This is a genomic window from Streptomyces sp. NPDC041713 (assembly GCF_055591085.1).
Genome location: NZ_JBVIZY010000007.1, coordinates 115,344 through 170,264, shown reverse-complemented (window position 1 = coordinate 170,264; position 54,921 = coordinate 115,344). Strand labels below are relative to the sequence as shown.

Here is a 54,921-nt window from a genome sequence, read left to right as displayed (position 1 = left end):
CCCACGGTTCTGACCCTCGCCCGACCTCTGTCGCAGCGGCCCGTCCCTCACGCGTGGGGCGGGCCGCTGCGACATCCGGACATCGCGCGGCATCCCCCGGCCGACCCCGGCCGTCCGCCCGGTACGATGGCTGGCGGCTGGCGGCGGTGGCGCAGTGGCGACGCAGCAGACTTAGGATCTGTGGCCCTTGACCGGGCTTGAGGGTTCGAATCCCTTCCGCCGCACCAAAATGGCCTGCGAACCCAGGATCTGAGCGCAGGCCATTTCCATGCGCCTCTCAGCCCAGCAACTCCCGCACCACCGGCACCAACCCCCGGAACGCCTTTCCGCGATGGCTGATCGCGTTCTTTTCCGCTGACGTCAGTTCCGCGCACGTGCGGGTCTCGCCGTCCGGCTGGAGGATCGGGTCGTAGCCGAAGCCGCCCGTGCCCGCGGGGGTGTGGCGCAGGGTGCCGCGGAGGTGGCCCTCCACCACCCGTTCCGTGCCGTCGGGCAGGGCAAGGGCCGCCGCGCAAGCGAAGTGGGCGCGGCGGTGTTCCGGTGCGTCGATGTCGCCGAGCTGGGCCAGGAGCAGGTCCAGGTTGGCCTGGTCGTCGCCGTGGCGGCCGGCCCAGCGGGCGGAGAAGATGCCGGGTGCGCCGCCGAGGACGTCGACGCAGAGGCCGGAGTCGTCGGCGACGGCGGGCAGGCCGGTGGCCCGGGCGAGGGCGTGGGCCTTGAGGAGGGCGTTCTCGGCGAAGGTGACGCCCGTTTCCCTGACGTCGGGAATCTCGGGATAGGCGTCCGCGCCGACGAGTTCGTGGTCGAGGCCTGCGTCGGCGAGGATCGCCCGGAGTTCCGTGATCTTGCCGGCGTTGCGGGTGGCGAGGATGAGGCGGGTCATTCCCCCAGTATCGCCGCCCCCCAAAGGTCTCCTTACGGCGTGCAGACCTTCGTCAGTTCGCCCGCCGCGTCCGTGACGGGGCCGACGTCCGGGGTCGCGTCGCCGTTCCTGATGGCGGTGCGGACGTTGCCGACGGCCTGGTCGAGGTGGTCGACCGCCTTGTTCACGTCCGTGTCGTCGGTCTTCTCGTCGATCTTGTCGAGGTTCTTGCCGATGTCGTCGAGCGCCCGGTCCGCCGCGGCGGGGTCGTCGCCGGCGTTCTCCACGGCCTGCTGGAGGTCGGTGACGCTGTCGGCGATGGTGTCCGCGGTCTGGACGCAGTCCAGGGCCTTGGAGACGGCGTCGCAGCCGGCGAGGCCCACGCCGGCCGGAATGACGATCAGTGCCGTGGCGACGGCGGTGGCGATACGACGGTGTCGCGCGGCCATGGTTCGGTCCCTCCCCGGGTACGTACGGACGCGCGGTTCTGCCCGTGCGCCCGTACTCGTAATAACGTCCCCCGGGGGGTGGGTGGTTGCTTCCGGGGCGGCGTGACCTACGTCGCCCGCGGGGCGGCCGCCGCGGGCGCTACCGCGTCGCTTCGAGCGCCGCCCGCTGGAACGCGGCGAGCTCCTCGCAGCCGCCGACCGCGAGGTCGAGGAGCGCGTTGAGCTCCTTGCGGGCGAAGGGCTCGGCCTCGGCGGTGCCCTGGACCTCGACGAAGCGGCCGTCGCCGGTGCAGACGACGTTCATGTCGGTGTCGGCGCGCACGTCCTCCTCGTAGCAGAGGTCGAGGAGCGGGACGCCGTCGACGATGCCGACGGAGACGGCGCTGACGGTGCCGGTGAGCGGCTTGCGGCCGTGCTTGACGAGCTTCTTGCCCTGGGCCCAGGCGACGGCGTCGGCGAGCGCGACGTAGGCGCCGGTGATGGCGGCGGTGCGGGTGCCGCCGTCGGCCTGGAGGACGTCGCAGTCGAGGACGATGGTGTTCTCGCCGAGCGCCTTGTAGTCGATGACGGCGCGCAGGGAGCGGCCGATGAGGCGGGAGATCTCGTGGGTGCGGCCGCCGATCTTGCCGCGCACGGATTCGCGGTCGCCGCGGGTGTTGGTGGAGCGGGGCAGCATCGAGTACTCGGCGGTGACCCAGCCTTCGCCGCTGCCCTTGCGCCAGCGCGGCACGCCTTCGGTGACGGAGGCGGTGCAGAAGACCTTGGTGTCGCCGAAGGAGATGAGGACGGAGCCCTCCGCGTGCTTGCTCCAGCCGCGTTCGATGGCGATGGGGCGGAGCTGTTCGGGGGTGCGGCCGTCGATGCGGGGGGTGTCGATGCCGGGAGTGGAAGACATGCGTCGAGCCTAGCGGGAGGCGGGGGCGGGCTCGTCCGGTGCGGGCGGGGCCGTCCCTCGTACTCGTACGGCCTCGCTCGTACGACCGAGGGGCACGGCCGAGGGGCCCGTCCCGGCGTGCGGGAGGGCCCCTCAGGGGTGAGTCCTGGGACTCCGGGAACTCAGGGAGTTCCGGGCACTCACATCATGTCTTCGATGTCCGCCGCGATCGGGTCGGCGTCCGTGCCGATGACGACCTGGACGGCCGTGCCCATCTTGACGACGCCGTGCGCGCCGGCGGCCTTCAGCGCGGCGTCGTCGACCAGGGCGGGGTCCTTGACCTCGGTACGGAGGCGGGTGATGCAGCCCTCGACCTCTTCGATGTTGTCGATGCCGCCGAGCCCGGCAACGATCTTCTCAGCCTTGCTGGCCATGTGTTTCTCCCTGTGTTTCTCGCGGCCGGGGGACCGCTTTGCCACGGTAACGCACGGTTGGACCATCTTCGCGGGCGGTTACGGCAGTCGTGCCCAATGATGACGGTCAAGGTGCCGGCCCCGGCCGGGCGCCGCTCCCACACGTACCGCAACTGGTCTACACCAGTTTTCAACGACCGCCAAACCTGGCTTGTTCCGGGAGGGACGCCGATGAGTTCCCCAGCCGCCGCGGTGCCGCAGAAGAAGTGGTGGAACGGGCTTTTCCAGGGCCTGCAGAAGATGGGCCGGAGCCTGCAGCTGCCCATCGCCGTGCTGCCCGCGGCGGGCATCCTGAACCGTCTCGGGCAGCCCGACGTGTTCGGCGACGACGGTCTCGGGTGGACGAACGTGGCCAAGGTCTTCGCGGCAGCGGGCGGTTCGCTGCTCGACTCCACGCTCGGCCTGCCGCTGCTGTTCTGCATCGGCGTCGCCATCGGCATGGCGAAGAAGTCGGACGGTTCCACGGCGCTGGCGGCGGTCGCGGGGTTCCTCGTCTACTACGCGGTGCTGCGCGCCTTTCCCGACGACTGTCCGGTCGACACCACGTTCGGCGGCGCGGGGATGTGGGGCGGGGTCTGCGTGGCGGAGGACGGGACGGTCGCGCAGGCGCCGTACCAGAATCCGGGGGTGTTCGGCGGCATCGTGATGGGGCTGCTCGCGGCCTGGTTCTGGCAGCGCTACCACCGCGTGAAGCTGGTCGACTGGCTCGGCTTCTTCAACGGGCGCCGGCTCGTGCCGATCATCATGGCCTTCGTGGGGCTGGTCTTCGCGGGGCTCTGCGTGTGGATCTGGCCGCCCATCGGCGACGCGCTGACCAGCTTCTCCAAGTGGCTCGTCGACCTCGGCTGGCTGGGCTCGGGCATCTTCGGCGTCGCCAACCGCGCGCTGCTCACGGTCGGCCTGCACCAGTTCCTGAACACCTTCGTGTGGTTCCAGTTCGGCGACTACACCAAGCCGGACGGCACGATGGTGCACGGTGACATCAACCGGTTCCTGGCGGGTGACCCGACGGCGGGCCAGTTCACCTCCGGCTTCTTCCCGATCATGATGTTCGCGCTGCCCGCGGCGGCGCTCGCGATCACGCACTGCGCGCGTCCGGAGCGCCGCAAGGTGGTCGGCGGCCTGATGCTCTCGGTCGGTCTGACGTCGTTCGTCACGGGCATCACCGAGCCGATCGAGTACTCGTTCCTCTTCATCGCGCCGGCGCTGTACGCGATTCACGCGGTGCTGACCGGTGTGTCGATGGCGGTGACGTGGGCGCTGGGCGTGAAGGACGGGTTCAGCTTCTCCGCGGGGCTGATCGACTACGTCATCAACTGGAGCCTGGCGACCAAGCCATGGCTGATCATTCCGATCGGGCTGTGCTTCGGCGTCGTGTACTACGCGCTGTTCCGCTTCGTCATCATCAAGTTCGATCTGCATACGCCGGGACGTGAACCGGAGGAGGAATCGGAGGCGTTGGACAAGGAACAGACGAAGGCGTAACTTCCGCTCGCGGCGGGTTCCGCGTCTCCGCTCACCGGCCGCAGACAGGCCCTCGGACCATGAGTCCGGGGGCCTTTGGTCTGCCATGTCGGGATATGGCGGACCCCACAGGAATCGCGGGTTCCTTACGTCACCTTCACCGTGCTACAACAGGTCTACACCACTTATTGGTGTAGACCACGCGGCCTTCTCGCCGCGTCCCCCAAAGACGCCGCCGTCTTCCACTTCCCTGTCCCCAGGCGGCGCCTTGCCCACTGGAGGAAGTTGTGCCCACGGCCAATGCCGCCCCCGCGGCCGAGAAGAAAAAGGGCGCCGGCGTGATGGCTGTCATGCAGCGCATCGGCCGCAGCCTCATGCTGCCGGTCGCCGTGCTGCCCGCCGGAGCGCTCCTGGTCCGTCTGGGCCACGACGACATGCTCGGCAAGGCGTCCATGCCGGAGTTCATCAGGAAGATCGCCGAGTTCATGGCCGCCGGTGGTGGCGCGATCATGGACAACATGGCGCTGCTGTTCGCCGTGGGCATCGCCATCGGCTTCGCGAAGAAGTCGGACGGCTCGACCGCCCTGGCGGCCGTCACCGGCTACCTGGTCTTCAAGAACGTCCTCGGCACCTTCACCGACGGCAGCCTGCCGAAGGAAGCCAAGGTCGTCGACGGCAAGATGGTCATGGCCGAGAAGGCCGTCGACGCGGGCGTCCTCGGCGGTGTCGTCATGGGCATCGTCGTCGCCCTGATCTACCAGCGCTTCTACCGCACGAAGCTGCCCGACTGGGCCGGCTTCTTCGGCGGCCGCCGCCTGGTCCCGATCCTGTCGGCCTTCGCGGGCCTGTTCATCGGCATCCTCTTCGGCTACATCTGGCCCGTCCTCGGCACCGGCCTGCACAACTTCGGTGAGTGGCTGGTCGGTTCGGGCGCCGTGGGCGCCGGCATCTTCGGTGTCGCCAACCGCGCGCTGATCCCGGTCGGCATGCACCACCTGCTGAACTCCTTCCCCTGGTTCCAGGCCGGTGACTACGAGGGCAAGCACGGCGACATCGCCCGCTTCCTGGAGGGCGACCCGTCCGCGGGCCAGTTCATGACCGGCTTCTTCCCGATCATGATGTTCGCCCTGCCGGCCGCCTGCCTCGCGATCACGCACTGCGCCCGTCCCGAGCGCCGCAAGGTCGTCGGCGGCATGATGTTCTCGCTCGCCGCCACCGCGTTCGTCACCGGTGTGACCGAGCCGATCGAGTTCACCTTCATGTTCATCGCGCCGGTCCTGTACGCGATCCACGCGGTGCTCACCGGTGTCTCCATGGCGCTGACCTGGGCGCTCGGCATGAAGGACGGCTTCGGCTTCTCCGCGGGCTTCGTCGACTACGCCATCAACTTCGGCATCGCGAAGAACCCGCTGGGCCTGGCCCTGGTCGGCCTCTGCTTCGCGGCGCTGTACTACGTGGTCTTCCGCTTCGCGATCACCAAGTTCAACCTGCCGACGCCGGGCCGCGAGTCCGACGAGGAGCTCGCCGAGCTCCAGAAGGCCGAGGGCAAGTAGCCTCCGCCGCATTCCGGTGACGTAAGCCCCTCGCCATGGGTACCAATGGCGGGGGGCTTCGTCGTGCCCGGCGGCATACGGTCGAGACATGAGCGACGAGCACGGCCACCGGCCCACCCCCCGCATCCTCGACCTCGACCGCGAGCACCTCGCCGCCCTGCGCGGCCGCGCCCTGACCGCCTCGGTCGCCGCCGCCGAGGGCCGCACCATGGTCGCCGAGGTCTTCGCCGACCGCGCCGCCCTGATCCCGATGCCGGGCATGCCGGGCGTGCACAACGCCGAGCTCGTCGCGGCCTTCGGCGCCGACATCGTCGTACTGAACCTGATCGAGCGCGCCTGGGACGGCGAGCGGCTCGACCTGCCGGGCCTCGGCACGTTCACCTCGATCGCCGACCTCGCCGCGTACATCGGCCGCCCGGTCGGCATCAACCTGGAGCCCGGCGACGTCCCCGAGATCCGCCGCGCCAGGCCGGAGTACGCCAAGCGCCTGATCGACATGGGCGCGGCGCTGCTCTGCCTCACCGCCAACCCGGGCACGGGCGGGTCGTACGAGGGGCTGGCCCGGGTCACCGAGGAGCTGCGCGCCGGCCTCGGTGACGACGTGGCGCTGTGGAGCGGCAAGATGCACCACGCCGGGCATCCGGAGCGGCTCACGGTGGGCCGACTGACGTCCCTGGTGGAGGCGGGCGCCGACGGGGTGGTCCTCCCCCTGCCGGGCACGCTGCCGGGCGTCACCCGGGAGCTGGCGGCCGAGGCGGTGGCGGCGGTGCAGGAGGCGGGCGCGGTGGCGATGGGCGCGATCGGCACCAGCCAGGAGGGCAGCCACGCGAATGTCGTGCCCCAACTCGCCCTGACGGCCAAGGAGGTGGGCATCGACGCCCACCACTTCGGGGACTCGTTCCTGCCGGGGATGTGCGACCCGGAGGTGATGTACGACTACTCGGTGGCGATCCGCGGCCGCCGCCACACGTGGAACCGGATGGCGCTGGGCGGCCGCGGCTTCCGGCGGGACTGACCGCTCCGGCCCCGCGCCTCGTACACGGTCAGATCTCGTACGAGGCCCCGGGCGCCGCCAGCTCGGTCGGGCCGTCGTACACGGCGCGGGCGTCGGCGAGGTTGACCTGGGGGTCCGTCCACGGCGGGATGTGGGTGAGCAGCATCCTTCCCGCACCGGCGCGCCGGGCGGACTCGCCCGCCTCGCGGCCGTTCAGGTGCAGGTCGGGGATGTTCTCCTTGCCGTGCGTGAAGGCCGCCTCGCAGAGGAAGAGGTCGGTGCCCCCGGCGAGTTCGTCCAGGGCCGCGGTGGGGCCGGTGTCCCCGGAGTACGTGAGGGACTTGCCGCCGTGCTCGACGCGGATGGCGTACGCCTCGACGGGGTGGCACATCTTCTCGGTGCGCACGGCGAACGGGCCGATGTCGAACGAGGCGGGCTTGACCGTGTGGAAGTCGAATACCTCGCTCATCGAGGAGGCGGAGGGCGTGTCGGCGTACGCGGTGGTCAGCCGCTGCTCGGTGCCTTCGGGGCCGTAGACCGGGATGGGGGCGCAGCGGCCGCCCTCGTGCCGGTAGTAGCGGGCGACGAAGTACGCGCACATGTCGATGCAGTGATCGGCGTGCAGATGGCTGAGGAAGACCGCGTCCAGGTCGTACAGGCCGATGTGGCGCTGCAGCTCGCCGAGGGCGCCGTTGCCCATGTCGAGCAGCAACCGGAAGCCGTCGGCCTCGACGAGGTAGCTCGAGCAGGCCGATTCCGCGGACGGAAACGACCCCGAGCAGCCGACGACGGTGAGCTTCATGTAGCTGGAACCTCCGCGCTGACAGGAGAGCTGAGGGGTGGTGTGCGGTCCGTCGAGCGTAAGGCGCAAAAGGCCTGGTCGCTCCTCCGTCGCGGGCCGTTGTGGGGGAACTCACCTGCGCTGTCACCGGTTCGGGGGTCTCTCGGGGCGCCCGGGGCGCGGTGGGCGGCACGGGGCGTGCGCCGGTACGGTCGTCCTCATGGACACGTCCTGGTGGCTCGCGCTGGCGGCCGTGGTGGTGCTCGCGCTCGTCGTCACGCTGGTGGACGGCTGGGGGCGCGGCCCCCGTGTGTCCAGCTCACGGCCGCCGGGCAGGACCCGGCCGCCGCGGGGCCCCCGGCGGCGGGGGCGGCTGCCGGCGCCGCGGCCCGCGGAGATCTGGTGGGCGCGGGTGCCGTACGAGGACGGCCCCGGCGGCAAGGACCGTCCCTGTCTGGTGCTTTCGGTACGGGGGCGGAGCGCGCGGGTCGCGAAGATCACGAGCAAGTACCACGACGAACGGGCGGGCGTGATCACGCTGCCGCCCGGGGCGGTGGGGGATGCGCGGGGCCGCGCGAGCTTCCTGGAGACGGACGAGCTGCGGGAGGTCCCGCTGGACGACTTCAGGCGTCGGGCGGGGGTGGTGGATCCGGTGGTGTGGGATCAAGTGCGGTACCTGGCGGGCTGAGACGGCCCAATCGCCGGCTCCGCCGAGCTCGTCCTCAAACGCCGGACAGGCTGGAACCCCGTTTGCCCGGGCCGGCACCTTGGCTCGGCTAGATCACCGGCTCCGCCAGGCTCGTCCTCAAACGCCGGACAGGCTGAAATCCGTTCGCTTCGGCCGACACTTTGGCTCGGCTAGATCACCGGCTCCGCCAGGCTCGTCCTCAAACGCCGGACAGGCTGAAATCCGTTCGCTTCGGCCGACACTTTGGCTCGGCTAGATCACCGGCTCCGCCGAGCTCGTCCTCAAGCGCCGGACGGGCTGAAATCCGTTTGCCTGGGCCGGCGCCTCAGCTCGGTCAATCGCTGGCTCCGCCTAGCTCGTCCTCAAACGCCGGACGGGCTGAAAATGTCTCCGCTCGGCTGACTTCTCAGTCGGCGGAGCAGCGGTATCTCGGACGCGGCAGAGTTGCAGCGCGTCCGAGGCGGGGATGCGACCCGGCCGGCGCGGCCGTCTCAGCCCGTCCGGCGCTTGAGGACGAGCTCGGCGCAGCCGGCGATCCGCCCCAGCGCCCCGTCACGCCCCCCAAGCCCGTCCGGCGTTTGAGGACGAGCCTGGCGGAGCCGGCGATTTGACCGAGCTGATGTCCCGGCCAGGGCAGCGGGATTTCAGCCCGTCCGGCGCTTGAGGACGAGCTCGGCGGAGCCGGCGATTTGCCCCAGCCCCGTCGCCCCTCCCCCAAGCCCGTCCGGCGTTTGAGGACGAGCTCGGCGCAGCCGGCGATGGACCGTTCCCCGGGGCGGCGAGCCCTACGCCCAGAGTTGGCCCTGCAACGTTTCGATCGCCGCCTCCGTCGTCTCCGCCGTGTAGACGCCCGTCGACAGGTACTTCCAGCCGCCGTCGGCCACGACGAAGACGATGTCGGCCTGCTCGCCGGCCTTCACCGCCTTCCTGCCCACCCCGATCGCCGCGTGCAGCGCCGCCCCCGTGGAGATGCCCGCGAAGATCCCCTCCTGCTGGAGGAGTTCGCGGGTGCGGGTCACCGCGTCGGCCGAGCCGACCGAGAAGCGGGTGGTCAGCACCGACGCGTCGTACAGCTCGGGGACGAACCCCTCGTCGAGGTTGCGCAGGCCGTACACGAGGTCGTCGTAGCGCGGCTCCGCCGCGACGATCTTGATGTCCGGTTTCTGCTCGCGCAGGTAGCGGCCGACACCCATGAGCGTGCCCGTCGTGCCGAGGCCCGCCACGAAGTGGGTGATGGAGGGGAGGTCGGTGAGGATCTCCGGGCCCGTCGTGGCGTAGTGGGCGCCCGCGTTGTCCGGGTTGCCGTACTGGTAGAGCATCACCCAGTCGGGGTGCTCGGCGGACAGCTCCTTGGCGACGCGGACAGCCGTGTTGGAGCCGCCCGCCGCCGGCGAGGAGATGATCTCGGCGCCCCACATGGCGAGCAGGTCGCGCCGCTCCTGGGAGGTGTTCTCCGGCATCACGCACACGATGCGGTAGCCCTTGAGTTTGGCCGCCATGGCGAGCGAGATGCCGGTGTTGCCGGAGGTCGGCTCCAGGATCGTGCAGCCGGGCGTCAACCGGCCGTCCTTCTCGGCCTGTTCGACCATGTGGAGGGCGGGCCGGTCCTTGATGGAGCCGGTCGGGTTGCGGTCCTCCAGCTTGGCCCAGACGCGGACCTCGTCCGAGGGCGAGAGCCGCGGCAGGCGGACGAGCGGCGTGTTGCCGACCGCGGCGAGCGGGGAGTCGTAGCGAGGCATCCGGGATCGGGCCTAGACCATGCCGCCGGCGACGGCCGGCAGGATCGTGACGCTGTCGCCGTCGGCGAGCTTCGTGGAGATGCCGTCGAGGAAGCGGACGTCCTCGTCGTTCAGGTACACGTTCACGAAGCGGCGCAGCTTGCCGCCGTCCACGATGCGCTCGGCGATGCCGTTGTGGCGCGAGTCGAGGTCGGTGAAGAGTTCGGCGAGGGTGTCCCCGCTGCCCTGGACGGCCTTCTCGCCGTCGGTGTAGGTGCGGAGGATGGTCGGGATGCGGACCTCGATGGCCATGCTGGGGCTCCTGTCGTGGGTCGAGAAGTGCGGGAAGTGCGAGAAGTGCGAGAAGTACGGGTGGCGGGCTCGCTCGGCGCTGTGCCGGCGGTGGTGCGGTGCCCGGTGGTACGTGGACGTACGGAGTGCGGCGGCGCCGCGCCCACGGCCGTGCGGCGGCGCGGTTCAGCGGGAACAGATCGCGCTGGCGAGGCGGCACAGGTCGACGTGCAGCCGCGCAACGAGCAGTGCGCCCGGCGTCTTTTCGCTCACGTCGTGGGGAACCATGCGGTCATCGTATCGATTCCCGGTCCGGATCCCGGAGTGTGATCTCAGCTGGTGGACGGAATCCGTTCAGGATGCGGGCGGCGGCAGATGGACGACCGTCGGGGCGCCGGTCACCGGGTGGGTGCTGACCTCGGCGGTCACCCCGTACACGGTGGCGAGCAGCTCGGCGGTGAGGACCTCTTTGGGCGCCCCGGAGGCGACGAGCCGGCCGCCGTCGAGGACGTACAGGCGGTCGCAGTAGTACGCGGCGAGGTTCAGGTCGTGCAGGGCCAGGAGGTTCGTCGTGCCCAGGCCCCGTACGAAGGAGAGGATCTCCAGCTGGTAGCGGATGTCCAGGTGGTTGGTGGGCTCGTCGAGGACGACCAGGGTCGGCTCCTGGACCAGGGCGCGGGCCACCAGCGCGCGCTGCCGCTCGCCGCCGGAGAGCGAGGGGAAGGCTCGGTCGGCGAGCTCCTCGACGCCGACCCGGGCGAGCGCCGCCGCGACGAGCGCGTCGTCGGCCGCCGTGTCCGCCTCCCAGAACCGTTTGTGCGGGGAGCGGCCCATCGCGACGACCTGCCGGACGGTCAGCTCGAAGGCGGCCTGCCCGTCCTGCGGGACGGTGGCGAGGCGGCGGGCGCGTGCCTTCGCGGACAGCGCGTGCAGGTCGTCGCCGTCGAGGAGGGCGCGGCCCGCGGTGGGGCGCAGCGTGCCGTACACGCAGCGCAGCAGGGTGGTCTTGCCGCTGCCGTTGGGTCCGACGACGCCGACGGTCTCGCCGGGGTCGGCGGTGAGGTCGACGGCGTCCACGAGGAGACGTCCTTCCACCTCGTACGAGAGCGCTTCGGTGCGCAGGGCGCCGGCCGGCCGGGGCGGGTGGGTCATACCGCCACTCCTTCGGTGCGCCGCCGCAGCAGCCACAGGAAGAACGGGCCGCCGGTCAGCGCGGTGAGCACCCCGACGGGGATGTCCTGCGGGGCGGCGACGGTGCGCGCGGCGAGGTCGGCGGCGACGAGGAAGACCGCGCCCATCAGCGCCACGACCGGGAGCAGGGCGCGGTGGGATGCGCCGACCAGCATGCGGGCGGCGTGCGGCACCATCAGGCCGATGAAGCCGATGGCCCCGCTGTAGGCGACCAGGACGCCGGTGAGCAGCGAGACGAGGACGAAGACGCCGGCGCGGAAGCGGGCCGCGTCCAGGCCGAGGACGGTGGCGCCCTCCTCGCCGGCGAGGAGCAGGTCCAGGGGACGGGCCAGGGCCATCAGGAGGGCCGTGCCGATGAGCAGGGACGCGCAGGGCAGGGCGAGCATGTCCCAGCGGGCGCTGCCGAGTCCGCCGAGCGTCCAGTACAGGACTTCCTTGAGGTGGTCGGCGCTGTCCGCGGTGACCAGGATGAGGCTGGTCAGCGCGGTGAGGATGTACGAGACGGCGACGCCCGCGAGGATCAGCCGGCCGGTGGCGAAACCGCCGCCGCTCCTGGCCAGTGAGTAGACGAGGACCAGGGAGATCAGGGCGCCCGCGAAGGACGCGGCCGGGATGGTGACGGGGGTCGACAGGGCGGCGCCGAGGCCGAAGACGCCGCCGAGCACGATCGCGGAGACCGCGCCGACGGAGGCGCCGGAGGAGACGCCGAGCAGGAACGGGTCGGCGAGGGGGTTGCGGACGAGGGCCTGCAGGACGGTGCCGATGACGGCGAGTCCCGCGCCGACGGCTGCGCCGAGCAGGACCCTGGGGAGGCGGACGTCCAGCACGATGGTGCGGAAGGGGGAGGGCTCCGCCCGGCCCGTGAGGATCTCCAGCACCTGATCCGGGGGGATCCGGACCGAGCCCAGGGCCAACCCGGCGAGTATCGCTGCCGCGAGGGCCGCGGTGAGCCCCGTCAGGGTGAGGAGGCGGCGCCCCCGTGCGTCCCGTCGATCGCCCTTCGGGCTCGTCCTCAAACGCCGGACGGGCTGAAAGATCCGCCCCACGGGCTGGATGACCCTCACAGCTGCGCCGCCAGCTTCCTCACCGCCTGCGGTGCTCGTACGCCGGTGACCACGTCCGACAGCCGCAGCACCGCGAAGCTCTTGTTCTTGACGGCCGGGACGTCCCGTAGGACCGGGTCCTCCAGGAGGCGCTTCTTCTTCTGGGCGACCGTCGTGGCGCCGTAGTCGAGGATCAGGATGGTCTCGGGCCTACGCTCGACCACCTTCTCCCAGGAGGCGTCGGTGAAGGACTTGTCGACGTCGGCGAAGACGTTGCGGCCGCCGGCCCGTTCGATGATGTCGTTGCCGATGCCGCGGCCGCCCGCGGTGAACGCGGTCTTGTCGCCGCTGTCGTAGACGAAGACGGAGTGCCGCTTCTTGCCCCGGGACTTCGCCGCGGTGGCGGCCAGTTCGCGGCGGGCGCCCGCGACCCACCGCTCGGCGCGGTCACGCACCCCGAAGGTGGCGCCGACCTCGCGGACCTCGCGGTAGACGTCGTCCATGGCGACGGGCTTCTTCGCGCAGCCCTCGACGTTCAGACGCGTCTTGATGCCCGACTTCGCGAGCGCGGGGCGGCCGCGCCCGTCGCCCGCGAGGAAGGCGCTCGGGTAACCGCCGTACACGAAGTCGGGGTTGGCGGCGAGCAGCTTCTCGTACGAGGGGTACTCCTCGGCGAGCACGGGGCGTGACGCGTACGCCTTCTCGTACTTCGGCAGGACCTTGTCGTCGAGGTAGGCGGTGCCCGCGATGTGGTCGGCGAGGCCGAGTTCCAGCATCACCTCGGTGGTGTGCTGGTTCATGGTGACCGCGCGCTTCGGAGGTGCGTCGTACGTCGTCGTCACACCGCAGTTGGTGACGGTGTACGGGAATCCGGCGGCCTTCGCGGCGGGCTTCGCGTCACTCCCGGAACCGGAGGACGAGCACGCGGCGAGCGGGACGAGCAGGGTGGCCGCGGCGAGTGCGCGTATGCCGGGGTGGCGGTGGCGTCGGGACATGGCTGAGCTGCCTCCTCCAGGGGATTTCCGCGTCCCCTGTGTTGCGTGGAGAAGGGCGGCAGGTCAGTTCCTGACTCCCCCGGCCCCGGCGGTGCTTGCCGGGTGGGACGGGGTCACAGTGGCGGGACCGTGCCGGGTTCGCACCGGCTTCCTGGGTCCTGCCGCCCTCATGAGTAAAGCTCAGTATGCCTCGACGACCTTTACCTCTTCCTCGGTGACCTCGCCGTCCACGATCCGGTACGAGCGGAACTGGAAGGGGCCCGCGTCGTCGGTGTCGGCGGTGGAGACCAGGACGTAGTGCGCGCCGGGCTCGTTGGCGTACGTGATGTCGGTGCGCGAGGGGTAGGCCTCGGTCGCCGTGTGCGAGTGGTAGACGATCACCGGCTCCTCGTCGCGGTCGTCGAGGTCGCGGTAGAGCTTGAGCAGGTCACCCGAGTCGAACTCGTAGAACGTGGGCGAGCGCGCGGCGTTGAGCATCGGGATGAACCGCTCGGGCCGGTCGGTGCCCTCCGGCCCCGCGACCACGCCGCAGGCCTCGTCGGGGTGGTCCTTGCGCGCGTGCGCGACGATCTGGTCGTGGAGGGCCTGGGTGATGGTCAGCATGGGAGCCAGGATAAGCAGAGGGCCCGCACCGTACCGAAGTGTGGTACGGGCGGGCCCGAATGCTGGACAGGTGGACCGCGACCTCGGGGCCCCAGTCCTTCCGCGTGAGGTCAGTCCTTCTCGACGGAGGCGGAGGCGGAGACGCCGACCTTCTGCCGGTTGAAGGCCGCGGCCTCCGGGTTGCGGCTCTTGAGCACCAGGTACGAGACCGTGAGGATCGCGATCCAGACCGGAGCGGCGTAGAGCGAGACGCGGTTGTCCTTGTCGATGCCCATCAGCACGATGACCAGGCCGATGAACAGGAGCGCGAACCAGCTGGTGTACGGGGCTCCGGGCGCCCGGAAGGTGGACTGCGGGAGCTCGCCGCGGTCGGCCTTGCGGCGGTAGCGGATCTGGCAGGCGAGGATCATGATCCAGGCCCACATGCCGGAGATGGTCGCGAAGGAGACGACGTAGGTGAACGCCTTGCCGGGCCACTGGTAGTTGATCCAGACGCCGATCAGCATGCACGCGGCGGAGGCGGTGGTGCCGACCAGCGGCAGGCCGTTCTTCGTGAGCTTGGTGAAGAACTTCGGGCCCTGGCCGTTGAGCGCGAGGTCGCGCAGCATGCGGCCGGTGGAGTACATGCCGGAGTTGCAGGAGGAGAGGGCGGCGGTGAGGACCACGAAGTTCACGATCGCGGCGCCGATACCGAGGCCCATCTTCTCGAAGGCCGCGACGAAGGGCGACACGTCGGGCTGGAACGTGGTCCACGGGACCACCGACAGGATCATGATCAGCGCGCCGACGTAGAAGACGGCGATGCGCCACGGCACGGTGTTGATGGCCTTGGGCAGGACGGTCTTGGGATCCTTGGACTCGCCCGCGGTGACGCCGACCAGCTCGACGGCGAGGAAGGCGAACATCACGATCTGCAGGGTCATCAGCGTGGAGCCGATGCCGTTGGGGAAGAAGCCGCCCTCGTCCCAGAGGTGGGTCACCGACGCGGTGTCACCGGCGTCGGAGAAGCCGATGGTGAGGATGCCGACGCAGATCAGGATCATGCCGATGATGGCGGTGACCTTGACCATCGAGAACCAGAACTCCAGCTCACCGAAGAGCTTCACGGAGATGAGGTTCGCGCCGTACAGGATGACGGTGAAGACGAGCGCGTAGGCCCATTGTGGGAACGAGTCGTGGGTCCAGTACTGCATGTACTGGGCGGCCGCGGTGACTTCCGTGATGCCGGTGACGACCCAGAAGAGCCAGTACGTCCAGCCGGTCACGAATCCGAAGAACGGGCCCATGAACTCGCGTGCGTACTCCGAGAAGGAGCCGGACACGGGCCGGTACATGAGGAGCTCGCCGAGCGCCCGCATGATGAAGAAGATGACGAGGCCCGCGATGGCGTACGCCAGGATGAGGCTGGGGCCGGCCTTGTGGATGGCCTTGCCCGCGCCGAGGAACAGGCCGGTGCCGATGGCACCGCCGATCGCGATCATCTGGATCTGCCGGGCTCCGAGCCCGCGCTGGTAACCCTCGCCCTCGCCGGACGGGCCGCCCTGCACGACACCATTGCCGCCAGGCTCGCCGTGGTGCTCTTCGACCTGCACTGAGGTCATGGTGACGCCTTTCTCCATGCTGATCCGCGCCCGCACATCTGCGTTGTGGCTGCGGATCAGGTCCTGATCCCCCCGGATATGGATGGAGTGCTACCGGCGGTCTGCCGGCTGAAGCGCCCTCGGCGACATGGGTGGCGTCGCCGAGCGGTCGTGAAGATGTATCACGGTGAACGAAGTGAGGAAATGAGCCACCTGTGGCGCAGAACACAGGGAGAAGCGGACAAAGCGCCCTTGGCATGGCAAAGCAGGGCAATGCCGTGACGCGATCGTTATCCGGATTTGAGGATCCGCTGAGCGAACGGCCCGCCCGATGAACGGAACCTGTCCACTACAACAAATTTTGCTGCCCTCTGCACCTAAGTGTGGCGAGGGCCGCACCGATCAGTCCAGCAACGTTCCGACCAGCGTTTCCTGCAGTCCGCCCAGCCAGAGGTAGGCCATCACCATGGGCTTGCGGGGGTCGCTGTCGGGGAGCCGGTAGAGCAGATCGGCGTCCTCCTCGTCGGTGACCTCCAGGCGGGTGCCGATGGCGAGCCGGAGGTCGTTGAGGGCGCCGAGCCAGTGCCGGGACTCCTCGACCGACAGTTTCAGGACAGCTCCGCCGTCGCCGGCGGCGGTCGTCGCGTCCAGGCAGCGGATCACCACGAGGGCGTCGTCGCGCTTCTTGGCCCGCAGATCGTTCTCCGTGAACCGGCGGAACTCCGCGGAGTACGCCCGTGTTTCATCGGGGTCGCCCGCCGAACCGTTCTCGCCACCGGGGCCGCCGTACGCGTCGGGCAGCAGGCGCTTCATCACCGGGTCGGCGGGCGGCTCGCTCGGCCCCTCGGCGAAGAGCTCCGCGAGGGGGTCGTCGGAGACCTCGCCGCCCGGCCCAGGACCGATCAGCTCGAGGAGCTGCACGGCGAGGGAACGGATGATCGAGATCTCGACCTCGTCGAGCGCGACGGCTGCGCCGCCCCCCGGCATCGGTTCGAATTGTCCTGGCATCAGATGCGTCGCTGCTTCCGGTCCGTACGCGGCGGGCGGTCCGCTCCTCGCGGCCCGCTTCTTGCGGTCCCTACTTGCGGTCCCTGCCGGGGCCCGCTCGCGGTCCCTACTTGCGGTCCTGCTGAAGGGTGGCCCAGAGGCCGTAGCCGTGCATGGCCTGCACGTCGCGCTCCATCTCCTCGCGGGTGCCGCTGGAGACGACCGCGCGGCCCTTCTGGTGCACGTCCATCATCAGCTTCGTGGCCTTCTCCTTCGAGTAACCGAAGTACGTCTGGAACACGTACGTCACGTAACTCATCAGGTTGACCGGGTCGTTGTGCACGAGCGTGATCCAGGGGACGTCCGGTTCGGGGACGACCATGGCCTCTTCGGCCGATTCCGGTCGGGTGATCTCTGCGGGAGCCGTACTCACCCGGCCCATGCTGCCACCCCGGGGAGCCCCTCGCACAAATGGCCTCCCGCGCGTCCTTCGAAATCGTCAGAGTGACGAGATTGGGGGTAGCATCCTTCGTATGAACACAGCGGACCTTGGCCTGCCGGTGGATGTTCCGTCGACAGCGCTCTTCACCGACCAGTACGAGCTGACGATGCTGCAGGCCGCGCTGAAAGCGGGGACCGGGGACCGGCGTTCGGTCTTCGAGGTCTTCACCCGCAGACTCCCCGAGGGCCGGCGCTACGGCGTGGTGGCCGGAACGGGGCGGGTCCTGGACGCCGTGGAGAACTTCCGCTTCGACGCCGACGTGCTCGGCTTCCTGCGGGAGCGCGGCATCGTCGACGAGGCGACCCTGGAGTGGCTGGCCGGCTACCGCTTCGGCGGCGACATCTGGGGCTACCCCGAGGGCGAGGTCTACTTCCCCGGCTCGCCGATCCTGCGGGTCGAGGGCTCCTTCGCGGAGTGCGTGCTCCTGGAGACGGTGATCCTCTCCATCCTCAACCACGACTCGGCGATCGCGGCCGCCGCCTCCCGGATGTCCTCGGCCGCCGGCGGCCGGCCGCTGATCGAGATGGGCGCCCGCCGCACCCACGAGCTGGCCGCCGTGGCCGCGTCCCGCGCGGCGTACGTCGGAGGCTTCGCGACCACGTCGGACCTGGCGGCCGGGTTCCGCTACGACATCCCGACCGTCGGCACCAGCGCCCACGCGTTCACCCTGCTGCACGACAACGAGCGCGACGCGTTCCAGGCCCAGGTGGACTCCCTCGGCCCCGGCACGACCCTGCTGGTGGACACGTACGACGTGACGGAGGCGGTCCGCACCGCCGTCGAGGTCGCCGGGCCCGAGCTGGGCGCGGTCCGCATCGACTCGGGCGACCTGCTGCTCGTCGCGCACCGGGTGCGGCAGCAGCTGGACGAGCTCGGCGCGACCAAGACGAAGATCGTCGTCACCTCCGACCTCGACGAGTACGCCATCGCGTCGCTCGCGGCGGCGCCCGTGGACGCGTACGGGGTGGGCACGCAGCTCGTCACCGGGTCCGGGCACCCCACCTGCTCGATGGTCTACAAGCTGGTGGCCCGCGCGCACTCGGCGGACCCGAAGGCGCCGCTGGAGCCGGTGGCGAAGAAGTCGCTCGGCGCGAAGTCGTCCCTCGGCGGCCGCAAGTGGGCGGCGCGCCGCAGTGACGCGTACGGGGTCGCCGAGGCGGAGGTGGTCGGCACGGGCCCGGTTCCCGCGGACCTCGCCGACCGCCTGCTCCTGGTCGAGCTGGTCAAGGGCGGCGAGATCGTCGCCCGCGAGCCCCTGGACACGGTCCGAGCCCGCCATGCGGCGGCCCGAGCCCACCTGCCCCTCTCGGCGACCCAGCTCTCGCGCGGCGAGGCGGTCATTCCCACGGAGTACGTCTGAGGGGGCCCACGCGGCCCCTCGCCGGATGGTGGGCCGGCCCCCTCCCGGAACGTGGGTGAAGTCTCTACGCTCGGTTCATCCGGCCGAGTCCCCCACCTGGTCCCACCGATCACCGCCCTGCCGAACCGAAGGACACCCGCCATGCGCCGCGCACTGATCGTCGTAGACGTGCAGAACGACTTCTGCGAAGGCGGCAGCCTCGCGGTCGCCGGCGGGGCGGACGTGGCCGCCGCCATCACCGAGCTGATCGGCCAGGGCCAGCCGGGGTACCGGCACGTCGTCGCCACCCGGGACCACCACATCGACCCGGGCGACCACTTCTCCGACCACCCCGACTACGTCGACTCCTGGCCGCCGCACTGCGTGGCCGGCACCGAGGGCATCGGGTTCCACCCGAACTTCGCCCCCGCGGTCGCCTCCGGCGCGATCGACGCGGTCTTCTCCAAGGGCGCGTACTCGGCGGCGTACAGCGGCTTCGAGGGCGTCGACGAGAACGGGCTCTCCCTGGCGCGGTGGCTGCGGGAGCGGGAGATCACCGAGGTCGACGTGGTGGGCATCGCCACGGACCACTGCGTTCGCGCTACCGCTGTGGATGCGGCGCGGGAGGGGTTCCGGACGACGGTGCTTCTGGACCTCACGGCCGGGGTCTCGGCGGCGACCACCGAGACGGCGATGGCAGAGCTCCGCTCGGCCGGCGTGGAGCTCACGGGCAAGCCCGTCGTCTGAGCTGCGGGCCGGTGGGGGCTTGTCGCGCAGTTCCCCGCGCCCCTGAACGGCACCTCCGGTCGGGCGGCACGCAGGACCACTCAGGGGCGCGGGGAACTGCGCGATCAGCCCCCACCGGGCCCGCAGACGCACGACAACCAGCACAGCCTCAGAGCGGGAGTCTTCGCAGGGCTCGGATCGGATGCCAGAGCTCAGACGCATCGTCCCGCGCCGTGCGCCATATGAGGCCGTCCGGATGGTGCAGCACGGCCGTCACCTCGTCCGGCGTCGGCGGCTCCGCGTTGCCCCGCAGGTACACCGCCCGCATGCCCAGGTTCCGCAGCCTGGTCAGGGCCCGCGCCCGGTTCACGGCGTGCACGATCATCCTGACCGTGCCGCCGGCCGGCTGCGGGCTCGGCAGGGTCAGCGCCACCACCACGCTGCCGTTCGGCAGCTTGCAGAAACCTCCTGCGGACATGCTTCGTCACACCCCCGTGAGACATCGCACGGGGCCGTGGACCGGTCTGTCCGGGCCCCGCGTCAATAAGAAATCCTCAGGACGCACCTAAACACGATCGGCCGCCGCCCGCTAGGGGGCGACGGCCGATCATGGTTTGACCTGCGAAAACGCTAGCTACTTCTTGGAGGGGCCCACCTGGACCGTGATCGAGGAGCCGTCCTTCGGCTGCTTGATGATCTTGATCTGAGTGTTCGTGTCAGTGACCTTCACACTTCCGGTGGGGTTCTCCTTGTACCAGTAGGTGCCCTTGTGGTCGTCGAAGACCGGGACGCCCTTCTGGGACTTGATCTTCAGCGCGACGTCCGCGTTGTGGAGCGTGAACTTGTCCGTCGCGAACTTGCTGAACGGCGCGTCGAACGGCTGGATCTTGTTCCGCAGAACCGTGCCGTCCTTCCACTTCAGCGGCTTCGCGTGCGCGTCCACCGGCAGGATCAGGCCCTCGCCCGGGTGGGCGCTGGTGTTGTTGTCCTTCTGCGAGGTGTCCCACTGCCAGACCATGAGGCCGGTCTGGTACGCGTAGTGCTCGACCCAGTCGGGACGGGTCCGCGAGAAGCCGAAGTTGTACGGGCCGACCTTCAGGGTCTTGTCGTACGAGACGTACTGGCGGTTCTCGGCGAGGTAGTACTGGTCGTACTTCTTGGTGAAGGACTCGCCGATGCGCGAGAAGCCCTTCGCCGTCCAGCCGTTGTCGTCGCCCTCGGCGCCGTCCTCGAACAGCTTGGTGCCGTCCGCGGTGACCGCGATCGCGTCCGCGGCGAAGCCCTTGCCGCCCGCGCCGCCGTCGGTGGAGTAGCGGAAGCGGACGTCGATCTTCTTGCCCGCGTAGGCGTCGAGCGGGAAGACCAGCTTCTTGTACGCGCCCGAGGCACCGGTCAACGCGGGCTTGTCGCCGGCGTCACGGGTGATCGGCGTACCGTCCGCGGTGCCGTCCACCGGCGTCCAGTTGGCGCCGTTGTCCGTCGAGACCTCGGTGTAGAGGTAGTCGTAGTTGGCCTCGATGTCCCACCAACCCTGCAGCGAGAGATCGGCCTTGGACTTGCCGGTCAGGTCGACCGAGCGGGTCAGGGTGTTCTTGAGGTCGTCGCCCTGGTCGCTCCACCACTGCTTGGTGCCCTCGGCGGGCTTCACGACCTTGGTGGTGACGGACTTCTTCGGCAGGTCGACGACGAGCGCCTGACGGTGCCGGGTGTTGTACTCCGAGACGCCCAGCTTGTGCTCGGACGTCGTCGCGGCCTTCGCCTTGGCGTAGTCGAGCCAGCCCAGCTGGAACTTGTCCCAGGCGGTCATGTCGCCCGGCATGTCGCCGATGGCGTCCTTGCCGGTGCCGAGCCAGGAGCCCGCCGACATCAGCGACCAGAAGCCGACCGAGTTGTCGCCCTTGCCCGTGGTGTCGTACAGGTCGGGCAGGCCCAGGTCGTGGCCGTACTCGTGGGCGAAGACGCCGAGGCCGCCGTTCTCCGGCTGCATCGTGTAGTCGCCGACCCAGATGCCCGTGTCGCCGATCTGGGTGCCGCCGGCCTTGTTGTTCGAGGGGCCGGTGCTGCCCGCGTCGTTGCCGTAGGCGTACCAGCGGTGCGCCCACAGGGCGTTCTCGCCCTCGGCGCCGCCGCCGGCCGACTCGTCCTCGCCCGCGTGCACGAGCTGGAAGTGGTCGATGTAGCCGTCCGGCTCGTTGAAGTTGCCGTCGCCGTCGAAGTCGTAGCGGTCCCAGAGGTCGTACTTGGCCAGGTCCGCCTTGATCTGCGCGTCCGTGCGGCCCTTGGCCTTCTGGTCCTTGGCCCAGGCGGTCACGCCGTCCTTGACCGCGTCCCAGACGTTCGGGCAGTTGGTGTCGCCGCAGTAGTTCGAGCCGTAACGCGCCTCGTTGTAGTCGACCTTGACCCAGTCGGAGACCTCACCGTCGACCGAGTAGCGGCCCGATGAGGTCTTCTCGTAGTAGGTCTTCAGCGAGTGCTTGGCCTTGCCCTTGGCGTCCTTGCCCTTGCCGAAGTACAGGTCCTGGAAGTGCTTCTGGTTGTAGTCCTTCTGCCAGGCCGTGCTGTTGTCCTTGGCACGGTCCGGCTTGGCTATCTTGTTGTGCGCGGGGCCTGCCTTGCCGCCGTACTTCTTGACCGGCGGCTGCGGGCCCTCGGGGCCGTCCGGGTCGTACATGGTCGTGTCGTCGACCTTGTTCCCGAACTCCACGAGGATCGTGAAGATCTTGTCGGTCTTCTCCCGGCCCAGCTCGACGTACTTCTTGTCGTCGAGCTTGACGACCTGGGAGCCGCCCTTCCTCTGGACCTTGGCGTCGCCCGCGACGACCTGCTGCAGAGCCGCCTTGCGCTGCTGCGCCTGCTGCTTGCTGAAGGGTCCGTCGAGGTCGTGGTCGACCTGCGCCTTGGTCCGCGACGGGTCCTGGCGGTCGATGGCCGGAGCCCCTCCCGAGGTCCCGCCGTCGGCCGAGGCCGTCGCCGCAGAGAACGTCGCGGCGGCAGCGGCCATCGCCACGGCCACCGCGGTGGCTCTGAACGTCCGTGTTCTGGCTGTCACTTGGTGTTTTCCTCCCCCGCGCCCGCGCGAAAATGGCGGACCGAGATCCCGGTCGGAGGAGGTCCGCGCGCGATGTACGCGTCACAAGTGACGACATTCGACCGGAAGTGCGGGAGAAAAGACAGACCTTGACTTGCACAGGCCAAGTGCACTATGCAGAAGCGGAACACCGCTATGCGGACACGGCACACGCCCCGCCGGAGAAGGTCAACGGGCGCGCCGCACCGTCCACTTGATGGACGCCATGAACCCGTGCGCCCCCCGTGCTGCGGCACCGTGGGTTAGGTCACGCTTACCAACCGTTCCCGTCGGGCATGGTGCGGAATAGAGTCAATCGACGGTGTGCCACCACGCTGGGCGACACATCCCAAGTCGCCCCCGGCGGGCACCCTTTGATTCGCAACAGCCGTTCCCACATCCGCATCCGCCCCCATGGCCCACGAGGCGTGGGGGGATCACTGCCGAGGACGGATCACGTCATGCCGCGTCCCATGCCACGTCCGACCACCGCACAGATCACCTACGGTTCGGTGACCGTCATCCTGTCGACCCTCGCGATGCTGCTGCTCTCCCAGACCGCCTCGGGAGTCGGCATCGCCGTGATAGCCATGGCCGCGCTCGGCCTCGGCTTACTGGTCGCCATGACGGTGCCGCTGCCCGAACAGCCCGCGGCGCCCGCCGCCCGCACCGCACCGGCGGCCGCCCCCGCCCCTGCCCCCGCCGGCGACCGGGTCCCGGCGCAGCGCTCCGTGCTCGCCGACTCCGTACGCGAACCGGCGGGCCCGTGACCCACGGACCCGCCACCACCACCTGACGCCGTTGGGCGCCGGTCACCGCTGAACGCCGGTCACCCCGGGACGTTGACCACCCCGGCACGTCGGTCACCCCTAGACGCTGACCACCACCGTCTTGGCGGCCTTGTCGTGCAGGCCCTGCTTGTAGGGCTTGTCGAAGAAGCTCCAGCCGCCGCAGATCGCCGTCCAGATGCAGGCGCAGCAGAAGGCGAACGGCAGCCAGAGCACGGCCGCGCGGGCGAGCGAGGTCTGCAGGCTCGGCGTGGCCCCGTCGTTGAGGTTCGCGACGCGCATGCCCAGCCACTTCTTGCCGAGCGTCTGCCCGGTCCTGGAGATCATGAAGGTGTCGTACGCGATGTAGAGCACGGCGGCCAGCAGGGCCTGGCCGAACGACCTGCCCGTGTTCACGTCGTCCGGGTCGATGTCGTACTCGGCGGTGCCGAAGGCCCACGACAACAGGCCGACGACGATGCCCACCAGAATCATGTCGATGACGCGGGCGAGCGTCCGCTTGCCGCTGTCGGCCAGCGGCGGCATCCCGGCGAGGGGATCCTGCCCGCCGTGCCCGCCCCCGTACGGGTCGCCTCCGTAGGGCGGGGGCCCGGAGCCCGGCGGGGTGTAAGGGGAGCCGCCGCCCGCGCCCGGTGGCGGGGTGCCGTAGGGCGGGCCGCCGCCCGGGGGCGGGCCCGTGGGCGGGGTGTCGTACGGCGAACCGCCGCCCTGCGGGGGCTGCTGCGGGGGCTGCTTCTTGAACGGGTCGTCGTCCGGCGGCGGGTACTGCGGCGGTTCGGTGCTCATGGCCCGAGTCGACCGCGCCGGTCCCCGCTCCGCATCCGGCGAGCGGCTGACCGGGTTACCCGGCCGTCACCCCCACCGCCCCGCCGCCACCGCGCGGCCCTCTCGCCGGCACCCCCGCCGTCACCTCACCGCGACCCCCGCCGTCACCCCGCGACGAAGGTGTTCGCCGCCTTGTCGTGCCAGCACTGGCGCCACGGCCGGTCGAAGACACACCACACCACGCCCACCACACCGATCACCAGGACGCCCGGCACGCTGTACACCAGCCAGCGCCGCAGCGCCGCCCCGAAGGTGGGCGCCTCGTGCTCCTCGATGTCGCGCACCTGGAGCCCGCACACCTTCTTGCCGAGGGTGCGGCCCCACTTGGCGGTGGGCAGCGCCTCGTAGACGACGCCGAAGAGGAGCAGGACGGCGAGGACGATGCCGAGGTAGCCCGCGGTGGTGCCGTCGAGCAGCCAGACCGTGGTCTTCTGGCCGGACAGCTTCGCCGCGTCGATCTTGCTGTCGACGTGGTCGGCGGCCTTGGTGCCCAGCGGCAGCGCGGCGGCGCCGGTGACCGCGGCGAGCGCCACGGTGTCGATGAGCCGGGCCACCAGGCGCCTGCCGAGTCCCGCGGGGCGCGCCGCGGCCTGGGCGCGGGCGACCGCGAGGAACGGGTCCTCGGCCACCGGCTTCCACGGCACGACGGGCTGCCCCTCGCCCTGCTGGGCGGAGGCGGGGCCCGGTGCGGGCGCCCCGGGCTGCGGCTGTGCGAGCTGGTGCACCTGCTGCGCCCAGGAGGGCGAGCCGCCGCCGGGCCCCGAGGTGACGGGGGCGGGGACGCCGCCCTGCTGCGGCACGGAGGACTGGGGCTGGGGCTGGGGCTGCGGTTGGGGCTGGGCGTGCGGCTGTGGTTGCTGGGGCTGCGGTTGGGCGTGCGGCTGCGGTTGCGGCTGTGGCTGCTGGTTCGCCGGGGCCGGGTTCGGTGTCGGTGCCGGGGCGACCGGGTCGGCGGCCTGCTGCGGTACGGACGACTGCGCCGCCGCGGTCCGACCGCCGCCCCGCAGCGCCGACTTGGGCCGGATCGCGCGGATCGACATGGTGCCGTCGGTGCCGGCCGAGGGAGCGGGCGTGGCCGCGCCGCCGGGCCTGCCCGCTGCGGGCGGCACGGGGCCCGTCGGCCGGCGGAACGTCACGGTGCCCTCGCCGGTGGGCGGCTTCGCCGTGCCCGGCTGCACGGCGCGGATCGTCACCGTGCCGGGGTTGCTCTCGTCCTGCGGCGGCTCGGCGGGCCGCGGCGCCGTGCCCGGGGCGGCGGACTCCGCGCGGGGCGCCGCGTCGCCCGGCACGCGCGGGTCGGGCGGGCCCGGGGCGCCCCAGACGACCTTGTGGTCCGGCTCGCCGCCGAGGCCGGTCTGGCGGCCCGCGTCCGCGCCCCACGCCGACGCGGGCTCGGGCCGGGCGCCGTGCTGGTCGGCGCGGCCGGACTGCTCAGGACCACCGGAGTGCGCCGGGCCACCGGTCGGCCCAGGGCCGCCGGTCTGCCCGGGTGCGCCGGACTGCTGGGGCCCGCCGGCCGGCGGGTCCTCGTCGAAGAAGTGCGGGCCCGTCTCCTCCACGGCGGGCGGCAGCGCGGCACCCGCACCCGCACCCCCGCCCACGTCGGGGCCGGCACCGGCACCCGCACCCGCGCCGAAGCCCCCGCCGGGCGGAGGCGGCAGCGGCTCGCCGTCGGACGGCGCGGGACGGCTCGTACCGGGCACCCAGGCGGCACCGTTCCAGTACCGGACATATCCGGGAATGGACGGGTCGGGGTAGTAGCCTTCGCGCGGCCGGTCGTCGCCTGGGGCCGGAGTTGGGGCGCTCATGTCCGTCGTCCCGTATCTGCTCGGGGGTCTTCTGGGGGCTCCACATCTATCAGACCTCCGTGTCCCACCGGGCGTCTCCCGCCCTACGGACCACTTTCCGGGCACGCTCCCCACACATCCCCCGCCTCTCCCCCGCCCTTTGCGGCCACCGCGGCGACGGCGTCCGGAGAAATTCTCCCGAACCCGCGTAATGGCCGGGGGATCTCGCGCTCTCCACTCGTACGGGTCCGCTCCCAGGGCCCCTACAGGGAAGAAGGGCATCGACATGCACTCCGTGGTGGAACGCGAACTGGAGCTCAAGCTGGTCCTCTCGCCGGAGCGGGTCATCCCCGTACCGGCCCGCCTCACCTACCGCACCGACGACCCGTACGCCGTCCACATCGCCTTCCACATCGGCTCCGAGCACCCGGTGCACTGGACGTTCGCCCGGGAGCTCCTGGTGGAGGGGGTGTTCAGGCCGTGCGGCCAAGGCGACGTGCGGGTGTGGCCGACGAAGGTGGACGGCCGCAGCGTCGTCCTGATGGCGCTGAGTTCGCCGGACGGCGACGCGCTCCTGGAGGCGCCGGCCACCGCTGTTTCCGCCTGGCTGGAGCGGACGTTGCGGGTGGTCCCGCCGGGTTCCGAGGCCGAGCAGCTCGGCATCGACGACGGTCTCGCCGAGTTGCTCGCGCCCGCGTCGGGGCGCACCCGCGCGGACGAGTTGTGGCTGCGCGACCCGTGGCCGTCGGACGAGTCCAAGGACGGTGAGTGAGCGCCGCCGCCACGGGGGCGAGAGCGGAGAGGGAGGGGTCCGGGCGGGGGGCCGGGTCCGGGTCCGGGTTCGGGTTCGGGTCCGGTCAGAAGAGCTTGCCCGGGTTGAGGAGTGCGTGCGGGTCGAACGCGGCCTTGATGGCCTGCTGCATCTCCACTCCGACCGGGCCGAGTTCGCGCGCCAGCCACTCCTTCTTCAGGATGCCGACGCCGTGCTCGCCGGTGATGGTGCCGCCGAGTTCCAGGCCGAGGGCCATGATCTCGTCGAAGGACTCGCGGGCCCGCCGGCTCTCGTCGGGGTCCGCCGCGTCGAAGCAGACGGTGGGGTGGGTGTTGCCGTCGCCCGCGTGCGCGCAGACCCCGATGGTCAGGCCGTACTTCTCACCGATGCGCTCGACGCCGTCGAGCATGTCCGCGAGCTTTGAGCGCGGCACGCACACGTCGTCGATCATCGTGGTGCCCTTCACCGCCTCCAGCGCGTTGAGCGACAACCTCCGCGCCTGCAGCAGGAGTTCGGACTCCGCCACGTCCTCGGCCGGGACGACCTGGGTGGCGCCCGCGGCCTCGCAGAGCGCGCCGACGGCGGCGAGGTCCGCCGAGGGATCCGCGGTGTCGAAGGCGGCGAGCAGCAGCGCCTCGGTGGTCTCGGGCAGCCCCATCTGGGCCATGGCGTTGACGGCCTTCACCGTCGTACGGTCCATCAGTTCGAGGAGGGACGGCACGTGGCCGCCCTCCATGATCCGGCAGACGGCGTCGCACGCGGCCTGCGTCGAGCCGAACTCGGCGGCGAGAACCAGCTGTTGGGGCGGCTCGGGCTTGAGCGCGAGGACGGCGCGGACGACGATGCCGAGGCTGCCCTCGGAGCCGACGAAGAGCCGGGTCAGGTCGTAGCCGGCGACGCCCTTGGCGGTGCGGCGCCCGGTGCTCATGAGCCGCCCGTCGGCGAGGACGACGTCGAGGCCGATGACGTACTCCGCGGTGACGCCGTACTTCACGCAGCACAGGCCGCCGGACGCGGTGCCGATGTTCCCGCCGATGGTGCAGGTCTCCCAGCTGGAGGGGTCCGGCGGGTAGTACAGGCCGTGCTCGCCGACCGCGCGGGACAGCGCGGCGTTGACGACGCCCGGTTCGACGACCGCGACGCGGTCGACGGGGCTGATCTCCAGGATGCGGTCCATCTTGACCAGGGACAGGACGATGCAGCCGTCGCTGGCGTTGGCGGCGCCGGACAGGCCGGTGCGGGCGCCCTGCGGGACCACGGGGACGCGCAGCTCAGTGGCGGTGCGCATGACGTGCTGGACCTGCTCGACGGTGCGCGGCAGCACGACGACGGCCGGTGCGCCCGCGGCGCAGAAGCTCGCCATGTCGTGCGCGTACGAGGAGGTGACGTCGGGGTCGGTGAGGACCGCCTCGGCCGGGAGGCCCTCCTGGAGGAGTTCGATCAGCGTGCGGCTCATGATCACAGCCTTGCACTCGGGGCCATCGGTGTGAACCCGTGTACGACAACGTTCCGCCGCCCGGATGTGCTCTTCCTATTGACGCACAGTGAACGGCATGAACCCTTGGGTGAAGCGTGTCCTGGTCGCCTCCGTCGCGGGGAGCGCGGTGCTCGGCGGCGCGTACGTGCTGCTGCCGCCGTCCGGGGAGAAGGCGGCGCCGCCCGCGCTGGGGCCCGCGGGGCGGGCGATGGCGGCGGTCGGGACGGGGGTGCCCGCCGCGCTGCCGGACCTCACGGCGCTCATCGGCGAGCAGGAGGCGTTCGTGCGCGCGAACCCGCGCGACGACCACTCCTGGGCGGTGCTCGGCTCGGCGTATGTGGCGCGCGGCGTGCGGAGCAGTGTCGTCGCGGACTTCCCGAAGGCGGAGACCGCGCTGAACACCTCGCTCCGGGTGCGACCCCAGGGGAACCCGGAGGCCCTGACGGGGCTCGCCGCGCTCGCCAACGCCCGGCACGACTACCGCGCCGCCAAGAAGTGGGGCGAGCTCGCGGTGCGGCAGGCGCCGAAGCGGTGGGCGGCCCACTCCGCGCTGATCGACGCGTACTCCGGTCTCGGCGACGCCAAGGGGGTCGGCCGGACGCTGGAGTCGCTGCAGAAGCTGGGCCCGGGCTCGGGCTCGGGCACGACCGTCCGGACGCTCGCCGGGCAGGTCTACCGCGACCGCGGCTGGCGCGAGAACGCGAACGCGGAGCTCGTCGACGCGGCGGCCCTCGCCCGCTCCCCCGCCGAGAAGGCGGCGTGCCTGCACCACGTCGCGGAGCTCGCGTGGGAGCGGGGCGAGCCGACGGAGTCGCTGCGCTACGACGACGCGGCGCTGGCCGCCGACTCCGACCACCACCCCGCGATGGCGGGCCGGGGCCGGGCGCTGGCGGCGCTCGGCCGCCCCTCGGAGGCGCTGCAGGCCTACCGCGCGGCGATCCTCCGCCATCCGCTGCCCGAATACGACCTGGAACTGGGCGAGTTGTACGAGTCGCTGAAGCTGAGGCCGGCGGCGCGGGCGCAGTACGACGCGCTGCGGGCGCGGGTGAAGCAGGAGGCCGCGGGCGGCGTCAACAACGAGCGGATCCTCGGCCTGTTCGAGGCGGACCACGGTGACGCCGACGCGGCGGTGAAGCGGCTCACCGCGGAGTACAAGCGGCACGGCAGCCCGCAGACGGCGGACGCGCTGGGCTGGGCGCTGCACAAGGCCGGCAACGACAAGGCGGCCCTGAAGCTGGCGACGAAGGCGATGGACAAGGGGCCGCGCAGCGCCCTGATCGCCTATCACCGGGGCGAGATCGAGCGGGAGTTGGAGCGCTACGGTGCGGCGCGGCGCCACATCGGTGAGGCGATGCGCGTCAATCCGTACTTCTCGCCGCTGGCCGTGCCCGCGGCGAAGCGGGCGCTGGAGGCGCTGGGCGAGCCGCCGGAGGGCGGCCCGGAGGAGATGTACGCGTCGGGTCCCGCGGCGGAGATCACCGAGGTCAAGCCGCGGCGCACGCCGCGCCGGGGGCAGCCGCAGCGGCGTACGACCCAGCGCCAGTCCGCGCGCGGCCAGACGCCTCGGCCCCGCTCGTCCGGCTCGTCCGGCTCATCCGGGTCCTCCGGCTCGTCCGGGTCCTCCGGGAGCAACTGACTCAGCGGTCCGCGCCGGGCGGCTCCGGTTCCGGCGGCGGGCCCCACGGCTCCTCCAGGGCCGCGCGCAGGGCGTCGGCCGCCGCCGGGCCGATGCGTTCGGCGAGCCGCTCCTCCATCCGTACGAGGACCGCCTCGGCCGCCCGGTGCGCCCGCTCGCCCGCCGCCGTACGCCGGATCAGCCGCTGCCGTGCGGAGGCGGGATCCGGCACCTGCGCGAGCAACCCGGCGCCGACCAGGCCGTGCACCGCCTGGTGGGCGGTCTGCCGGGTGACGCCCATGCGGCGGGCGAGCTCGGAGACGGTGGTGCCGTCGTCGTCGAGGACGGCGAAGAGCTGGACCTGGGTGGGCGAGACGGGGGTGGCTCCGGCCGCCGCCATGGCGGCGAGGAGCCCCTCCTCGAACCAGCGGCGGGCTTCGCCGAGGAGCTGGGGGAGGTTGCGTCGGGCGGGCTTCTGCGTCATTAATGTCAGGGTACCTGACACGGATGTCCGACAGATCACCGGCGCGACAGATCACCGCCACGACAGCTCATCGACACGAAGGAGCACGCCCATGACCATCGAGTACGTCACCCGCCACCGCCGGGCCTCCCACATCCCCCCGGAGCCGGGCAAGCCGTACTTCATCGAGAAGGGCGAGGGCGACCGCGCGCACCTCTTCGGCGACCTCATCACGGTGTACGCGGGCGGCGAGCAGACCGAGAACACCTTCAACTTCTTCACCGTCGAGGGGCCCAAGGGCGACCTCATCCCGGCCCACGTGCACGCCGACACCCATGAGGTCTTCTACGTCACCCAGGGCGCGGTCCGCCTCTTCGTCGAGGACACCGAGGGCGTACAACAGGAGAAGCTGCTCACCCCCGGCGACTTCGGCTTCGTGCCCAAGAACTGCCGGCACGCCTACCGCATGGAGCGCCACCACAGCCAGGTCGTCGGGGTCGCCGCGGGACCCGGCGGCACCTTCGAGCGGTTCTTCGAGACCCTCGGCGCCCCCACCGAGCGGCACGGCCTGCCGCCCGAGCCGCTGATCCCCGAGCCCCGCAGGTTCGCGACCGTCCCCGAGCAGTACGACGTGGAGTTCCTGCCCGGCCACGAGTGGCGTACGGAGTAGGAGTCGGCGCCGCCCTAGAGCGCGGCCGTGCCGATCAGACCGTTGCGGGTCACCCGCGCCGCGAGCTCGTCCTCGGTCAGGCCGTCCGTGCCCGCGGGGCGGCGCGGCAGGACCAGGTAGCGGGTCTCCGCGCTGGAGTCCCACACGGTGACGTCCGTGGACTCCGGCAGCCGGAGGCCGAACTCGGCGAGCACGGCGCGGGGTTCGCGCACCACCCGCGAGCGGTAGGCCTCGCTCTTGTACCAGCTGGGCGAGGGGCCGAGCAGCCGGACCGGGTAGCAGGAGCAGAGCGTGCAGACGACGACGTTGTGCGCGTCCTCGGTGTTCTCGACGACGCGCAGCCGCTGCGGCTGAACTCCCCCGGCGGAGTAGCCGAGTTCGGTGACGGCGGCGGTGCCGTCGGCGAGCAGCCGCTCCCTGTACGCCGGGTCGGTCCAGGCGCGAGCGACGACCCGGGCGCCGTTCACGGGACTCGCCCCGGCGAGGAAGGCGTCCAGCATCTCGTCGAGTGCGGCGCCGACGACGATGCCGCGCTCCTCCAACAGGGTCTCCAGGCGCCGGACTCGGCGGGAGATCGTGGCGTCGGTGTGCGTACCGCTCATGGGGTGTCGTCCTCCGGCTGAAGATAGCTTTCCCACAGGTCGAGGACGACATGGTGGTCGCCCTCGCCCCACAGCTCGCGGGCGTCGAAGCGCACGGCGTAGACCTGTTCGACGGGGGCGTCGGCGCGCCCCTGGGAGCGGACGTCGGCCAGCGGGTGGGAGCCCTCCGGCTCGACGACCACGCCGCGTTTGCCGCGGGCGTAGCGCGGCAGGCGGGTGTGGTGGGGCGGGTCGTGGGCCACGGTGCGGACGCGGGCGCCGGGCCCGAACCGGTCACTCATCGAGCGCGCCGGGTTCGAGCACGCCCTTGCGTTCCAGGAGCGTGCGGATGGCGTGGAACCAGCGCTCGTAGTACGAGGCGGCGAGGTAGTCGGCGGGCGGCATCGTCTCGATGGCGTCCCGGAACTCGTCCAGGTTGTAGACGCCCTCGCGCACCAGCGCGCTGTTGAGGGCGAAGACGCGGGCTTCCCAGTCGGCGTGGAAGGGCTCGGTGTCGTCGGAGGTGTCGAGCACCCCGAACCCCTGCATCCCGCCGACGTCATTGATCCTGGCCATGCCCGCACCCTAGCCGTCCCGGAACCCGAAATCGCCGGACAGACAGAGCCTGTCCGGCGATTGAGGACGAGCTGGGCGCAGCCCGCGAAGAGGAAGCCCGTCCGGCGATTGAGGACGAGCAGGGCGCAGCCCGCGATCAACCCCGCTTAAAGATTCCCGCGCTTCTCCTGCTCCCGCTCGATCGCCTCGAAGAGCGCCTTGAAGTTGCCCTTGCCGAAGCCCATCGACCCGTGCCGCTCGATCATCTCGAAGAAGACCGTCGGACGGTCCTGCACCGGCTTGGTGAAGATCTGCAGCAGGTAGCCGTCCTCGTCGCGGTCGACGAGGATCTTCAGCTCGCGCAGGATCTCGACGGGCACCCGGGTCTCACCGGCCCACTCGCCGAGCGTGTCGTAGTACGAGTCGGGGGTGTCGAGGAACTGCACGCCCGCCGCGCGCATCGTGCGCACCGACTCCACGATGTCGTTCGTGGCGAGCGCGATGTGCTGGACGCCGGCGCCGCCGTAGAACTCCAGGTACTCGTCGATCTGCGACTTCTTCTTGGCGATGGCGGGCTCGTTGATGGGGAACTTCACCTTGAGGGTGCCGTCCGCGACCACCTTCGACATCAGCGCGCTGTACTCGGTCGCGATGTCGTCGCCCACGAACTCCTTCATGTTCGTGAAGCCCATGACCTTGTTGTAGAACCCGACCCACTCGTTCATCTTGCCGAGCTCGACGTTGCCCACGCAGTGGTCGATGGCCTGGAAGGTGCGCTTGGCCGGCGGCTCGACGATCGGGTTGGCGGCCACGAAACCGGGCAGGTACGGGCCGTCGTAACCGCCGCGCTCGACCAGCGTGTGGCGGGTCTTGCCGTACGTGGCGATGGCGGCGAGCACGACCGTGCCGTTCTCGTCCTTGACCTCGTACGGCTCGGTGATGCCGCGCGCGCCGTTCTCGACGGCGTAGGCGTACGCGGCACGCGCGTCCGGGACCTCGATGGCGAGGTCGACGACGCCGTCGCCGTGCTCGGCCACATGGGAGGTGAGGAAGTGTCCCCAGTCCGTGGAGGGCTTGATGACGGAGGTGAGGACGAAGCGCGCGCCGCCGTTCGTGAGCACGTAACTCGCGGTCTCGCGGCTGCCGTTCTCCGGTCCGGAGTAGGCGACCAGCTTCATGCCGAACGCCGTGGAGTAGTAGTGCGCGGCCTGCTTGGCGTTGCCCACGGCGAAGACGACCGCGTCCATTCCCTTGACCGGGAAGGGGTCGGCCTCGCGCGCGGTGTCCGGGGTGGTGTGGGTGGTGGTCTCAGTCATGGCCCGAGGTTCCCGCCGAACAGCAAGGTGCGCAATAGTTCGCGTTTTCAGTGGTCAAACTGCACAGTCGGTGGCCAGGATGGGCGGGCTATCTGTACATCATGACCATCTGGGAGGCGTCATGGCGATCGATCATCTGGACGGGCGGCTCATCGTGCTCCTCGCGCGGGAGCCCCGCATCGGGGTCCTGGAGGCCTCCCGCAGGCTCGGCGTGGCGCGGGGCACGGTGCAGGCGCGGATGGACCGGCTTCAGTCCAATGGAGTCATTCGCGGCTTCGGCCCGGAGGTCGATCCCGCGGCCCTCGGCTACCCCGTCACGGCCTTCGCCACCCTGGAGATCAAACAGGGCCAGGGCGCGGACGTACGGGCCCATCTGGCGGGCGTCGCCGAGGTGCTCGAACTGCACACCATCACCGGTCACGGCGATATGCTCTGCCGCCTCGTGGCCCGGTCGAACGCGGATCTCCAACGTGTGATCGACCGGGTCGTGGGCTTTGATGGCATCGTCCGGGCCTCCACGGCCATCGTCATGGAGAACCCCGTTCCGCTGCGGATCATCCCGCTGGTGGAGCAGGCGTCCGAAGACCCCTGAGTCTCCGATCGCGGCCCCCGGGCCCGACGATCGCCGAGTACCTCCGACCAGATGCGAGGTGAGCACTTCAGTGAACTTCTGGGACTACCTCGGCAACCGCCACCAGCAACTCCTGACGGACGCGTACCAGCACGCGAGCGCCGTCTTCCAGTGCATGGTCGTCGCCACCGTCATCGGTGTGGTGATCGGCGTCGCCACGTACCGCAGCGAGTGGGCGGGCAACCTCGCCACGACCACCACCTCCACCATCCTCACCGTGCCGTCCCTGGCCATGATCGGCCTGCTCATCCCGGTCGTGGGGCTCGGCGTGGCGCCGACCGTCATCGCGCTGACCCTGTACGGGCTGCTGCCCATCGTGCGCAACGCCATCGTCGGCCTGCGCGGCGTGGACCCGTCCCTGGTGGACGCCGCGAAGGGCATCGGGATGTCCCGGCTCGCCCGGCTCTTCCGGGTGGAGCTGCCGATCGCCTGGCCGCCGATCCTGACCGGCATCCGGGTCTCCACGCAGATGCTGATGGGCATCGCCGCCATCGCCGCGTACGCGTCGGGCCCCGGGCTCGGCAACGAGATCTTCCGCGGCATCGGCTCGCTCGGCTCCAAGAACGCGCTCAACCAGGTGCTCGCGGGCACGCTGGGCATCATCGTCCTGGCCCTGCTCTTCGACGCCGCGTACGTCCTGATCGGCCGGCTGACCATCTCAAGGGGGATCCGTGTCTGACGCGTCCGAGACCGGCGGGGGTGCCACCTCCGGGGCGACCATCGAGCTGGAGAACCTCACCAAGCGCTATCCGGGGAGCAGCGACCCCGCCGTGGACAGCGTCAACATGGAGATCAAGGCGGGCGAGATCGTCATCTTCGTGGGGCCCTCCGGCTGCGGGAAGTCGACCACCCTGAAGATGATCAACCGGCTGATCGAGCCGACCAGCGGCCGCATCCGCATCGACGGCGAGGACGTCACCGACATCGACCCGGTGAAGCTGCGCCGCAAGGTCGGCTACGCCATCCAGTCCTCCGGTCTCTTCCCGCACATGACCGTCGCCCAGAACATCGCCCTCGTCCCGAAGATGGTCGGCTGGGGCAAGGCGAGGATCAAGTCGCGGGTCGAGGAGATGCTGGACCTGGTGGGGCTCGACCCGGGCGAGTTCCACGGCCGCTATCCGCGCCAGCTCTCCGGCGGGCAGCAGCAACGCGTGGGCGTGGCAAGGGCGTTGGCGGCCGACCCGCCCGTACTCCTGATGGACGAGCCGTTCGGCGCGGTCGACCCGATCACCCGCGACCACCTCCAGGACGAGCTGATCCGGCTCCAGCACGAGCTGCACAAGACCATCGTCTTCGTCACCCACGACTTCGACGAGGCGATCAAGCTCGGCGACCGGATCGCGGTGCTGCGCGAGCGCTCGCACATCGCGCAGTTCGACACCCCGGAGGCCATCCTCACCAACCCCGCCGACGACTTCGTCTCCGGCTTCGTCGGCGCGGGCGCGGCGCTCAAGCGGCTGAACCTCACGCGCGTACGGGACGTGGAGATCGCCGACATCCCGACGGTGACCGTCGACGACCCGCTGCAGGACATCTTCGACAAGCTGCGCGGCAGCGGCACCAACGAACTGCTCCTGCTCGACAAACGCGGCCGCCCCTACAAGTGGCTGCGCCGCGGCGACCTGATGCGCGCCAAGGGTTCGCTGGCCCGCGCGGGCACCCTCGTCCACGACACGGTGACCCGCGACGCCACCCTGCGCGACGCCCTGGAGGCCGTGCTCACCGACAACGCGGGCCGGGTCGCGGTGACCGGTCGGCGCGGCGAGTACACCGGCGTCGTCGACATGGAGACGCTGATGAACTCCGTCCACGAGATGCTGGAGGCCGACCGCCTCGAAGCCGTCGAGCACCAGCACCAACTGGAGGAGCAGCGCGCCCACATGACGCACTTCGAGCAGGAGGGCACCGGCGGGGAGGCGAAGGCGTGAGCGGCACGGCCGGGGGCGGGCCCCGGATCCCGGACCGCAAGCCGTCGCCGAGGGAGTCGGCCCGCCCCGAGGGGGAACACGAGGTCAAGGGGCTCGCCTTCCGCGACGAGGGGGAGGCCGAACAGGAGGCCCCGCCGACGGTCCTTCCGCAGAAGCAGCCGCCCAAGGTCACCTGGCAGAAGCTCACCTTCCTGCCCGTCGTGCTCGCGGTGATCCTGCTGGCGACCTGGTGGTGGTTCCAGCAGGCCGAGCTGGACTCGATCTCGAAGAACGCCCTCGCGGACGGGAACGTCTGGCTCAGGCTGCGCCAGCACATCCAGCTCACGGCGATCTCGACGTTCTTCGTGCTCATCATCGCCATCCCGCTGGGCATCCTGCTGACCCGCAAGAAGCTCCGCAAGGGCGCCCCGGTGGCGATGGCCCTGGCCAACATCGGCCAGGCCACCCCCGCGATCGGTCTGCTCGCGCTCCTGGTGATCTGGATCGGCATCGGCGAGAAGGCCGCCCTGATCGGCATCATCATCTACGCGGTGCTGCCGGTCCTCTCCAACACCATCGCGGGCCTGAAGGCGAACGACCCGACGCTCCTGGAGGCGGCGCGCGGCATCGGCATGTCGCCGCTCGGCGTCCTCGGCAGGGTCGAACTCCCCCTGGCCGTACCGCTGATCCTCGCGGGCGTGCGCACCGCGCTGGTCCTCAACGTGGGCACGGCGACCCTCGCCACGTTCGGCGGGGGCGGCGGCCTCGGCGACCTGATCACCACGGGCATGACCAACCAGCGGATGCCGGTCCTCATGCTGGGCTCGATCCTGACGATCGCGCTCGCGCTCCTCGTCGACTGGCTGGCCTCGCTGGCCGAACTGCTCCTGCGTCCGCGCGGGTTGGAGGTGAGCTCATGAGGACGGCACGAAAGGCCCTCGCCCTCGCCGTGGGCGGTGCGCTGCTCGCGGCGTGCGGGCTCACCAGCGGCAGCCCGATGGTGGACGACGTCAAGCCAGGTTCCATCGGCAAGGGGCTGCCCCTGAAGGGCGTCGATCTCACCGTCACCTCCAAGGAGTTCACCGAGCAGCTGATCCTCGGCGCGATCATGGGCATCGCCTTCGAGGCGGCCGGCGCGGACGTGCTCGACCGCACCGGCATCCAGGGCTCGATCGGCGCGCGCGAGGCGGTCAAGGGCGGTGACGCGGACGCCATGTACGAGTACACGGGCACCGCCTGGATCACGTACCAGGGCAACACGAAACCGATCACCGACCCCCAGAAGCAGTGGCAGGCGGTGCGCGAGGCGGACCTCAAGAACGGGGTCACCTGGCTGGCGCCCGCCGAGCTGAACAACACGTACGCGCTGGCGATGAACGAGAAGAACGCCGCCAAGTACAAGGCGAAGACGCTCTCGGACGTGGCCGCCCTGTCCAAGTCCGACCCGAAGGCCGTGTCGCTGTGCGTGGAGAGCGAGTTCGCGTCCCGGGAGGACGGGCTTCCTGGCATGCAGAAGGCGTACGGGATGAAGATCCCGGCGTCCGGCATCACCAAGATGGACACCGGGATCATCTACACGCAGGTGTCCAAGGGCTCGTGCACCTTCGGCGAGGTCTTCACGACCGACGGCCGCATCAAGGCGATGAAGCTGACGACGACGGAGGACGACAAGCACTTCTTCCCCAACTACAACGCCGCACCGGAGATCAACAGCGAGTCCCTGAAGAAGCACCCCGCGATGGCGGAGGTCCTGGAGCCCATCACGAAGAAGCTGAACAACACGGTGGCCCGGGAGCTCAACTCCAAGGTCGATGTGGAGGGCCAGGACCCGCACGAGGTGGCGCTGGAGTGGCTGGTGCAGGAGGGGTTCGTGAAGGAGGGGTAGCGGGGCGGGGAGGTAGCGGGACGGGGGCCGGGGCGCGGTCGGCCGTCGAGCTCGGGCCGCGGCGTCAGCAGCTCGGGACCTTCGCGCCCTTCTCCAGGGCCCGGAGGGAGGCGACCGTGCCCTTCAGCGTCGTGACCGGCACGAGTCGCAGCCCCTTCGGCAGCTCCGCCTGCGCGTCCGAGCACTCGTCCTTCGGGACCAGGAAGACGCTCGCGCCGTCGCGCCGCGCGGCCTGCGTCTTCAGGGCCACCCCGCCGACCGGGCCGACCGTGCCGTCCGCGTCGATCGTGCCGGTGCCCGCGATCTTGCGGCCGCCGGTGAGGTCGCCGCCGCTGCCGTCGCCGTCCAGCTTGTCGATGATGCCGAGCGAGAGGAAGAGTCCGGCGCTCGGTCCGCCGATCTTGCCGAGATCGGCCTTGACCTTCACCTTGCCGGTGTCCTCGACGCCGTTCGCCTTCAGGTACGACAGGGCCGCCTTCGTGGCGTCGTCCTGCGACTTCTTCATGTCGCCGAGGTTGTGCTTCTCGACTTCCTTGACGTTGTCGCCGACCGGGTAGACGGAGTCCTTGGGCATCACGGCGCGGTCGGTACGGAACCAGCCGTCGACGACGTCGCCCAGGTGGATGTCCATCTGCGGTCCCGTGGCGACGATCGTCGTCATGCGGAGCTCGCCCTTCGTCTCCCGCGTGGGCACGCCGGAGACGGTGAGGACCGGCTTGCCCTCGTGCTCCCCGAGCACGTTCGCCGTGCCGCCGGGCTGGGCCACCGCGAACGGCAGCGGCGCGAGCCCCGCGACGGCGAGCAGGGCCGCGACGGGGAGGGCGCAGAGGGCGAGGGCCTGGGGGCGCGTGAGAGAGGAGAACGAGAACACCGGATCAATCTAACGTGACGGTGCTCTGAGCCGTGGCGGGCTCATCGCCGGCTGCGCCGAGCTCGTCCTCAAACGCCGGACGGGCTGACATCCCTCAGCGCAACGCATCTGCTACCTCGCGCGCCGCGTCCACCACTCGCGGCCCCACCCGCTCCGGCACCGCGTCGGCCAGCATGACGACGCCCACGCTGCCCTCCAGGCCCGTGACGCCGACCAGCGGGGCCGCCGCCCCGCTCGCGCCCGCTTCCAGTTCGCCATGGGTGAGCGCGTAGCCGGGGTCGGTCACCAGGCCCTGCCGGGCGGCGAGTATCGCGCGGCCCGCGGCGCCCCGGTCCAGCGGGTGGCGGAAGCCGGTGCGGTAGGCGACGTGGTAGTCCGTCCACGTGGGCTCGACCACCGCGACCGCGAGGGCCTCCGTGCCGTCCACCAGCGTCAGGTGCGCCGTCGCCCCGATGTCCTCCGCCAGCGAGCGCAGCGCGGGCAGCGCGGCCTCCCGTACCAGCGGATGCACCTGGCGGCCGAGCCGCAGCACGCCGAGGCCGACGCGGGCGCGGCCGCCCAGGTCGCGCCGGACGAGGGCGTGCTGTTCGAGCGTGGCGAGCAGGCGGTACACGACGGTCCGGTTGACCCCGAGTTTGGTGGACAACTCGGTGACCGTCAGTCCGTGGTCGGTGTCGGCCAGCAGCTTGAGGACGCGCAGTCCTCGGTCGAGCGTCTGAGAAGTCTCCGCGGTCACGACGCCCACTCCTTAGGTGAGGGTCGGCGACCCCCTTACGCGGCGGTTGCGTCGCCGGTCCCGTGGGCGACGCGCGTCAGAGGCCGCCGGTCGGAACACCGGCTGCGCTCCGCGGCGGCGCTGCCACGGGGCGTGTGCTGTGCGGGGACATTAGCGAGGCCGTCCCGCTCAGCGGAAGACTTCGTCCAGAATCCGGGCACCGGGGCGCCCCGAGCGCCCCCCATTGCCCCGTTACGCGGTGGCCACCGGTGCGGGGCCGTGTACGGACTTCGCACACCACCTCCCCACTCGGAACCCCCACCTCACCGTCCGGCTCACTTCATCCGGGTCGCCCACTCCTGGACCTTCTCGATGCGCTGGCGCAGCTGCCCGGCGGTGGCCTCCGCGCTCGGCGGTCCGCCGCAGGTGCGCCGGAGCTCGGTGTGGATCACGCCGTGCGGCTTCCCGCTCTGGTGGACGTACGCGCCGACCATCGTGTTGAGCTGTTTCCGCAGCCCGAGGAGTTCCTTGTGCGAGACGACCGGGCGCCGCTCGGCAGGCAGCTCAAGCAGGTCCGCCTCGTCGTCCGGCTTCTTCTTGCTGTGCGCGATCTGCCGGGCCTGCCGCTTCTGCAGCAGCATCTGCACCTGGTCGGGTTCGAGCAGTCCCGGGATGCCGAGGTAGTCCTGCTCCTCCTCGCTGCCGGGGTGGGCCTGCATGCCGAACTCGGCGCCGTCGAAGAGCACCCGGTCGAAGACGGCCTCGGACTCCAGGGCCTCGAAGGAGAACTGCTCCTGCTCCCCGGTGTCCTCGTCCTGCTCCTTGTTCGCCTCGTCCATCTCCTGCTCGGACTCGGCGTAGGGGTCCTCCTCGCCCTCCTTCTTCGGCTTGTCGAGGGCGTGGTCGCGCTCGACCTCCATCTCGTTGGCGAAGGTGAGCAGGTCGGGCACGGTGGGCAGGAAGACGGACGCGGTCTCGCCGCGCCGCCGGGACCGTACGAAACGGCCGACGGCCTGCGCGAAGAAGAGCGGCGTGGAGATCGTCGTCGCGTACACGCCCACCGCGAGGCGCGGCACGTCGACGCCCTCCGACACCATGCGGACGGCGACCATCCACCGGTCGGTGCTCGCGCTGAAGTCGTCGATGCGCTGGGAGGCGCCCGCGTCGTCGGACAGGACGACGGTGGCCTTGCTGCCGGTGATCTCGCGGATCAGCTTGGCGTAGGCGCGCGCGGAGTCCTGGTCGGAGGCGATGACGAGGCCGCCCGCGTCCGGGATGGCCTTCCTGACCTCGCTGAGCCGCTTGTCGGCGGCCTTGAGGACGTTCGGCATCCACTCGCCGCGCGCGTCGAGCGCGGTCCGCCACGCCTGCGAGACCGCGTCCTTGGTCATCGGCTCACCGAGCCGCGCCGCGATCTCGTCCCCCGCCTTCGTGCGCCAGCGCATGTTGCCGGAGTACGAGAGGAAGATCACGGGCCGCACGACGCCGTCGCCGAGCGCGCTGCCGTAGCCGTACGTGTAGTCGGCGGAGGAGCGCCGGATGCCGTCGTTGCCCTCCTCGTACTGCACGAAGGGGATGGGGTTCGTGTCGGACCGGAACGGCGTACCGGTGAGCGCGAGCCGGCGGGTGGCGGGCTCGAACGCCTCCAGGCACGCCTCGCCCCAGGACTTGCTGTCCCCCGCGTGGTGGATCTCGTCGAGGATCACCAGGGTCTTGCGCTGCTCGGAGCGGTTGCGGTGCAGCATCGGCCGGACGCCGACGCCCGCGTACGTCACGGCGACGCCGTGGTACTCCTTGCTCAGCGGTCCCGCGCTGTACTCGGGGTCCAGCTTGATGCCTATACGGGCGGCGGCCTCGGCCCACTGCTTCTTCAGGTGCTCGGTCGGCGCGACCACGGTGACCTGCTGGACGACGTGGTGGTGCAGCAGCCAGGAGGCGAGCGTGAGCGCGAACGTCGTCTTGCCGGCGCCCGGGGTGGCGACGGCGAGGAAGTCTCGCGGCTGCTCCTGGAGGTACCGGTCCATCGCACCCTGCTGCCAGGCACGCAGCTTGTTGGCGGTGCCCCAGGGCGCTCGGCCCGGGAAGGCGGGCGAGAGGTGGTGGGAGGAGTTGGCGGCGGCGCTGGTGGTAGTCACGGTCTCCGGGTTCGCGGGTCGGCGGCACGTATGACAACCGGGCCACCTTACCGGTCTGCCCCTCTTGGGGGCCGCCGCCTCCTCAGCGTCGCGGTCGGCGCCGGGGCGTCGGGCGGCGCGGGGCGGCGCCGGGTCGGCGGGGCCGGCGCGCGAGGATTCCGCGCCTCCGTCCGCCCCGCTCGCCCCGGCCGCCCCGGGCGTCCCGCGCGTCCCGCCCGCCCCGGCTTCGGCTTGTCCACGGGCCGTCCGGCGACAGCGCGGGGCTCTGCCGATCGGCCTGGGCTTGGATCTCGACGTGGGCCTCGTGGGAGGTGATGCGGTACGCCTCCTCCCACGCCGCGAGCGCGCCGGCGAGGGCGGCGCCGCCCGTACCGCGGCGTCGCACGCGCCGTGCCAGCCACGCCAGGGCGGCGAGGACCGCGGCGAAGCCGCCGAAGATCACCAGGACCGGCAGCGCGTCGTCCATGCCCTTTTCCTACGCCTGTGAGTTCCGGGAGGCGTACGGGAGGAAGGTGGACCAGGCGGAGGGGGTGAGGGTGAGGTGGGGGCGGTCGGGGGTCTTGGAGTCGCGGATGTGGATGGTGTGGGGGGTGGCGGCGACCTCGACGCAGTCGCCGGACTCGTTGCTGCTGCTGTAGCTGCTTTTGTGCCACTCCTGGGCGACCTCGACGCAGTCTTCGCCCTCGCTGCTGCTGCTGTAGCTGCTCTTGAACCACCGCAGTCCGGAGGCGCCCTCGATGGAAACGTTGCGGATCATGTCTCTCCCAGCAGTTCCTCGACGAAGGCCAGTGACTCCCGCGGCCTGAGAGCCTGAGCCCGGATCATCCCATAGCGCAACTCCAAGATCCGGAGCTGCTTCGGGTCCGAAACAGGGTGACCGTTGAAAGCTCCCTCGGAGCGCCCCACCGCTGTGCCGTCGTGGAACTTCAGCACTTCGATCAGGCCTCCCATTCCGGCGTGACCCTCACAATCCAGCGGCATCACTTGGAAGGTGACGCCCTGCAACTGAGCTACGTCCACCAGGTGTTCCAGTTGTCGCCGCAGAGCCATTCTCCCTCCGATGGTGCGCCGGAGCGTCGCCTCCTCCTGTACGAAGTTGAGAGCCGGGGCGGGTGAGCGCTCAAAAATGGCCCGTCGTGCCATACGAGCCGCCATGAACCGCTCCACTTGACCCCGCGAATAGGACGGCTGCCGCATCTCGAAGAGCGCCCGCATGTGCTCCTCCGTCTGCAACAGGCCGTGGATGTTGTGGTTGCTGTACAAGCCGATCTCGACCGCCTGAGCCTCCAGCTTCGCCAAGTCCCGCGCCTTCTTCGGGTAACGAGCCTCCCGCATCTCCTTCTTCATGGCCGAGACCAGGCCGCCCGCGGCGAGGACCTCGTCCACCTTGTCCAGGTACTCGGGGCGAGGGATGCGCGCGCCGCGCTCGATCTTGCGGACCAAGTCCTCCCCGTACCCCACCGCCTCCGCGAACTCCGCCACCCGCAGGTTCGCCGTTTCCCGGCGGAGTTTCAGCTGGCTGCCGACCATCTCGACCACCGCGCTGATCTCGTCCTCGGGGTCCACGTCCCAACCGGGCTCGTCCACACCGTCGTTGCCTTCCACCACGCCACCTCCGCCGGGACAGCCGGGACAAGCCGGGACAACGTCAGGACAGACCCCGTACGCACGGCCCGTCCCGCTGTCCACGGTACGCACAGGCGGCCACGCTGAGTGACGTGAACCAAGAAACCACCCGGGCCGAGGCCCACGCCCCCGCACACCAGTTCACGATCCTGCTCTCGGCGACCCGCAGAGGCGCACGGTTGGCGCGGCTCCTGACGCGGGAGCAACTGCACAGCTGGGGACGGCCGTTCGAAACTGCGGAGCAGATCGTTGCCGAACTGGCGAACAACACCGTGCTGCACGGGCACGTGCCGGGGAGGAGTTTCCGGCTCGCGCTGACGCTCAGCGCGGCGAACACCCTCCGTATCGGGGTGACGGATGCCCGTACGGACCGTACGCCACCCCGAGACCCCCAACTTCCGGCCTTGGAAGCCGAGTCGGGGCGGGGAATGGTGCTGGTCGCGACCCTGGCCGACCGGTGGGGTACGGAGCCGGGGCCGGCACCCTGCAAGACCGTGTGGGCGGAGATCGACGCGTCAGCCGATGGGCGCGCCCGACACCTCGGGTGAGAGAGACGTCGGGGTCGGCGGCATCGTCGACGAACGCGGCCGCGGCCGGCGCGAGGACGGGATGGCCAGCCCCGTCCGGCCCGACACATGCCGGTAGGCAGGTTCTCCGCGCGATACGCGCAAATGGAGAACCTGCCTTTTAGAGCCCTCTACGGAAATCCCGCTGTCGGACCCGGGACCCGCAGTGCGCTTACCGTGCCGTGTACCACTTCACGGCCTGCGTGCGCTTCGGCCAGATGTAATCGCCCTCGTCGGGAATTCCGATCGAGGCGGTCCCCGTATTCGTCGCCCGGTACTTATAGCCCTTGTGAACCTTCAGCGAGACCGTCGGGGACTTGCAGTACTTCTTGTTGTGGCAGCTGCCCAGCTTGCCCCCCGAGTAGTCCTTCAGCTTCCCACCCTTGTACGAGCTCAGGGCCGCCTCAGGCCGCTGCACGCTGCGCTTCTTGCTGCACTTCTGGTAGCCGTAGGCGTACACCTTGCCGTTGCTGCGCCAGACGTTCACGTAATTCGTGCAGCCGTGATAGGCCTTCCCGTGGCCGGTGGCCGCCTGGGCTCCGCCACTGCCCACGAATACGCAGGCAAGCGCGACCGAACCGACGCCGAGGCCTCGCAGAATCCTCTTCACACATTCCTCCCGTTTTTTGGTGCTACCGAAGACCTTAGGTCAACGTGGCGCAATCACAGGGGCAGTTGGTGAAGAATTTAAGATTCATATTGCACCCTTATGGAGCGCCGGACCATAAGGGGTGCATTTAGGGACCGCTGCGGACTTCAGGAACGTAGCCCTAGGATCGGCACCATGACCACGCGACTCGTACAAATTCATCTGAAGGCCCGGGACGACGCGGCGCTGGGGTGGTTCTGGGCGGAGGCGCTCGGGTGGGGCGTGGACAGCGAGGGGCCGGGTGTGACCAACCTCGAACCCGAGGGCTTCGCCTACCCCGACCCCGCCGCGATCGTCATCGACGTCGTCGCCGACCCGCAGCCCAAGTCGGCGAAGAACGGCGTGCATGTCGACCTGGCCACGAACTCCACCGCCCAACAGGCGGAGTTGGTGGCCCGCCTCCGCGAACTGGGCGCGACGCCTGTCGATGTGGGTCAGGGTGACGTCCCGTGGGCGTGCCTCGCCGACCCCGAGGGCAACGAGTTCTGCGTGCTCGAACCCCGGGAGCTCTACCGGGACACCGGCCCGGTCGCCGCGGTCGTGGTCGACTGCGCCGATCCTCGCGCCATGGCCCGCTTCTGGGACGAGGCGACGGACTGGACGCTGCACGAGGTCTCCGACGACCTCGCGCGGCTGCGGTCCGCCCAAGGGGTGGGCCCGTACCTGGAGTTCCTGCGTACGCCAGGTGTGCGCACGGAGTGGAACCGGTCCGCCCGGCCCCGCGTCCACCTCGACCTGCGCCCCTACCCCGGCGGCGACCACACCGTGGAGGCGACCCGGCTGCGTGCCCTGGGCGCCACGGGCATCGACTTCGGCCAGGGCGACGCGCCCTGGACGTGCCTGGCGGATCCGGAGGGGAACGAGTTCTGCGTGCTGGGCCCGGCGTGAGGTGAGGTCCCGCGGGGCTCGCCTTGCGCGGTGCCTTTGATGGTGGGCGGGGCCGGCGGGCACGGCTGGGTTGGGTCATCCCCTTTCACGGTCGGGTGCGGCCCGGCCCATCGTTGGGCGGGGGCCACGGTCAGGGCTCGGCCCGGAGGCCACCCTTCGGCGGACCGGCGCCTTCGATTCGTACCGGGGCCGCCCGGGGTTTTGCGGAGTGTGGCGCCTCCGGGCCGGAAGTAAAGGGCGCCCTACGGGCGTCGGCTCCGCCGATTCCGCTCCGCTCCACCCTTGACTCCCACCCCTCCACCGCGGCGAAATATCCGACCCGGCCGGCCAGGGGTGAGGCGGCGGGCGACGCTGGGATGGGTCATCGGCTTTCGCTGCCGGGTGCGGCCCGGCCCATCGTGAGCCGACGCCCCGATGCGAGCTCGGCCAGCCACGCGGCCACGCCGCTCGGGCCATCACCTTTCGCTGCCGGGTGCGGTCCGGCTCATCGTGGGTGGGGGCCACGGTGCGAGCTCGGCCAGCCCGGCGGCATCGCCGCTCGGGTCATCACCTCGCGTGGCCGGGTGCGGACCGGCCCATCGTCGGCAGGCGTCACCTTCAATGCGCTGCCCGGGGACAGGGGGTTGCCGCCTCTGGGGGGCCTGGCACCTACTTTGGGAAAGTTGCGAATGAATATGCCGCGCGCCCCCTTGCCACACCCCACGCGCCCCCGGAACCGAGCAATCCGCCAGGAGGGATGGGGTGGGGTGGGTGCCCTGCGGGAGGTGGGGTTGGTGGGACCGGCGGGACCTGATGGCGCACGAGGTATGTGGGACGAATGAGTTCAGTGGGGCCACCGGGCTCGGCGGAGAGGCAGGACCCGCCCACGGCCACTCGCCGGGAGGCGTGCGGGGTGTGGCAGGGGGCGCGCGAGGATCCGATTCGCAACTTTCCCAAAGTAGGTAACCGAGGGGGAGGGGCGGGATGGAGACGGGCCTGACGCCAGAGGACGGGCCTACGTCCCCGGGGGCGCATCCGATCTGGCGAGGGGGCGCACGGCGTCCCGATTCGCAACTTTGCCGAAGTAGGTGCCGAACCGCGAGCACTCGCCCGCGCACCTGACCCCGCCTCGACCGAGACAGCCAGGCACGATGCCCCGGACCGCACCCGGGCGCGCAAGCCGATGACCCGAGCGGGGTGGCCGCGTGGCGGACCGGGCCGCGATCCTGACGCCCGCCCACGATGGGGCGGGTCGCTCGCGGCGTCGAGAGGTGTGGCCCGGGTGGCTGGCCCAGCCCAGACCCTGGCATCCGCTAACGATGGGCCGGTCCGCACCCGGCCGCGAGAGGTGATGACCCGGGCGGCGAGGCCGCTGGGTTGGCCGAGCGCGCACCATGGCCCCCGCCCACGATGGACCGGTCCGCACCCGGCGGCGAGAGTTGTTGACCCGACCACACCAGCCGTGGGCCGAGCCTGCACCGTGGCCTCCGCCCACGATGGGCCGGACCGCACCCGGCAGCGCGGACCAAGGACCCGAGCAGCGAAGCCGGGCTGCAGGCCGAGCCCAGACCCTGGCACCCGCTCACGATGCGCCGGACCGCACCCGGCGGCGAAAGCCTATGACCCGGCCAGACCGGCCGTCGGCCGAGCTCGCACCGTGGCCCCGCCCACGATGGGCCGGTCCGCACCCGGCAGCGAAAGCCGATGACCCGAGCTGCGAGGCCGGCCGTGGGCCGAGCCCACGCCGGGGCGCCCGCCCACGATGAGCCGGGCCGCACCCGGCCGTGAAAGGGGATGACCCGAGCAGAGGTGCCCGCCGCCTCACCCCTGGCCGTCCGGGTCGAAGGTCAAGTCGCGGTGGAGGGGCGGGAGTCAAGGGTGGAGCGGAGCGGAATCGGCGAAGCCGACGCCCGAAGGGCGCCCTTTACTGCCGGCCCGGAACCGCCACACTCCGCTCACACCCGGGCGGCCCCGGTAACCGGCAAAGGCGCCGGTCCAGCGAAGGGTGGCCTCCGGGCCGAGCCCTGACCGTGGCCCCTGCCCACGATGGGTCGGACCGCACCCGGCAGCGCGAGCGGATGGCCCGAAAGGCGAAGCCGGGCGGCTGGCCGAGCTCGCACCGTGGCCCCCGCCAACGATGGGCCGGGCCGCACCCGGCAGCGAAAGGGGATGGCCCCACCCAGCGTCGCCCGCCGCCTCACCCCTGGCCGGCCGGGTCGAAGGTCACGTCGCGGTGCAGGGACGGGAGTCAAGGGTGGAGCGGAGCGGAATCGGCGGAGCCGACGCCCGAAGGGCGCCCTTTACTGCCGGCCCGGAGCCGCCACACTCCGCTCACACCCGGGCGGCCCCGGTACGAATCGAAGGCACCGGGCCACCGAAGACTCCCTTCATGAACGCCGTATGGCAGTCCCATTGCGGCGGACCGCGATCTCTTGAGGGGCAGACGTGGGCCACGCTACGTTCACTGAGTCAGGTCAACGACACGGCCGTGTGCCCGAGTGGCTTAGGGGCTGGACTGCAAATCCAGTAACGCGGGTTCGATTCCCGCCACGGCCTCAGGTCGACGCGACTGCCGGCGCAGCGCGAACGTCCCCACGAAAGGGGTGGTCCTCACCGGACCACCCCTTTCGCGTGCCCCACCTCAGTAAGGTGAGCGGCCGTGGAAGCTGGGGACTACATCGCGGCGGGCAGCGCCATCGTCGCGGCGACAGCCGCCTGCATCGGCTGGCAGCAAGGACGTACCGCCCGGCGGGCCGCCCTCGCCGCCGAGGTACAGGCCCACGCAGCCCTCGCCCAAGTCGAGCTGGTGCGCGAGCAGTTGGCGCATGTGCGCGCGGCGCGCGGCGAGGCCGAGCGGCCCGTCTTCACCGTCGTGGAGACGGACGTGCGCCGGAGCAACGGCACCCCCGACATCCTCGTCGTCGTCCGACAGACCGGCGGCTCCCCGGTCGCCGAGGCCCGGGTCACGGTCCATCTGAACGACGAGCCGGCCGTGGTCGTCGGCGCGGACGACGACGGCGTACTGATCTGGCGGCACACCGTCCCCGGCGCCACGAAGACCCTGCGGATCCGGACGGCGGACCGGCACCTGGGCGAGCTGGAGGTCCGCGTCCACCTCACGTGCCGGGAGGCGGACGGCGAGCGGCAATGGTCCTGCCTCGCCCTCGGGTACGTCCACGGGGACTGGCGCAGGACCATATTGGAGAGCGCAGAGGTAGGGGCCGGACGCCGGCCTCCCTACGTGCCGGATCAATCACCGAACCACGTAACCGAGTTCCCGTCACAGCACGTACCCCTACCCGAGCAACCCGCTCCGGAGGACGAAGGCCTCCCCCACTACCCCTGGATCCCCCGGATCGACTCCCCGTTCATCGTCCACCCGGACGAGGCCGGCCTCCTCGCCGTCACCCCGCTGCCCCTCAGGACCCGACCCCCGGAAGACCCCGGCTCCACAGCCGCCGACAACCGCGGCTCCCACCACCTCAGCGGCATCTGGTAACCCCGCCGGCGACCCCTCAGGTCGCCACCGCCGCCTGCGGACGGATCGGCAGGCGGTTGACCGGGCGCCCCGTCGCCGCGCGGACCGCCGACGCGACCGCCGCCGGTGACGTCACGACCGGAACCGCACTGGCCGCCTTCGCACCGAAGGGAGCCACCACGTCCCGCTCCTCCACCAGCTTCACGATGCGGATGTCCGGCGTGTCCAGGGCCGTCGGCAGGGCGTAACCGGTCAGGTCGGGGTGGCGGACCAGGCCGCGCGGGGTGCGCAGGTTCTCGGTGAGCGCCGCGCCCACGCCCTGCGTGACGCCCGCCTCGATGCGGGCCCGCAGCTGGGCGGGGTTCAGGATGCGGCCCACGTCCTGGGCGACGGCGAGCTCCACCACCCGTACGGAACCGATCTCGATGTCGACGTCCACGACCGCGCGGATCGCGCAGAACGCCATGCCCACGAAGGCGTCGCCCTGGCCTGACTCGTCGAGCGGCTCGGTCGGGTGAGGACGGCACTGGGCCGTCGCCCAGAGCTCCTTGCCCTCAAGAGCCTCGGTGACGGTCGTGGAGAGCACCCCGTCGTACGAGGTGATCTTGCCGTCGTTGATCTGGAGCAGCTCGGTGGACATGCCGAAGGTGTGGGCCAGCGGCTGCAGCAGCTGCGTGCGGACCATCTTCGCCGCCCGCTCCACCGCGCCGCCGGACACCCAGGTGTGGCGGCCGCGGCAACTGGGGCCCGCCGGCGGCTGGTCGGTGTCGACCGGCGCGACCCGCACGTCCTCGATGCCGAGCGTCTCCTGGACGATCTGGCGGGCCAGCGTGGTGAAGCCCTGGCCGGTCTCGACGGCCGCGCAGAGCACCGTCGCCGCGCCGTCGTGGACCTTCACGGTGGCCGTGGAGACCTCGTCCGTGCCCTCGGCGCCCAGGAGTTGGACCATGCCGAGGCCGTAGCCGACGCCCCGGCGCACCGCGGCCGGTTCGCCCGCGCCCTCCGGTCCGCCGGGCAGCAGCCACTCGTCCTCGGGGGTGTCCTTGGGCAGGTCGGGCAGCGGGAAGTCCCGTACGGCGGCGAGGAGTTCGGCCACCGGGGCGGGACAGGTCACCGTCTGTCCGGTGGGCAGGATGTCGCCGGTCGCCATCGCGTTGCGCAGCCGCACCTCGGCCGGGTCGATGGACAGCTTCTTGGCGATCTTGTCCATCTGCGCCTCGTACGCGGCGCACACCTGCAGCGCGCCCTCGCCCCGGACGTGCCCGGACGGCGGGTTGTTCGTACGGACCGCCCAGCCCTCGATGAAGGCGTTCGGCACCACGTACGGGCCGCAGGCGAAGGAGACGGCGGCGGCCAGCGCCTCCGAGGACGTGTCCGCGTACGCGCCCGCGTCGAGCAGGATCTGCGCCTCCACCTTGACCAGGCGGCCCTCGCCGTCGGCGTGGTGGCGGTAGCGCAGCAGGGTGGGGTGGCGGTGGGCGTGGCCGAGGAAGGACTCCTCGCGGGTCGCGGTGAGCTTGACCGGGCAGCCGGTCCGCAACGCCAGGAGCCCGAGCGGCAGTTGGAAGCTCGCGTCCTCACGGTCGGCGCTCGCGCCGGGCACGCCGGTGACGACGACCTTCACCCGGTCCGGGCTGACGCCGAAGCAGGCGGCGGCGCGGTCGCGGTCGGCGTGCGGGTCGGTGGAGGCGATGTACAGCTCCACTCCCCCGTCGGGGCGCGGCACGGCGAGGCCCGCCTCCGCACCGATCGGCGCCGGGTCCTGGCGGCCGATGCGGTACAGGCCCTCGACGACGAGCTCGCCCGCCGCCTCCGGGTCGCCGTGGCGCAGCGGGATGTGCCGGATCAAGTTGCCGTCGGGGTGCAGCGGTTCGGCCTCGAAGGCCTTCTCCGGGTCGGTGACGGGTTCGAGGACCTCGTACTCGACGATGACGGCCGCGGCGGCCATCCGCGCGGTGTCGGGGTGGTCGGCGGCCACGGCGGCGATGGGCTCGCCGTGGTGGCGTACGACGTCGGCGGCGAAGACCGGGCGGTCGGCGGTCCTGCGGCCGTGCAGCGGCTCGCCGGGGACGTCCTCGTGCGTGACGACCGCGTGGACGCCCGGCATCTCCAGGGCGTGACGGGTGTCGATGGAGACGATGCGGGCGTGCGCGTGCGGGGAGCGCAGGACCGCGGCCCACAGCAGGCCCTCGGCCCACAGGTCGGCCGCGTAGGGGAAGGTGCCCTCGGTCTTCACGCGGGCCTGCGCGGACGGCAGTGACGCGCCGATGCCGAGCCGCGGCTCACTCCCCTGCGGGGCGGCGCCGGGCGCGGGCGCGGTGGCTTCGGTGGTCACGCGTGGCCTCCGTCCTGGCCGTAGGGGCCCTGCGGTCCTTCGGGTTCGTACGGGCTCTCGTAGCCGCCGTCGTGCGGGGCCGGGTGGACGCCGCCGTCGCCGGGGCCCGCCTGGTGCGGGATGCGGGCCGTATCGGTCTGCGGTCCCTCTTCCTGGGCCGCGGGTTCGACGGCCGCCGCGGACTCCTCGCGCTCGGCGACCACCTCGCGCACGGCGTCGAGTACGCCGCGGTAGCCGGAGCAGCGGCAGAGGTTGCCGCACAGCGCGCGGCGGGTCTCCAGGTCGCTGGGGGCGGGGTTGCCCTCCAGGAGGTCGTGCACGGTCATCGCCATGCCCGGCACGCAGAAGCCGCACTGCACGGCGCCGCACGCGGCGAGCGCGCGCTGCACGTCGGAGGGCTGCCCGTCGGTGGCGAGGCCCTCGACGGTACGGACCTCGCTGCCCGCGGTGGTGGCGGCCGGCACCAGGCAGGAGGCGACGAGCCGCCCGTCCACCTGGACGTTGCAGGCCCCGCACTCGCCCTGCGAGCAGCCGTCCTTGGCGCCCGCGAGACCGAGCCGCTCCCGCAGGACGTAGAGCAGCGACTCGCCGATCCAGGCGTCGGTCACGGGCCGGTCGGTGCCGTTCACGCGCAGGACGTACGAGACGAGGGGGTGGTCGTCGTGGAGCGGGGTGGGGACGGGCTCGACGGCTTCGGTGGGCTCCTCCGAGAGGGCCACCACCTCCGTGGCCTCGTCGGCGTGCGGGGATTCCGGCACTTCTTCCGGTACGCCGGGTTCGTCCGCCGCGCCCGTCTCTTCGGGTACGTGCGCTTCGTCCGACAAGTCCGCGGGCTCGGCGTCGACTTCGGGTTCCGCCTCGGCCTCGGACTCTGCTTCGGCTTCGACCTCTACTGGTTCGTCGACCTCTATCGGCTCGGCAGCCTCGGCCGGCTCGTGCACCGGCTCTTCGAAGGGTTCCTCGGCCGGTCCGGCCAACGGCTCCGACGGGGCGTCCCCGGACGGGATCCGGATCGTCCGCAGCAACTGCGTCTTCTCGAAGCGGCTCTCGGACTCCGCGGACCCGGCCGGCGCGGGGGGCGGCGGCACCTCCGCCCGGAGGGCCTCCTGCGCCTGCGCCCCCCAGGGCGCACCGGCCCCCGCCCCCGTCGCCCACGGCGCGGGCGCGCCGCCGGGCAGGGTCGCGGGCGGCGTGCCGCCCCACTGGGAGGCCAGCGACGACGCGGTGAACTCACCGGACTCGTCGGGCAGGTCACCGTCGGCGACCGGGATCGACCACTGGCCGGTGACGTCGGCGGGCGGCGCGGCGACCGGCTGCCCGTACCCGTCCCCGTACTCCCGCTCCCGGCCGAAGTCCTGCTCGTACGCCTGTCCGTGGCCGTACGTCTGGTGCCGCGCCTGCGCGGCCTCCGCCTCGGCGAAACTCCACTGGCCGGTCGCGCGCGGGTCGTCGTACGCCTGCCCCTCCGCGTGGCCGTGCTCCACATGGGCCTGGGGCGCCTCCACATGGGCCTGGGGCGCCGCGCCCGCCTCGGGCCACCGCACCGCGTGCCCGGCACCGGCCGCACCCGTCATCTCGGGCGGCATGACCCACGTGCCGGTGGCCGCCGGGTCGGTGGCGTCGGCGGTGGTGGGGGTGACCGTTATCTGCGGCGGGACGTACCCGTGTCCGGGCGCGGCGAGCGGGGCGTCCAGCATGCCCTCCGGGAGCTGCACGAACGCCGTGGCGTCGGAGTCGTACTCGCCCTGCGGGTGCGGCTGCCAGCCGCCGCCGTTGTGGGTGTTCTGGTCGTCGCTCACGACAGCGCCCTCCCCAGTGCTCGTCGGGCCAGCGCGGCGACGGTGCGCCGCAGGTGCAGTACGGCGGGCGACAGCGGCTGTTCGGTGCCGTCGGCCGCCGGGGGCTGGTCCGGGATGCAGGCGGTGGCGACGTACTCGCCGAAGGCGGTGACCGCCTCCGGTACGAGGCTGCCGCGCCCGCCGTCCCAGTCGATCAGGGAGGCCACCCACTCCTCGGCCTCCAGCGGGCGCAGCGGCATCGGCGCGATGGCGCCGACCGCGCAGCGCACGCCGCGCCGGGCCGGGTCGAGGACCAGGGCCACGGAGGCGGACGCCCGGCCGGGGCCGGTGCGTCCCGTCGCCTTGAGGAAGACCTGGGGGGCGTGCAGGAGCGGTACCCGCACGAAGCCGATGAGCTCGCCGGGGCGGAGCATCTCCATGCCGGCGAGGAGGTGCGAGACGGGGATCTCGCGGCGGGCGCCGCCGGGCCCCGCGATGATCAGGACCGCTTCGAGGGCGGCGAGCACGGGCAGCGCGTCGCCGGTCGGCGCGGCGGATGCGATGTTGCCGCCGAGGGTGCCCGCGTTGCGGATCTGCGGCGGCCCCGCGGCGCGCGCGGCGGCGGCCAGGGCGGGGATCAGCGCGGCGAAGTCGGGGCGGCCCATGCGGGCGTGGGTGAGGCCGGCGCCGAGCAGGGCGTGGCCGTCCTGGTACTGCCAGCCGCGGATCTCGCTGATGCGGCCGAGGCCGACGAGGGCGGCGGGGCGCAGCTGCCCCGAGTTGACCGAGGTCATCAGGTCGGTGCCGCCGGCGACGGGCACGGCGGCGGGCATGGCGGTGAGTGCCGCCACGGCCTCGTCCAGCGTGGCGGGCAGCTTCACCGACTGCGGTGTCCGTGTCGCCTGCGGTGCGTGCGTGCTCAAAACCGGCTGCCCCTTCCCGATGTCCGGCCGCGTACTCCACGTACGACGTGTAGGTGGAGTGCTCGCCGTTTCGCGACGTGTCACCGTTACGCCTGTTCCGCCGTACGGTACGTGCTCACAACCCGGACGTGGCAACTCTGGCACATTCTCCCCGGCCCTCGACGCGGGGGTCCGCTAGGAGGCATTCGCCCCTGGTACGGGGGGATGTACCGGTTTGACGTGGCCTCTCCCGGTGGGGTGGATCGCCCCCACACTGCCTGTGCGTGCCGCCGGGAACACGCCCCGGCGGCACGCACAGGAAGCACACACAGGGAGCACGCTCCCGCGGGCCGTCTCACACGTTCGGGGGCGCCCCCTCGATCGGGCGTCCGAGCACACCCGGGCGCTGCTGTCGCGGCAAAGGACCGGTCGGCGGACGGTAGTCGACGCCGAGGGCGTCAAGTCGCGGGTAGTGCGCGGCCATTCGGCGCTCGAAGTCGGCGTAGTCCCGCTCGGCCGGGGCCGGCAGGCGTCGCCACGCCACCTCGCAGAACGCGGCCAGACGCGGGAACACCTGGTAGTCGACGCGTCCTTGGTGCTCCATCACCTCGGTCCAGACGTTGGCCTGGGTGCCGATGACGTGCGCCGCCTCCTCCTCGGTGAGCTCGGCGGGGACGGGCTCGAACCGGTAGACGTCCTCCAGGGTGCGGACGAACCCGATGGGCACCGGCTCGTCGGGGCCGCCGTCCTGACGGTGGTCCAGATACACGTGCTGCTCGGGGCACATGACGACGTCGTGGCCGGACTTGGCGGCGGCGATGCCGCCCCGGTAGCCGCGCCAGGACGACACGGTGGCGCCCTCGGCGAGGCCGCCCTCCAGGATCTCGTCCCAGCCGATGAGCCGCCGGCCGCGGGCGGTGAGCCAGCTGTCGAAGTGCCGGATGAACCAGCTCTGCAGCCCCTTCTCGTCCTCCACGCCCAGCTCCTTGATGCGGGCCTGCGCGGTGGCCGAGGCCTTCCACTGGTCCTTGGGGCACTCGTCGCCGCCGACGTGGATGAACGTGGACGGGAAGAGGTCGAGGATCTCCTCGAAGACCCCCTCGTAGAAGCGGAGTACGTCCTCGGTGGGAGCCAGGACGTTGGGGTTGACCCCCCAGGTGTCCCAGACGGTGAGCGCCTCGGTGTCGACGACGTCGGTGTTGCCGAGGTGCGGGTAGGCGCTGATGGCCGCCTGCGAGTGGCCGGGGATCTCGATCTCCGGGACGACGGCGATGTGCAGCGAGTCGGCGTACGCGACGATCTCGCGGATGTCGTCCTGCGTGTAGTAGCCGCCGTGCGGGCGCTCCTCCCACAACGGCGAGGCGCGGTGGCCCCACTTGGTGCGGGAGCGCCAGGAGCCGGTCTCGGTGAGCTCGGGGTGGCGTTTGATCTCCACGCGCCAGCCCTGGTCGTCGGTGAGGTGGAAGTGGAAGACGTTGAGCTTGTGGGCGGCGAGCAGGTCGAGGTAGCGCAGGACCCCGTCCTTCGGCATGAAGTGCCGTGCGACG

General features: G+C 71.2%; 55 protein-coding genes, 2 tRNA genes and 1 riboswitch (2 of these 58 running past the window's edge). Of the genes, 21 read left to right on the top strand and 36 right to left on the bottom strand.

The genetic code is table 11. The features are described from left to right. Nucleotides 1–13 carry the final stretch of a glycine betaine/L-proline transporter ProP gene (gene proP / locus ACZ6CV_RS22890; RefSeq protein ID WP_469252581.1) on the top strand. Its footprint begins 1,484 nt before the window's first position, so 13 of the gene's 1,497 nt are visible here — the last part of the coding sequence; its start codon lies off the left edge, out of view; it ends in the stop codon at nt 11–13. A gap of 127 nt (nt 14–140) precedes the next feature. Further along, nucleotides 141–227: transfer RNA gene (locus tag ACZ6CV_RS22885), tRNA-Leu, on the top strand. Between the two features lie 50 nt (nt 228–277). On the opposite strand, the gene rdgB is transcribed toward ACZ6CV_RS22885, so the two are convergent. From rdgB to ACZ6CV_RS22865, 4 genes are all read right to left on the bottom strand, one after another. Beyond that, nucleotides 278–883 carry an RdgB/HAM1 family non-canonical purine NTP pyrophosphatase gene (gene rdgB / locus ACZ6CV_RS22880; protein WP_469252580.1) on the bottom strand — a complete coding sequence of 202 codons (606 nt, stop codon included), beginning with the start codon at nt 881–883 and terminating at the stop codon, nt 278–280. 32 nt (nt 884–915) lie between these two features. Further along, entirely contained in the window at nt 916–1,311 is a 396-nt protein-coding gene (locus ACZ6CV_RS22875; RefSeq protein ID WP_362368636.1) for a hypothetical protein, read from the bottom strand. 139 nt (nt 1,312–1,450) lie between these two features. Further along, the gene (rph, locus tag ACZ6CV_RS22870) at nt 1,451–2,206 is read right to left on the bottom strand and encodes a ribonuclease PH (RefSeq protein WP_355816956.1); all 756 of its coding nucleotides are present in this window, start codon (nt 2,204–2,206) and stop codon (nt 1,451–1,453) included. A gap of 179 nt (nt 2,207–2,385) precedes the next feature. Next, a complete protein-coding gene (locus tag ACZ6CV_RS22865) occupies nt 2,386–2,685 on the bottom strand; it encodes a PTS sugar transporter subunit IIB (RefSeq protein ID WP_362368633.1) in 300 nt (99 codons plus the stop codon). Nucleotides 2,686–2,829: 144 nt separating this feature from the next. Between ACZ6CV_RS22865 and ACZ6CV_RS22860 the strand changes: the two genes are divergently transcribed. The 3 genes from ACZ6CV_RS22860 (at nt 2,830) to ACZ6CV_RS22850 (ending at nt 6,690) form a co-directional block, all read left to right on the top strand. Then, on the top strand, nt 2,830–4,143 hold the full coding sequence (locus ACZ6CV_RS22860; protein ID WP_358705579.1) for a PTS transporter subunit EIIC: 1,314 nt from the start codon (nt 2,830–2,832) through the stop codon (nt 4,141–4,143). A gap of 266 nt (nt 4,144–4,409) precedes the next feature. After that, a complete protein-coding gene (locus tag ACZ6CV_RS22855; RefSeq protein ID WP_469252579.1) occupies nt 4,410–5,675 on the top strand; it encodes a PTS transporter subunit EIIC in 1,266 nt (421 codons plus the stop codon). An 88-nt stretch (nt 5,676–5,763) separates the two neighbouring features. After that, nucleotides 5,764–6,690 carry a DUF7916 family protein gene (locus tag ACZ6CV_RS22850; protein WP_469252578.1) on the top strand — a complete coding sequence of 309 codons (927 nt, stop codon included), beginning with the start codon at nt 5,764–5,766 and terminating at the stop codon, nt 6,688–6,690. A gap of 28 nt (nt 6,691–6,718) precedes the next feature. Here ACZ6CV_RS22850 and ACZ6CV_RS22845 read toward each other — a convergent pair whose 3' ends face one another. Further along, entirely contained in the window at nt 6,719–7,471 is a 753-nt protein-coding gene (locus ACZ6CV_RS22845; protein ID WP_469252577.1) for an MBL fold metallo-hydrolase, read from the bottom strand. 199 nt (nt 7,472–7,670) lie between these two features. Between ACZ6CV_RS22845 and ACZ6CV_RS22840 the strand changes: the two genes are divergently transcribed. Then, entirely contained in the window at nt 7,671–8,138 is a 468-nt protein-coding gene (locus ACZ6CV_RS22840) for a type II toxin-antitoxin system PemK/MazF family toxin (protein WP_355816940.1), read from the top strand. 785 nt (nt 8,139–8,923) lie between these two features. Here the strand turns inward: ACZ6CV_RS22840 and ACZ6CV_RS22835 are convergent. The 10 genes from ACZ6CV_RS22835 to clpS form a co-directional block, all read right to left on the bottom strand. Next, complete coding sequence (locus ACZ6CV_RS22835; RefSeq protein WP_469252576.1) at nt 8,924–9,877, bottom strand: PLP-dependent cysteine synthase family protein; 954 nt, start codon at nt 9,875–9,877, stop codon at nt 8,924–8,926. A 12-nt stretch (nt 9,878–9,889) separates the two neighbouring features. After that, a complete protein-coding gene (locus ACZ6CV_RS22830) occupies nt 9,890–10,168 on the bottom strand; it encodes a MoaD/ThiS family protein (RefSeq protein ID WP_469252575.1) in 279 nt (92 codons plus the stop codon). Between the two features lie 165 nt (nt 10,169–10,333). After that, nucleotides 10,334–10,435 carry a putative leader peptide gene (locus ACZ6CV_RS22825; protein ID WP_355816933.1) on the bottom strand — a complete coding sequence of 34 codons (102 nt, stop codon included), beginning with the start codon at nt 10,433–10,435 and terminating at the stop codon, nt 10,334–10,336. A gap of 66 nt (nt 10,436–10,501) precedes the next feature. Continuing rightward, nucleotides 10,502–11,299: an ABC transporter ATP-binding protein gene (locus ACZ6CV_RS22820; protein WP_469252574.1), complete on the bottom strand. Its 798-nt coding sequence runs from the start codon at nt 11,297–11,299 to the stop codon at nt 10,502–10,504. Continuing rightward, nucleotides 11,296–12,297 (bottom strand): FecCD family ABC transporter permease, encoded by a 1,002-nt coding sequence (locus tag ACZ6CV_RS22815; RefSeq protein ID WP_469252744.1) that lies wholly within the window; start codon nt 12,295–12,297, stop codon nt 11,296–11,298. Before ACZ6CV_RS22815 ends, ACZ6CV_RS22820 begins: the two co-directional genes overlap by 4 nt. Nucleotides 12,298–12,398: 101 nt before the next feature. Beyond that, nucleotides 12,399–13,376: an ABC transporter substrate-binding protein gene (locus ACZ6CV_RS22810; protein ID WP_469252573.1), complete on the bottom strand. Its 978-nt coding sequence runs from the start codon at nt 13,374–13,376 to the stop codon at nt 12,399–12,401. A gap of 44 nt (nt 13,377–13,420) precedes the next feature. After that, nucleotides 13,421–13,553, bottom strand: a riboswitch (cobalamin riboswitch). Between the two features lie 3 nt (nt 13,554–13,556). Next, complete coding sequence (locus tag ACZ6CV_RS22805; RefSeq protein ID WP_469252572.1) at nt 13,557–13,979, bottom strand: M67 family metallopeptidase; 423 nt, start codon at nt 13,977–13,979, stop codon at nt 13,557–13,559. A gap of 110 nt (nt 13,980–14,089) precedes the next feature. Beyond that, nucleotides 14,090–15,580 (bottom strand): amino acid permease, encoded by a 1,491-nt coding sequence (locus tag ACZ6CV_RS22800; protein WP_469252571.1) that lies wholly within the window; start codon nt 15,578–15,580, stop codon nt 14,090–14,092. 381 nt (nt 15,581–15,961) lie between these two features. After that, complete coding sequence (locus ACZ6CV_RS22795) at nt 15,962–16,567, bottom strand: DUF2017 domain-containing protein (protein WP_469252570.1); 606 nt, start codon at nt 16,565–16,567, stop codon at nt 15,962–15,964. Between the two features lie 106 nt (nt 16,568–16,673). Beyond that, entirely contained in the window at nt 16,674–16,988 is a 315-nt protein-coding gene (gene clpS / locus ACZ6CV_RS22790; RefSeq protein WP_355816918.1) for an ATP-dependent Clp protease adapter ClpS, read from the bottom strand. A 91-nt stretch (nt 16,989–17,079) separates the two neighbouring features. Between clpS and ACZ6CV_RS22785 the strand changes: the two genes are divergently transcribed. After that, nucleotides 17,080–18,408, top strand: a complete 1,329-nt coding sequence (locus tag ACZ6CV_RS22785; RefSeq protein ID WP_469252569.1) for a nicotinate phosphoribosyltransferase — start codon at nt 17,080–17,082, stop codon at nt 18,406–18,408. A 141-nt stretch (nt 18,409–18,549) separates the two neighbouring features. Then, the gene (locus ACZ6CV_RS22780) at nt 18,550–19,134 is read left to right on the top strand and encodes an isochorismatase family protein (RefSeq protein ID WP_469252568.1); all 585 of its coding nucleotides are present in this window, start codon (nt 18,550–18,552) and stop codon (nt 19,132–19,134) included. A gap of 148 nt (nt 19,135–19,282) precedes the next feature. On the opposite strand, the gene ACZ6CV_RS22775 is transcribed toward ACZ6CV_RS22780, so the two are convergent. Both ACZ6CV_RS22775 and ACZ6CV_RS22770 read right to left on the bottom strand, forming a co-directional pair. Continuing rightward, nucleotides 19,283–19,591 (bottom strand): hypothetical protein, encoded by a 309-nt coding sequence (locus tag ACZ6CV_RS22775; RefSeq protein WP_355816910.1) that lies wholly within the window; start codon nt 19,589–19,591, stop codon nt 19,283–19,285. A gap of 156 nt (nt 19,592–19,747) precedes the next feature. Further along, nucleotides 19,748–22,162: an immune inhibitor A domain-containing protein gene (locus ACZ6CV_RS22770; protein WP_469252567.1), complete on the bottom strand. Its 2,415-nt coding sequence runs from the start codon at nt 22,160–22,162 to the stop codon at nt 19,748–19,750. A gap of 491 nt (nt 22,163–22,653) precedes the next feature. On the opposite strand from ACZ6CV_RS22770, the gene ACZ6CV_RS22765 reads away from it, so the two are divergent. Beyond that, the gene (locus ACZ6CV_RS22765; RefSeq protein ID WP_469252566.1) at nt 22,654–22,950 is read left to right on the top strand and encodes a hypothetical protein; all 297 of its coding nucleotides are present in this window, start codon (nt 22,654–22,656) and stop codon (nt 22,948–22,950) included. Between the two features lie 99 nt (nt 22,951–23,049). Here the strand turns inward: ACZ6CV_RS22765 and ACZ6CV_RS22760 are convergent, their stop codons facing one another. Both ACZ6CV_RS22760 and ACZ6CV_RS22755 read right to left on the bottom strand, forming a co-directional pair. Continuing rightward, nucleotides 23,050–23,754: an RDD family protein gene (locus tag ACZ6CV_RS22760; RefSeq protein WP_469252565.1), complete on the bottom strand. Its 705-nt coding sequence runs from the start codon at nt 23,752–23,754 to the stop codon at nt 23,050–23,052. Between the two features lie 143 nt (nt 23,755–23,897). Further along, nucleotides 23,898–25,601: an RDD family protein gene (locus tag ACZ6CV_RS22755; protein WP_469252564.1), complete on the bottom strand. Its 1,704-nt coding sequence runs from the start codon at nt 25,599–25,601 to the stop codon at nt 23,898–23,900. 265 nt (nt 25,602–25,866) lie between these two features. Here ACZ6CV_RS22755 and ACZ6CV_RS22750 point away from each other — a divergent pair, with 265 nt between their 5' ends. After that, on the top strand, nt 25,867–26,352 hold the full coding sequence (locus ACZ6CV_RS22750) for an SsgA family sporulation/cell division regulator (protein ID WP_469252563.1): 486 nt from the start codon (nt 25,867–25,869) through the stop codon (nt 26,350–26,352). A gap of 85 nt (nt 26,353–26,437) precedes the next feature. On the opposite strand, the gene ACZ6CV_RS22745 is transcribed toward ACZ6CV_RS22750, so the two are convergent. Further along, nucleotides 26,438–27,808: an FAD-binding oxidoreductase gene (locus ACZ6CV_RS22745; protein WP_469252562.1), complete on the bottom strand. Its 1,371-nt coding sequence runs from the start codon at nt 27,806–27,808 to the stop codon at nt 26,438–26,440. Between the two features lie 97 nt (nt 27,809–27,905). Between ACZ6CV_RS22745 and ACZ6CV_RS22740 the strand changes: the two genes are divergently transcribed. Continuing rightward, nucleotides 27,906–29,465, top strand: coding sequence for a tetratricopeptide repeat protein (locus ACZ6CV_RS22740; RefSeq protein WP_469252561.1), 1,560 nt, complete (start codon nt 27,906–27,908; stop codon nt 29,463–29,465). A gap of 1 nt (nt 29,466) precedes the next feature. On the opposite strand, the gene ACZ6CV_RS22735 is transcribed toward ACZ6CV_RS22740, so the two are convergent. Next, entirely contained in the window at nt 29,467–29,928 is a 462-nt protein-coding gene (locus ACZ6CV_RS22735; RefSeq protein WP_469252560.1) for a MarR family winged helix-turn-helix transcriptional regulator, read from the bottom strand. A 91-nt stretch (nt 29,929–30,019) separates the two neighbouring features. Here ACZ6CV_RS22735 and ACZ6CV_RS22730 point away from each other — a divergent pair, with 91 nt between their 5' ends. After that, the gene (locus tag ACZ6CV_RS22730; RefSeq protein WP_469252559.1) at nt 30,020–30,577 is read left to right on the top strand and encodes a quercetin 2,3-dioxygenase; all 558 of its coding nucleotides are present in this window, start codon (nt 30,020–30,022) and stop codon (nt 30,575–30,577) included. Nucleotides 30,578–30,591: 14 nt separating this feature from the next. Here ACZ6CV_RS22730 and nthA read toward each other — a convergent pair whose 3' ends face one another. From nthA to hppD, 4 genes are all read right to left on the bottom strand, one after another. Further along, nucleotides 30,592–31,179, bottom strand: coding sequence for a nitrile hydratase subunit alpha (gene nthA / locus ACZ6CV_RS22725; protein WP_469252558.1), 588 nt, complete (start codon nt 31,177–31,179; stop codon nt 30,592–30,594). Continuing rightward, a complete protein-coding gene (locus ACZ6CV_RS22720) occupies nt 31,176–31,460 on the bottom strand; it encodes an SH3-like domain-containing protein (protein ID WP_362368568.1) in 285 nt (94 codons plus the stop codon). Before ACZ6CV_RS22720 ends, nthA begins: the two co-directional genes overlap by 4 nt. Further along, complete coding sequence (locus ACZ6CV_RS22715; RefSeq protein WP_358705614.1) at nt 31,453–31,734, bottom strand: hypothetical protein; 282 nt, start codon at nt 31,732–31,734, stop codon at nt 31,453–31,455. Before ACZ6CV_RS22715 ends, ACZ6CV_RS22720 begins: the two co-directional genes overlap by 8 nt. Nucleotides 31,735–31,880: 146 nt before the next feature. Further along, nucleotides 31,881–33,029, bottom strand: coding sequence for a 4-hydroxyphenylpyruvate dioxygenase (gene hppD, locus ACZ6CV_RS22710; protein ID WP_358778668.1), 1,149 nt, complete (start codon nt 33,027–33,029; stop codon nt 31,881–31,883). A 121-nt stretch (nt 33,030–33,150) separates the two neighbouring features. Between hppD and ACZ6CV_RS22705 the strand changes: the two genes are divergently transcribed. The 5 genes from ACZ6CV_RS22705 to ACZ6CV_RS22685 all read left to right on the top strand — a co-directional run bounded on the left by ACZ6CV_RS22705 (nt 33,151) and on the right by ACZ6CV_RS22685 (nt 37,452). Continuing rightward, nucleotides 33,151–33,621 carry an Lrp/AsnC family transcriptional regulator gene (locus ACZ6CV_RS22705; RefSeq protein ID WP_355816871.1) on the top strand — a complete coding sequence of 157 codons (471 nt, stop codon included), beginning with the start codon at nt 33,151–33,153 and terminating at the stop codon, nt 33,619–33,621. Between the two features lie 70 nt (nt 33,622–33,691). After that, complete coding sequence (locus tag ACZ6CV_RS22700; protein WP_355816990.1) at nt 33,692–34,339, top strand: ABC transporter permease; 648 nt, start codon at nt 33,692–33,694, stop codon at nt 34,337–34,339. Beyond that, nucleotides 34,332–35,588 carry a betaine/proline/choline family ABC transporter ATP-binding protein gene (locus ACZ6CV_RS22695; protein WP_469252557.1) on the top strand — a complete coding sequence of 419 codons (1,257 nt, stop codon included), beginning with the start codon at nt 34,332–34,334 and terminating at the stop codon, nt 35,586–35,588. The genes ACZ6CV_RS22700 and ACZ6CV_RS22695 overlap by 8 nt, the downstream gene beginning before the upstream one ends. Continuing rightward, nucleotides 35,585–36,487, top strand: a complete 903-nt coding sequence (locus tag ACZ6CV_RS22690; protein ID WP_469252556.1) for an ABC transporter permease — start codon at nt 35,585–35,587, stop codon at nt 36,485–36,487. The genes ACZ6CV_RS22695 and ACZ6CV_RS22690 overlap by 4 nt, the downstream gene beginning before the upstream one ends. Further along, the gene (locus ACZ6CV_RS22685; RefSeq protein WP_469252555.1) at nt 36,484–37,452 is read left to right on the top strand and encodes a glycine betaine ABC transporter substrate-binding protein; all 969 of its coding nucleotides are present in this window, start codon (nt 36,484–36,486) and stop codon (nt 37,450–37,452) included. Before ACZ6CV_RS22690 ends, ACZ6CV_RS22685 begins: the two co-directional genes overlap by 4 nt. A 64-nt stretch (nt 37,453–37,516) precedes the next feature. On the opposite strand, the gene ACZ6CV_RS22680 is transcribed toward ACZ6CV_RS22685, so the two are convergent. From ACZ6CV_RS22680 to ACZ6CV_RS22655, 6 genes are all read right to left on the bottom strand, one after another. Further along, on the bottom strand, nt 37,517–38,323 hold the full coding sequence (locus tag ACZ6CV_RS22680; RefSeq protein WP_469252554.1) for a S16 family serine protease: 807 nt from the start codon (nt 38,321–38,323) through the stop codon (nt 37,517–37,519). Between the two features lie 94 nt (nt 38,324–38,417). Further along, complete coding sequence (locus ACZ6CV_RS22675; RefSeq protein ID WP_355816862.1) at nt 38,418–39,059, bottom strand: IclR family transcriptional regulator; 642 nt, start codon at nt 39,057–39,059, stop codon at nt 38,418–38,420. 314 nt (nt 39,060–39,373) lie between these two features. After that, nucleotides 39,374–41,173 carry a DEAD/DEAH box helicase gene (locus ACZ6CV_RS22670; RefSeq protein WP_469252553.1) on the bottom strand — a complete coding sequence of 600 codons (1,800 nt, stop codon included), beginning with the start codon at nt 41,171–41,173 and terminating at the stop codon, nt 39,374–39,376. Nucleotides 41,174–41,255: 82 nt separating this feature from the next. Beyond that, nucleotides 41,256–41,639, bottom strand: coding sequence for a hypothetical protein (locus ACZ6CV_RS22665; protein WP_469252552.1), 384 nt, complete (start codon nt 41,637–41,639; stop codon nt 41,256–41,258). Between the two features lie 9 nt (nt 41,640–41,648). Next, complete coding sequence (locus tag ACZ6CV_RS22660; protein WP_469252551.1) at nt 41,649–41,930, bottom strand: DUF397 domain-containing protein; 282 nt, start codon at nt 41,928–41,930, stop codon at nt 41,649–41,651. After that, complete coding sequence (locus ACZ6CV_RS22655; protein ID WP_469252743.1) at nt 41,927–42,778, bottom strand: helix-turn-helix domain-containing protein; 852 nt, start codon at nt 42,776–42,778, stop codon at nt 41,927–41,929. The genes ACZ6CV_RS22660 and ACZ6CV_RS22655 overlap by 4 nt, the downstream gene beginning before the upstream one ends. Before the next feature lie 113 nt (nt 42,779–42,891). On the opposite strand from ACZ6CV_RS22655, the gene ACZ6CV_RS22650 reads away from it, so the two are divergent. Continuing rightward, entirely contained in the window at nt 42,892–43,347 is a 456-nt protein-coding gene (locus ACZ6CV_RS22650; protein ID WP_469252550.1) for an ATP-binding protein, read from the top strand. A 190-nt stretch (nt 43,348–43,537) separates the two neighbouring features. Here the strand turns inward: ACZ6CV_RS22650 and ACZ6CV_RS22645 are convergent, their stop codons facing one another. After that, nucleotides 43,538–43,975, bottom strand: coding sequence for a hypothetical protein (locus tag ACZ6CV_RS22645; protein ID WP_355816851.1), 438 nt, complete (start codon nt 43,973–43,975; stop codon nt 43,538–43,540). Nucleotides 43,976–44,149: 174 nt separating this feature from the next. Between ACZ6CV_RS22645 and ACZ6CV_RS22640 the strand changes: the two genes are divergently transcribed. From ACZ6CV_RS22640 to ACZ6CV_RS22630, 3 genes are all read left to right on the top strand, one after another. Continuing rightward, a complete protein-coding gene (locus ACZ6CV_RS22640) occupies nt 44,150–44,902 on the top strand; it encodes a VOC family protein (protein ID WP_469252549.1) in 753 nt (250 codons plus the stop codon). Between the two features lie 2,463 nt (nt 44,903–47,365). Then, a tRNA-Cys gene (locus ACZ6CV_RS22635) sits at nt 47,366–47,437 on the top strand. A gap of 103 nt (nt 47,438–47,540) precedes the next feature. Continuing rightward, nucleotides 47,541–48,380, top strand: coding sequence for a hypothetical protein (locus tag ACZ6CV_RS22630; protein WP_469252547.1), 840 nt, complete (start codon nt 47,541–47,543; stop codon nt 48,378–48,380). Between the two features lie 16 nt (nt 48,381–48,396). Here ACZ6CV_RS22630 and ACZ6CV_RS22625 read toward each other — a convergent pair whose 3' ends face one another. The 4 genes from ACZ6CV_RS22625 to ACZ6CV_RS22610 all read right to left on the bottom strand — a co-directional run. Next, nucleotides 48,397–50,694 carry a xanthine dehydrogenase family protein molybdopterin-binding subunit gene (locus tag ACZ6CV_RS22625; RefSeq protein WP_469252546.1) on the bottom strand — a complete coding sequence of 766 codons (2,298 nt, stop codon included), beginning with the start codon at nt 50,692–50,694 and terminating at the stop codon, nt 48,397–48,399. Then, nucleotides 50,691–52,493 (bottom strand): (2Fe-2S)-binding protein, encoded by a 1,803-nt coding sequence (locus ACZ6CV_RS22620; RefSeq protein WP_469252545.1) that lies wholly within the window; start codon nt 52,491–52,493, stop codon nt 50,691–50,693. The genes ACZ6CV_RS22625 and ACZ6CV_RS22620 overlap by 4 nt, the downstream gene beginning before the upstream one ends. Then, nucleotides 52,490–53,395, bottom strand: coding sequence for an FAD binding domain-containing protein (locus ACZ6CV_RS22615; RefSeq protein ID WP_469252544.1), 906 nt, complete (start codon nt 53,393–53,395; stop codon nt 52,490–52,492). The genes ACZ6CV_RS22620 and ACZ6CV_RS22615 overlap by 4 nt, the downstream gene beginning before the upstream one ends. 334 nt (nt 53,396–53,729) lie before the next feature. After that, on the bottom strand, nt 53,730–54,921 hold the 3' portion of the coding sequence (locus ACZ6CV_RS22610) for a beta-N-acetylhexosaminidase (RefSeq protein WP_469252543.1). 434 nt of this gene lie beyond the right edge of the window; only the last 1,192 of its 1,626 coding nucleotides appear in the window; its start codon lies off the right edge, out of view — the gene reads right to left on this strand; it ends in the stop codon at nt 53,730–53,732.

Excerpts from the sequence above, each read along its gene's own strand:
- rph (WP_355816956.1), bottom strand. The coding sequence starts at position 2,206 with ATGTCTTCCACTCCCGGCATCGACACCCCCCGCATCGACGGCCGCACC.
- ACZ6CV_RS22720 (WP_362368568.1), bottom strand. The coding sequence starts at position 31,460 with ATGAGTGACCGGTTCGGGCCCGGCGCCCGCGTCCGCACCGTGGCCCAC.
- ACZ6CV_RS22735 (WP_469252560.1), bottom strand. The coding sequence starts at position 29,928 with ATGACGCAGAAGCCCGCCCGACGCAACCTCCCCCAGCTCCTCGGCGAA.
- ACZ6CV_RS22825 (WP_355816933.1), bottom strand. The coding sequence starts at position 10,435 with ATGGTTCCCCACGACGTGAGCGAAAAGACGCCGGGCGCACTGCTCGTT.
- ACZ6CV_RS22865 (WP_362368633.1), bottom strand. The coding sequence starts at position 2,685 with ATGGTCCAACCGTGCGTTACCGTGGCAAAGCGGTCCCCCGGCCGCGAG.
- ACZ6CV_RS22665 (WP_469252552.1), bottom strand. The coding sequence starts at position 41,639 with ATGGACGACGCGCTGCCGGTCCTGGTGATCTTCGGCGGCTTCGCCGCG.
- ACZ6CV_RS22660 (WP_469252551.1), bottom strand. The coding sequence starts at position 41,930 with ATGATCCGCAACGTTTCCATCGAGGGCGCCTCCGGACTGCGGTGGTTC.
- ACZ6CV_RS22755 (WP_469252564.1), bottom strand. The coding sequence starts at position 25,601 with ATGAGCGCCCCAACTCCGGCCCCAGGCGACGACCGGCCGCGCGAAGGC.
- ACZ6CV_RS22820 (WP_469252574.1), bottom strand. The coding sequence starts at position 11,299 with ATGACCCACCCGCCCCGGCCGGCCGGCGCCCTGCGCACCGAAGCGCTC.
- ACZ6CV_RS22750 (WP_469252563.1), top strand. The coding sequence starts at position 25,867 with ATGCACTCCGTGGTGGAACGCGAACTGGAGCTCAAGCTGGTCCTCTCG.
- ACZ6CV_RS22850 (WP_469252578.1), top strand. The coding sequence starts at position 5,764 with ATGAGCGACGAGCACGGCCACCGGCCCACCCCCCGCATCCTCGACCTC.
- ACZ6CV_RS22830 (WP_469252575.1), bottom strand. The coding sequence starts at position 10,168 with ATGGCCATCGAGGTCCGCATCCCGACCATCCTCCGCACCTACACCGAC.
- ACZ6CV_RS22730 (WP_469252559.1), top strand. The coding sequence starts at position 30,020 with ATGACCATCGAGTACGTCACCCGCCACCGCCGGGCCTCCCACATCCCC.
- ACZ6CV_RS22805 (WP_469252572.1), bottom strand. The coding sequence starts at position 13,979 with ATGCTGACCATCACCCAGGCCCTCCACGACCAGATCGTCGCGCACGCG.
- ACZ6CV_RS22705 (WP_355816871.1), top strand. The coding sequence starts at position 33,151 with ATGGCGATCGATCATCTGGACGGGCGGCTCATCGTGCTCCTCGCGCGG.
- ACZ6CV_RS22795 (WP_469252570.1), bottom strand. The coding sequence starts at position 16,567 with ATGCCAGGACAATTCGAACCGATGCCGGGGGGCGGCGCAGCCGTCGCG.
- ACZ6CV_RS22800 (WP_469252571.1), bottom strand. The coding sequence starts at position 15,580 with ATGACCTCAGTGCAGGTCGAAGAGCACCACGGCGAGCCTGGCGGCAAT.
- ACZ6CV_RS22810 (WP_469252573.1), bottom strand. The coding sequence starts at position 13,376 with ATGTCCCGACGCCACCGCCACCCCGGCATACGCGCACTCGCCGCGGCC.
- ACZ6CV_RS22740 (WP_469252561.1), top strand. The coding sequence starts at position 27,906 with ATGAACCCTTGGGTGAAGCGTGTCCTGGTCGCCTCCGTCGCGGGGAGC.
- ACZ6CV_RS22775 (WP_355816910.1), bottom strand. The coding sequence starts at position 19,591 with ATGTCCGCAGGAGGTTTCTGCAAGCTGCCGAACGGCAGCGTGGTGGTG.
- ACZ6CV_RS22785 (WP_469252569.1), top strand. The coding sequence starts at position 17,080 with ATGAACACAGCGGACCTTGGCCTGCCGGTGGATGTTCCGTCGACAGCG.
- ACZ6CV_RS22685 (WP_469252555.1), top strand. The coding sequence starts at position 36,484 with ATGAGGACGGCACGAAAGGCCCTCGCCCTCGCCGTGGGCGGTGCGCTG.
- nthA (WP_469252558.1), bottom strand. The coding sequence starts at position 31,179 with ATGAGCGGTACGCACACCGACGCCACGATCTCCCGCCGAGTCCGGCGC.
- ACZ6CV_RS22780 (WP_469252568.1), top strand. The coding sequence starts at position 18,550 with ATGCGCCGCGCACTGATCGTCGTAGACGTGCAGAACGACTTCTGCGAA.
- ACZ6CV_RS22640 (WP_469252549.1), top strand. The coding sequence starts at position 44,150 with ATGACCACGCGACTCGTACAAATTCATCTGAAGGCCCGGGACGACGCG.
- ACZ6CV_RS22875 (WP_362368636.1), bottom strand. The coding sequence starts at position 1,311 with ATGGCCGCGCGACACCGTCGTATCGCCACCGCCGTCGCCACGGCACTG.
- ACZ6CV_RS22860 (WP_358705579.1), top strand. The coding sequence starts at position 2,830 with ATGAGTTCCCCAGCCGCCGCGGTGCCGCAGAAGAAGTGGTGGAACGGG.
- ACZ6CV_RS22760 (WP_469252565.1), bottom strand. The coding sequence starts at position 23,754 with ATGAGCACCGAACCGCCGCAGTACCCGCCGCCGGACGACGACCCGTTC.
- rdgB (WP_469252580.1), bottom strand. The coding sequence starts at position 883 with ATGACCCGCCTCATCCTCGCCACCCGCAACGCCGGCAAGATCACGGAA.
- hppD (WP_358778668.1), bottom strand. The coding sequence starts at position 33,029 with ATGACTGAGACCACCACCCACACCACCCCGGACACCGCGCGCGAGGCC.
- ACZ6CV_RS22835 (WP_469252576.1), bottom strand. The coding sequence starts at position 9,877 with ATGCCTCGCTACGACTCCCCGCTCGCCGCGGTCGGCAACACGCCGCTC.
- ACZ6CV_RS22840 (WP_355816940.1), top strand. The coding sequence starts at position 7,671 with ATGGACACGTCCTGGTGGCTCGCGCTGGCGGCCGTGGTGGTGCTCGCG.
- ACZ6CV_RS22745 (WP_469252562.1), bottom strand. The coding sequence starts at position 27,808 with ATGAGCCGCACGCTGATCGAACTCCTCCAGGAGGGCCTCCCGGCCGAG.
- ACZ6CV_RS22845 (WP_469252577.1), bottom strand. The coding sequence starts at position 7,471 with ATGAAGCTCACCGTCGTCGGCTGCTCGGGGTCGTTTCCGTCCGCGGAA.
- ACZ6CV_RS22715 (WP_358705614.1), bottom strand. The coding sequence starts at position 31,734 with ATGGCCAGGATCAATGACGTCGGCGGGATGCAGGGGTTCGGGGTGCTC.
- clpS (WP_355816918.1), bottom strand. The coding sequence starts at position 16,988 with ATGGGCCGGGTGAGTACGGCTCCCGCAGAGATCACCCGACCGGAATCG.
- ACZ6CV_RS22765 (WP_469252566.1), top strand. The coding sequence starts at position 22,654 with ATGCCACGTCCGACCACCGCACAGATCACCTACGGTTCGGTGACCGTC.